Origin of the sequence: Vibrio sp. 10N.222.51.C5, from assembly GCF_041474575.1 — a bacterium.
In the GTDB taxonomy this organism is placed as follows: domain Bacteria; phylum Pseudomonadota; class Gammaproteobacteria; order Enterobacterales; family Vibrionaceae; genus Vibrio; species Vibrio crassostreae_C.
In genome coordinates, this window is the sequence record NZ_JBFRUJ010000031.1 from 57,672 (window position 1) to 115,342 (window position 57,671).

The 57,671-nt window shown below is 45.7% G+C and carries 54 protein-coding genes (2 of these 54 cut by a window edge); 26 read left to right on the forward strand and 28 right to left on the reverse strand.

Translation table 11 applies throughout. The features are described from left to right. On the reverse strand, window positions 1-772 hold the 5' portion of the coding sequence (locus tag AB4558_RS10255) for an anaerobic C4-dicarboxylate transporter (RefSeq protein WP_017061168.1). It extends 536 nt beyond the left edge of the window; only the first 772 of its 1,308 coding nucleotides appear in the window; its start codon is at window positions 770-772; its stop codon lies off the left edge, out of view. Between the two features lie 180 nt (window positions 773-952). Then, on the reverse strand, window positions 953-2,404 hold the full coding sequence (aspA, locus tag AB4558_RS10260; protein ID WP_019821539.1) for an aspartate ammonia-lyase: 1,452 nt from the start codon (window positions 2,402-2,404) through the stop codon (window positions 953-955). Window positions 2,405-2,688: 284 nt separating this feature from the next. Here aspA and AB4558_RS10265 point away from each other — a divergent pair, with 284 nt between their 5' ends. Beyond that, window positions 2,689-3,213, forward strand: coding sequence for an FxsA family protein (locus AB4558_RS10265; protein ID WP_372073483.1), 525 nt, complete (start codon window positions 2,689-2,691; stop codon window positions 3,211-3,213). Between the two features lie 189 nt (window positions 3,214-3,402). Here the strand turns inward: AB4558_RS10265 and trmL are convergent, their stop codons facing one another. The 4 genes from trmL to AB4558_RS10285 form a co-directional block, all read right to left on the reverse strand. Next, window positions 3,403-3,882 (reverse strand): tRNA (uridine(34)/cytosine(34)/5-carboxymethylaminomethyluridine(34)-2'-O)-methyltransferase TrmL, encoded by a 480-nt coding sequence (gene trmL / locus AB4558_RS10270; RefSeq protein WP_372073481.1) that lies wholly within the window; start codon window positions 3,880-3,882, stop codon window positions 3,403-3,405. A gap of 83 nt (window positions 3,883-3,965) precedes the next feature. Beyond that, window positions 3,966-4,583 (reverse strand): superoxide dismutase, encoded by a 618-nt coding sequence (locus AB4558_RS10275; protein ID WP_372073479.1) that lies wholly within the window; start codon window positions 4,581-4,583, stop codon window positions 3,966-3,968. A 76-nt stretch (window positions 4,584-4,659) separates the two neighbouring features. Continuing rightward, window positions 4,660-6,039 carry an envelope stress sensor histidine kinase CpxA gene (gene cpxA / locus AB4558_RS10280; RefSeq protein ID WP_372073477.1) on the reverse strand — a complete coding sequence of 460 codons (1,380 nt, stop codon included), beginning with the start codon at window positions 6,037-6,039 and terminating at the stop codon, window positions 4,660-4,662. Beyond that, entirely contained in the window at window positions 6,039-6,728 is a 690-nt protein-coding gene (locus AB4558_RS10285) for a response regulator (protein ID WP_017061163.1), read from the reverse strand. Before AB4558_RS10285 ends, cpxA begins: the two co-directional genes overlap by 1 nt. A 187-nt stretch (window positions 6,729-6,915) precedes the next feature. On the opposite strand from AB4558_RS10285, the gene AB4558_RS10290 reads away from it, so the two are divergent. The 3 genes from AB4558_RS10290 (at window position 6,916) to pfkA (ending at window position 9,778) form a co-directional block, all read left to right on the forward strand. Then, window positions 6,916-7,425: a CpxP family protein gene (locus AB4558_RS10290; protein WP_229647415.1), complete on the forward strand. Its 510-nt coding sequence runs from the start codon at window positions 6,916-6,918 to the stop codon at window positions 7,423-7,425. Window positions 7,426-7,589: 164 nt separating this feature from the next. Continuing rightward, window positions 7,590-8,498 (forward strand): CDF family cation-efflux transporter FieF, encoded by a 909-nt coding sequence (gene fieF, locus AB4558_RS10295; RefSeq protein WP_017066567.1) that lies wholly within the window; start codon window positions 7,590-7,592, stop codon window positions 8,496-8,498. 317 nt (window positions 8,499-8,815) lie between these two features. Then, on the forward strand, window positions 8,816-9,778 hold the full coding sequence (pfkA, locus tag AB4558_RS10300; RefSeq protein WP_017061160.1) for a 6-phosphofructokinase: 963 nt from the start codon (window positions 8,816-8,818) through the stop codon (window positions 9,776-9,778). 370 nt (window positions 9,779-10,148) lie between these two features. On the opposite strand, the gene AB4558_RS10305 is transcribed toward pfkA, so the two are convergent. Further along, window positions 10,149-10,502 (reverse strand): endonuclease domain-containing protein, encoded by a 354-nt coding sequence (locus tag AB4558_RS10305; protein ID WP_017061159.1) that lies wholly within the window; start codon window positions 10,500-10,502, stop codon window positions 10,149-10,151. Between the two features lie 142 nt (window positions 10,503-10,644). Further along, window positions 10,645-11,415, reverse strand: coding sequence for a triose-phosphate isomerase (tpiA, locus tag AB4558_RS10310; protein ID WP_017061158.1), 771 nt, complete (start codon window positions 11,413-11,415; stop codon window positions 10,645-10,647). A gap of 249 nt (window positions 11,416-11,664) precedes the next feature. Here tpiA and AB4558_RS10315 point away from each other — a divergent pair, with 249 nt between their 5' ends. Both AB4558_RS10315 and AB4558_RS10320 read left to right on the forward strand, forming a co-directional pair. After that, a complete protein-coding gene (locus AB4558_RS10315; RefSeq protein WP_017061157.1) occupies window positions 11,665-12,012 on the forward strand; it encodes a 5-carboxymethyl-2-hydroxymuconate Delta-isomerase in 348 nt (115 codons plus the stop codon). 45 nt (window positions 12,013-12,057) lie between these two features. Continuing rightward, window positions 12,058-12,486: a DUF805 domain-containing protein gene (locus AB4558_RS10320; RefSeq protein WP_017063673.1), complete on the forward strand. Its 429-nt coding sequence runs from the start codon at window positions 12,058-12,060 to the stop codon at window positions 12,484-12,486. A 61-nt stretch (window positions 12,487-12,547) separates the two neighbouring features. On the opposite strand, the gene AB4558_RS10325 is transcribed toward AB4558_RS10320, so the two are convergent. The 3 genes from AB4558_RS10325 to glpX all read right to left on the reverse strand — a co-directional run bounded on the left by AB4558_RS10325 (window position 12,548) and on the right by glpX (window position 14,844). After that, entirely contained in the window at window positions 12,548-12,895 is a 348-nt protein-coding gene (locus AB4558_RS10325; RefSeq protein WP_017061155.1) for a DUF3135 domain-containing protein, read from the reverse strand. Between the two features lie 122 nt (window positions 12,896-13,017). Beyond that, entirely contained in the window at window positions 13,018-13,638 is a 621-nt protein-coding gene (locus AB4558_RS10330) for a metalloregulator ArsR/SmtB family transcription factor (protein ID WP_017063674.1), read from the reverse strand. Window positions 13,639-13,836: 198 nt separating this feature from the next. Then, a complete protein-coding gene (glpX, locus tag AB4558_RS10335; protein ID WP_017061153.1) occupies window positions 13,837-14,844 on the reverse strand; it encodes a class II fructose-bisphosphatase in 1,008 nt (335 codons plus the stop codon). A 324-nt stretch (window positions 14,845-15,168) separates the two neighbouring features. On the opposite strand from glpX, the gene zapB reads away from it, so the two are divergent. Continuing rightward, on the forward strand, window positions 15,169-15,411 hold the full coding sequence (zapB, locus tag AB4558_RS10340) for a cell division protein ZapB (protein WP_008219652.1): 243 nt from the start codon (window positions 15,169-15,171) through the stop codon (window positions 15,409-15,411). Between the two features lie 97 nt (window positions 15,412-15,508). On the opposite strand, the gene rraA is transcribed toward zapB, so the two are convergent. The 4 genes from rraA to hslV form a co-directional block, all read right to left on the reverse strand. Continuing rightward, the gene (gene rraA, locus AB4558_RS10345) at window positions 15,509-16,027 is read right to left on the reverse strand and encodes a ribonuclease E activity regulator RraA (RefSeq protein ID WP_017061152.1); all 519 of its coding nucleotides are present in this window, start codon (window positions 16,025-16,027) and stop codon (window positions 15,509-15,511) included. A 73-nt stretch (window positions 16,028-16,100) separates the two neighbouring features. Then, a complete protein-coding gene (locus tag AB4558_RS10350; RefSeq protein WP_017061151.1) occupies window positions 16,101-17,018 on the reverse strand; it encodes a 1,4-dihydroxy-2-naphthoate polyprenyltransferase in 918 nt (305 codons plus the stop codon). A 155-nt stretch (window positions 17,019-17,173) separates the two neighbouring features. Continuing rightward, on the reverse strand, window positions 17,174-18,514 hold the full coding sequence (gene hslU, locus AB4558_RS10355; protein WP_017061150.1) for an HslU--HslV peptidase ATPase subunit: 1,341 nt from the start codon (window positions 18,512-18,514) through the stop codon (window positions 17,174-17,176). Between the two features lie 58 nt (window positions 18,515-18,572). Further along, window positions 18,573-19,121: an ATP-dependent protease subunit HslV gene (gene hslV, locus AB4558_RS10360; protein WP_004729692.1), complete on the reverse strand. Its 549-nt coding sequence runs from the start codon at window positions 19,119-19,121 to the stop codon at window positions 18,573-18,575. A 298-nt stretch (window positions 19,122-19,419) separates the two neighbouring features. On the opposite strand from hslV, the gene AB4558_RS10365 reads away from it, so the two are divergent. Beyond that, the gene (locus AB4558_RS10365) at window positions 19,420-19,680 is read left to right on the forward strand and encodes a hypothetical protein (RefSeq protein WP_017061149.1); all 261 of its coding nucleotides are present in this window, start codon (window positions 19,420-19,422) and stop codon (window positions 19,678-19,680) included. Between the two features lie 108 nt (window positions 19,681-19,788). Here AB4558_RS10365 and AB4558_RS10370 read toward each other — a convergent pair whose 3' ends face one another. The 3 genes from AB4558_RS10370 to priA all read right to left on the reverse strand — a co-directional run bounded on the left by AB4558_RS10370 (window position 19,789) and on the right by priA (window position 23,897). Then, the gene (locus tag AB4558_RS10370) at window positions 19,789-20,328 is read right to left on the reverse strand and encodes an SPOR domain-containing protein (protein WP_017061148.1); all 540 of its coding nucleotides are present in this window, start codon (window positions 20,326-20,328) and stop codon (window positions 19,789-19,791) included. 122 nt (window positions 20,329-20,450) lie between these two features. Beyond that, a complete protein-coding gene (cytR, locus tag AB4558_RS10375) occupies window positions 20,451-21,455 on the reverse strand; it encodes a DNA-binding transcriptional regulator CytR (RefSeq protein WP_017061147.1) in 1,005 nt (334 codons plus the stop codon). 240 nt (window positions 21,456-21,695) lie between these two features. After that, a complete protein-coding gene (gene priA / locus AB4558_RS10380) occupies window positions 21,696-23,897 on the reverse strand; it encodes a primosomal protein N' (protein ID WP_102393043.1) in 2,202 nt (733 codons plus the stop codon). Window positions 23,898-24,230: 333 nt separating this feature from the next. Here priA and rpmE point away from each other — a divergent pair, with 333 nt between their 5' ends. Then, window positions 24,231-24,449: a 50S ribosomal protein L31 gene (gene rpmE / locus AB4558_RS10385; protein WP_004737142.1), complete on the forward strand. Its 219-nt coding sequence runs from the start codon at window positions 24,231-24,233 to the stop codon at window positions 24,447-24,449. A gap of 334 nt (window positions 24,450-24,783) precedes the next feature. Then, entirely contained in the window at window positions 24,784-26,073 is a 1,290-nt protein-coding gene (locus AB4558_RS10390) for a malic enzyme-like NAD(P)-binding protein (RefSeq protein WP_017061144.1), read from the forward strand. Between the two features lie 166 nt (window positions 26,074-26,239). On the opposite strand, the gene metJ is transcribed toward AB4558_RS10390, so the two are convergent. Continuing rightward, the gene (gene metJ / locus AB4558_RS10395) at window positions 26,240-26,560 is read right to left on the reverse strand and encodes a met regulon transcriptional regulator MetJ (RefSeq protein ID WP_004415993.1); all 321 of its coding nucleotides are present in this window, start codon (window positions 26,558-26,560) and stop codon (window positions 26,240-26,242) included. Between the two features lie 208 nt (window positions 26,561-26,768). Between metJ and AB4558_RS10400 the strand changes: the two genes are divergently transcribed. From AB4558_RS10400 to metF, 3 genes are all read left to right on the forward strand, one after another. Then, window positions 26,769-27,950, forward strand: coding sequence for an O-succinylhomoserine (thiol)-lyase (locus tag AB4558_RS10400; protein ID WP_372073474.1), 1,182 nt, complete (start codon window positions 26,769-26,771; stop codon window positions 27,948-27,950). A gap of 2 nt (window positions 27,951-27,952) precedes the next feature. Next, complete coding sequence (locus tag AB4558_RS10405; RefSeq protein ID WP_137001065.1) at window positions 27,953-30,364, forward strand: bifunctional aspartate kinase/homoserine dehydrogenase II; 2,412 nt, start codon at window positions 27,953-27,955, stop codon at window positions 30,362-30,364. Between the two features lie 297 nt (window positions 30,365-30,661). Further along, complete coding sequence (gene metF, locus AB4558_RS10410) at window positions 30,662-31,561, forward strand: methylenetetrahydrofolate reductase (protein WP_004729683.1); 900 nt, start codon at window positions 30,662-30,664, stop codon at window positions 31,559-31,561. Between the two features lie 124 nt (window positions 31,562-31,685). Here the strand turns inward: metF and AB4558_RS10415 are convergent, their stop codons facing one another. From AB4558_RS10415 to argE, 3 genes are all read right to left on the reverse strand, one after another. After that, window positions 31,686-32,225 (reverse strand): PadR family transcriptional regulator, encoded by a 540-nt coding sequence (locus AB4558_RS10415; RefSeq protein ID WP_017061141.1) that lies wholly within the window; start codon window positions 32,223-32,225, stop codon window positions 31,686-31,688. Window positions 32,226-32,573: 348 nt separating this feature from the next. Continuing rightward, a complete protein-coding gene (ppc, locus tag AB4558_RS10420; RefSeq protein WP_170791819.1) occupies window positions 32,574-35,210 on the reverse strand; it encodes a phosphoenolpyruvate carboxylase in 2,637 nt (878 codons plus the stop codon). A 251-nt stretch (window positions 35,211-35,461) separates the two neighbouring features. Then, window positions 35,462-36,598 carry an acetylornithine deacetylase gene (gene argE / locus AB4558_RS10425; RefSeq protein ID WP_004729680.1) on the reverse strand — a complete coding sequence of 379 codons (1,137 nt, stop codon included), beginning with the start codon at window positions 36,596-36,598 and terminating at the stop codon, window positions 35,462-35,464. 153 nt (window positions 36,599-36,751) lie between these two features. Between argE and argC the strand changes: the two genes are divergently transcribed. The 4 genes from argC (at window position 36,752) to argH (ending at window position 42,104) form a co-directional block, all read left to right on the forward strand. Next, window positions 36,752-37,756: an N-acetyl-gamma-glutamyl-phosphate reductase gene (gene argC, locus AB4558_RS10430; RefSeq protein WP_372073472.1), complete on the forward strand. Its 1,005-nt coding sequence runs from the start codon at window positions 36,752-36,754 to the stop codon at window positions 37,754-37,756. A gap of 12 nt (window positions 37,757-37,768) precedes the next feature. After that, window positions 37,769-38,557, forward strand: a complete 789-nt coding sequence (argB, locus tag AB4558_RS10435) for an acetylglutamate kinase (RefSeq protein WP_372073470.1) — start codon at window positions 37,769-37,771, stop codon at window positions 38,555-38,557. 113 nt (window positions 38,558-38,670) lie between these two features. Next, window positions 38,671-39,882, forward strand: coding sequence for an argininosuccinate synthase (locus tag AB4558_RS10440; protein WP_017061137.1), 1,212 nt, complete (start codon window positions 38,671-38,673; stop codon window positions 39,880-39,882). 347 nt (window positions 39,883-40,229) lie between these two features. After that, window positions 40,230-42,104, forward strand: coding sequence for an argininosuccinate lyase (argH, locus tag AB4558_RS10445; RefSeq protein ID WP_017061136.1), 1,875 nt, complete (start codon window positions 40,230-40,232; stop codon window positions 42,102-42,104). Between the two features lie 255 nt (window positions 42,105-42,359). On the opposite strand, the gene AB4558_RS10450 is transcribed toward argH, so the two are convergent. Further along, on the reverse strand, window positions 42,360-42,608 hold the full coding sequence (locus AB4558_RS10450; protein ID WP_029235423.1) for a DUF3624 domain-containing protein: 249 nt from the start codon (window positions 42,606-42,608) through the stop codon (window positions 42,360-42,362). A gap of 87 nt (window positions 42,609-42,695) precedes the next feature. Between AB4558_RS10450 and AB4558_RS10455 the strand changes: the two genes are divergently transcribed. After that, window positions 42,696-43,055 carry a RidA family protein gene (locus AB4558_RS10455; RefSeq protein WP_372073468.1) on the forward strand — a complete coding sequence of 120 codons (360 nt, stop codon included), beginning with the start codon at window positions 42,696-42,698 and terminating at the stop codon, window positions 43,053-43,055. Window positions 43,056-43,124: 69 nt separating this feature from the next. On the opposite strand, the gene AB4558_RS10460 is transcribed toward AB4558_RS10455, so the two are convergent. The 4 genes from AB4558_RS10460 to AB4558_RS10475 all read right to left on the reverse strand — a co-directional run bounded on the left by AB4558_RS10460 (window position 43,125) and on the right by AB4558_RS10475 (window position 47,737). After that, entirely contained in the window at window positions 43,125-44,798 is a 1,674-nt protein-coding gene (locus AB4558_RS10460) for a hypothetical protein (protein WP_372073466.1), read from the reverse strand. A gap of 245 nt (window positions 44,799-45,043) precedes the next feature. Further along, window positions 45,044-46,510 carry a dihydrolipoyl dehydrogenase gene (locus AB4558_RS10465; RefSeq protein WP_017061134.1) on the reverse strand — a complete coding sequence of 489 codons (1,467 nt, stop codon included), beginning with the start codon at window positions 46,508-46,510 and terminating at the stop codon, window positions 45,044-45,046. A gap of 274 nt (window positions 46,511-46,784) precedes the next feature. Beyond that, on the reverse strand, window positions 46,785-47,513 hold the full coding sequence (locus tag AB4558_RS10470) for a glutathione peroxidase (protein WP_017061133.1): 729 nt from the start codon (window positions 47,511-47,513) through the stop codon (window positions 46,785-46,787). Between the two features lie 44 nt (window positions 47,514-47,557). Further along, entirely contained in the window at window positions 47,558-47,737 is a 180-nt protein-coding gene (locus tag AB4558_RS10475; protein ID WP_017068839.1) for a hypothetical protein, read from the reverse strand. On the opposite strand from AB4558_RS10475, the gene oxyR reads away from it, so the two are divergent. Then, the gene (gene oxyR / locus AB4558_RS10480; protein WP_017061132.1) at window positions 47,736-48,629 is read left to right on the forward strand and encodes a DNA-binding transcriptional regulator OxyR; all 894 of its coding nucleotides are present in this window, start codon (window positions 47,736-47,738) and stop codon (window positions 48,627-48,629) included. The two genes, AB4558_RS10475 and oxyR, sit on opposite strands and share 2 nt — an antisense overlap. Before the next feature lie 132 nt (window positions 48,630-48,761). Here oxyR and AB4558_RS10485 read toward each other — a convergent pair whose 3' ends face one another. Continuing rightward, window positions 48,762-51,323, reverse strand: a complete 2,562-nt coding sequence (locus AB4558_RS10485; RefSeq protein WP_372073464.1) for a penicillin-binding protein 1A — start codon at window positions 51,321-51,323, stop codon at window positions 48,762-48,764. 151 nt (window positions 51,324-51,474) lie between these two features. On the opposite strand from AB4558_RS10485, the gene pilM reads away from it, so the two are divergent. The 7 genes from pilM to aroB form a co-directional block, all read left to right on the forward strand. Beyond that, a complete protein-coding gene (pilM, locus tag AB4558_RS10490) occupies window positions 51,475-52,500 on the forward strand; it encodes a type IV pilus assembly protein PilM (protein ID WP_102320000.1) in 1,026 nt (341 codons plus the stop codon). Next, on the forward strand, window positions 52,484-53,083 hold the full coding sequence (locus tag AB4558_RS10495) for a PilN domain-containing protein (RefSeq protein ID WP_017061129.1): 600 nt from the start codon (window positions 52,484-52,486) through the stop codon (window positions 53,081-53,083). Before pilM ends, AB4558_RS10495 begins: the two co-directional genes overlap by 17 nt. Beyond that, window positions 53,076-53,705: a type 4a pilus biogenesis protein PilO gene (locus tag AB4558_RS10500; protein WP_372158785.1), complete on the forward strand. Its 630-nt coding sequence runs from the start codon at window positions 53,076-53,078 to the stop codon at window positions 53,703-53,705. The genes AB4558_RS10495 and AB4558_RS10500 overlap by 8 nt, the downstream gene beginning before the upstream one ends. Continuing rightward, a complete protein-coding gene (locus AB4558_RS10505; RefSeq protein WP_017063694.1) occupies window positions 53,692-54,210 on the forward strand; it encodes a pilus assembly protein PilP in 519 nt (172 codons plus the stop codon). Before AB4558_RS10500 ends, AB4558_RS10505 begins: the two co-directional genes overlap by 14 nt. Window positions 54,211-54,245: 35 nt before the next feature. Next, window positions 54,246-55,964 (forward strand): type IV pilus secretin PilQ, encoded by a 1,719-nt coding sequence (locus tag AB4558_RS10510; protein ID WP_032545762.1) that lies wholly within the window; start codon window positions 54,246-54,248, stop codon window positions 55,962-55,964. Window positions 55,965-56,140: 176 nt separating this feature from the next. Continuing rightward, window positions 56,141-56,659 (forward strand): shikimate kinase AroK, encoded by a 519-nt coding sequence (gene aroK / locus AB4558_RS10515; RefSeq protein WP_017061125.1) that lies wholly within the window; start codon window positions 56,141-56,143, stop codon window positions 56,657-56,659. 25 nt (window positions 56,660-56,684) lie between these two features. Then, window positions 56,685-57,671 carry the 5' portion of a 3-dehydroquinate synthase gene (gene aroB, locus AB4558_RS10520; RefSeq protein ID WP_017061124.1) on the forward strand. 102 nt of this gene lie beyond the right edge of the window, so 987 of the gene's 1,089 nt are visible here — the first part of the coding sequence; its start codon is at window positions 56,685-56,687; its stop codon lies off the right edge, out of view.

Here is a 57,671-nt window from a genome sequence, read left to right on the forward strand (position 1 = left end):
GCGCCGGGTTTTCAATTAGGCCAACAGAGCTAGAGATAGCCGCTGCGTAACAAACCACGAAACCAATTGCAGCTAGGAAGATGTACGTTGCTTTCTTCGCTGTAGGTAGAATTTCGCGTTTCTCTTCTGTTGCTAGCTTGATTAGACCTTTCTCTAGACGTTCTTGATAAACAGGATCGTCTTTCAATTCGCTACCCATGTAGTTAGCAACAACCGCACCAACCATACAAGCGATGAAGGTTGTTGGGATACAAACCATCAATAGCGTTAGGTAATCAACACCAAATGGTGCCAACATTGCTGCGAAAGCCACAACTGCAGCCGAGATTGGCGAAGCTGTGATAGCAATTTGAGAAGCGACAACTGCGATAGACAGTGGACGAGAAGGACGAACACCTTGGCCTTTCGCTACTTCTGCAATAACAGGAAGCGTAGAGAATGCTGTGTGACCAGTACCCGCCATTAATGTCATTACAAAGGTCACAATCGGCGCGTAAAAGGTGATGCGTTCAGGGTGTTTACGCAAAAAGTTTTCGGCAATTTGTACCAACCAGTCCATACCGCCAGCAACTTGCATTGCAGCAATTGCGGTGATAACTGACATGATGATCAAGATTACGTCGATCGGGATGAAAGATTGGCTTGTTGGAACGCCAAGAATAAGTGAAAGGGCAATAACACCAGCACCACCGGCAAAACCAATACCGATACCGCCAATTCTGGCCCCCAAAAAGATAAAGAGCAGGACGACAAACAGTTCTACTGCAATCATAAGTAACACCTCATTTAGATTTTATTATGTGAACATTCGCCGCTGGAATGTTCACATAATAGTTCTATGGTTTAGATTCAATTTGGCAAAAGCGCAACCAACGGAAATCCACAAAATAATCATGGTTAACCGTATTGGAGCCTAAAAAAGGGCTCCGTTTGGAACCCTTTCTCGCTAACTTTATTCGTAGCGCTTCGCTTTATACTGAGGATGCATCAAATTTTCAACAGAGAAAATGTCATCAAGTTCTTCTTCGGTTAATAAACCGCGCTCTAGAACCACATCACGAACGCTCTTACCTGTCTCAGCACAGATCTTACCAACAATGTCACCCTCGTGGTGGCCAATGTATGGGTTTAGGTAAGTGACGATACCGATAGAGTTAAATACGTGTGATTCACATACTTCTTTGTTCACCGTAATGCCGTCTACACACTTGTCGCGTAGGTTCACACAAGCGTTTGTTAGGATGTCTAGAGACTCAAACATGCTTTGTGCAATAACAGGTTCCATTACGTTCAGTTGAAGTTGACCACCTTCCGCAGCGAAAGAAACCGTGTTGTCGTTACCTAGAACTTTGAAGCAAACTTGGTTTACTACTTCAGGTACAACTGGGTTTACTTTAGCAGGCATGATTGAAGAACCTGCTTGCAGTTCAGGTAGGTTTAGCTCGTTCAAACCAGTACGTGGACCTGAAGAAAGTAGACGCAAGTCGTTACAGATCTTAGATAGCTTAACTGCTAGACGCTTAAGTGCGCCGTGCGTCATTACGTATGCGCCACAGTCAGACGTTGCTTCGATTAAATCTTCAGCCGCTACACACTCTAGGCCTGTTACTTCTGCTAGGTGTTTCACTGCTAGGCCTTGGTAACCCGGTGCTGCGTTCAGACCTGTACCGATAGCCGTTGCGCCTAGGTTTACTTCAAGCAGTAGTTTTGAAGTGTATTCTAGGTTTTTGATTTCTTCATTGATGGTTACAGCCCAAGCGTGGAACTCTTGGCCAACCGTCATTGGAACTGCGTCTTGAAGCTGAGTACGACCCATCTTCAAAATCGTGTTGAATTCTTGGCTCTTAAGTTCGAATGCACCTTTTAGGTATTCGATCGCATCAATCAGTTTACGAACGCTGTTGTAAACAGAGATACGGAAGCCAGTTGGGTAAGCACAGTTTGTAGATTGGCTGCGGTTTACATGGTCGTTCGGGTTGATGAACTCGTATTGGCCTTTTTCTTTGCCCATAAGTTCAAGAGCCACGTTCGCAACAACTTCGTTTGCGTTCATGTTTACAGAAGTACCAGCACCACCTTGGAAAACGTCCGATGGGAACTGATCCATGCACTTACCCGTGTCTAGAATTAGGTCACAAGCTTGGATGATGTATTTAGCCACTTCGCTTGGAATTACACCTAACTCTTTGTTTGCTAAAGCCGCTGCTTTCTTAGTCATCACCATACCGCGAACGAATTCAGGTACATCTGAGATCGTTACATTTGAGATGTTGAAGTTTTCAACTGCGCGTAGAGTGTGGATGCCGTAGTAAGCATCAGCCGGAACATGACGTTGACCTAATAGATCTTCTTCGAGACGAGTAGCTTGAGGAGCTTCAACTTGAGCTTCTGATTGAGTAGCCATAACAGGATCCTTAGAGAATTATTCTGATTATATAGTTAGTTATTAGCCTATTCTGTGTGCAAATACTCCGTTCGCTAGAATATTGGGCTGATAAATCCGTCCTGACTTATGTGGCACATGATACTGTACTTAGCGCATAAAAATATTAAGTGGATCACCTTTTTCGGTTTTGTTTCGTCAATATTTTGCAAAGTTATTCTTGGTCAATAAACACGCTTATTTACAGGATAAATTTGAGATTGTTAGGGCTTTCAGCGTAAACTGCAAGTAACAAAGGAGGGCGTGTGTTTCCTATCTTATTATTACTATTTATCTTCGTACCCATCATTGAGATTGGGCTATTTATTCAAGTTGGTGGCTTCTTAGGATTGTGGCCAACTATTGCGTTGGTTTTGATCACTGCATTTGTGGGTGCATCGCTGGTTCGTAGCCAAGGCATTCAGACACTTATGTCTGTGCAAGGTCGTTTGCAACAAGGCGAAATGCCAGCACAACAGATTCTTGAAGGCGTGATGCTTGCAGTTGCCGGTGTATTGCTGCTGACTCCGGGTTTTATGACGGACGCACTCGGTATGTTGGTATTATTGCCAGCACCAAGAGCGATGATTGCCAAGAAAATGATGGAAAAAATGGTGGTGACCAACATGTCTGGTGGTTTCCATGCCGGTGGACAAGCTGGTTTTGGCCAGAGCCCATTTGGACAAGACCCATTCAATCGCGATCCATCTGACCAATCAAAAGACGGCAACACCTTTGAAGGTGAGTTTGAGAATAAAGACGACGACAACGATCGTAACCGCTTAAACTAATTAATCTTTTCTCTCTTTATATAGAGGGAAAACAGAAAAGGCTCTTACCTTTATCCTTCGCAAGAAAGTGATAATGGTAAGAGCCTTTTTTATTGTCTGTCGCTAGCTGTTACTTACTGTTTACTATCGATAACAGATAACAGATAACAGATAACAGATAACAGATAAAAGATAAGCTTGAGTGTTCGGTTATACCGCGCCTTCAAAGCCCATTTGTCGCCATGCTTCAAAAGCAATGATTGCCACTGCGTTAGACAGGTTGAGGCTGCGTGCGTCTGGCATCATTGGAATACGAATACGTTGCTCCATTGGCATGCTTTCAATGAACTCAGCAGGCAGGCCGCGAGTCTCAGGGCCAAACATCAGCACATCGCCTTGTTGGAATTTCGCATCAACGTGGTGGCTTGTCGTTTTTGTGGTGCAAGCAAAGATGCGGAAATCACCCTCACGTTCATTCTCTAGATACTCAAGGAAAGCTTCTAGGTTCTTGTGACGCTTAACTCGCGCAAGGTCGTGGTAATCCAATCCAGCACGACGAACCTTCTTCTCTTCAAAATCAAAGCCAAGCGGTTCAATCAGGTGCAGGTTTGCGCCGCAGTTAGCACATAGGCGGATGATGTTACCCGTATTGGGTGCAATTTCTGGTTCGTATAGAGCGATATCAAACATGTTGGTTCACAAGAGTAATCAAAGATAGCCCGAGTATACGGTGGCAAGCTGAGTGAGTACAGTTCGCCACCGTCACCATTCGCTTACGCTTGGTTCGTTAGTGCTTGCGCGTAGTTTTCAGATACGGCATTCCAATTCACCACGTTCCACCATGCATTGATGTAATCAGGACGACGGTTTTGGTAGCTGATGTAGTAGGCGTGTTCCCAAACATCGAGCGCGAGAATCGGTTCACCATCACTCGCCACGGTATCCATCCACGGATTATCTTGGTTCGAGGTTGAGATGATCTTCAGTTGCCCTTGCTCTACCACTAGCCAAGCAAAGCCGGAGCCAAAGGTATTGATTGCCGCTTGGGCGAACTGATTTTGGAACGTCTCGAAATCTCCGAATGTGCTTTTGATAGCCTCGCCAAGCTCGCCCGTAGGTTCACCACCACCGTCTTGCGACATGCAATTCCAATACAAGATGTGATTGTAGTAGCCACCCCCATTGTTACGCACGTCAGGGCTGTGCTGAGATATGTTGGCAAAGATCTCGGTCAGAGATTGCTGTTCTAGCTCGCTGCCAGACACCGCCGCAACAAACTTATCGTAGTAGGTTCTATGGTGCTTGCTGTAATGCACTTCCATTGTCTTAGCGTCAATGTAAGGCTCTAGGGCATCGTAAGCGTAGGGTAAAGCAGGGAAAGTGTGCGACATGGTAAATCCTCCTTAATTAGAGGATTTACCATAATGGTAATAACAATCATTATCAACTGCGATCTTTGTGGGGGTATTACACCGGTAAGATAGGCAGGGTGATTTCGAGTTGTAATCCACCGAGCTGGCTGCGGGTTGCGGTGATGGTTCCGCTGTGTTGGCGAATCGCACTTTCAGTAATGGTTAATCCAAGCCCTGTGCCGCCAGAGTTTCTGTCACGCGCTGTTGAGACACGGTAAAAAGGTCTGAAGATAGAATCGAGTTCATCCTCTGGAACACCATCACCATTATCATTGACGCAAATTGTTAGCTGATCTTGAACCACATGGAACTGTACATCCACTTGGTCTTTACCGTAGTAGATGGCATTGCGTGTAATGTTGTCTAGCGCACTCATCAGCAGTTTAGGGTTCCCCGAAATAGAGCGTTCTGGGATCTCCGAGAACGTCAGTTGTTTGCCCATCTGTTCGGCTTCAAACTCTGCGTCTTTTAAGATCTCTTCCCATAGGCTCGAGATAGGCTGAACCTCACGAGTAATATGGCTGTCGACCTGCATACGAGATAGCGTCAGCAGCTCACTGATCATCTGTTCCAAACGCTGTGCTTCGGTATCAATGCGTTCTAATTCTTGGCTCTCGCCTTGTTTACGAATCGCCAGTGCATTGGCCATGCGAAGACGTGTCAGTGGCGAGCGGAGCTCGTGTGAGATATCAGAGAGCAGGCGTTGTTGCCCCGAAATCATCTGGTTTACCGCTTCTACCATCTGGTTAAAGCTTTCACCAGCTTGTCTGAACTCTGAAGTACCTTTTTCGAGTGTTGGATCGACCTCGAATTGACCTTTCGCCACGCGTTGTGCCGCGCGTTCTAGCCTGCGAGCGGGTTGACTCAGTGCCCAAGCTAACCAAAGTAATAGCGGGGTACTCGCCAACATCACGGCAAGCAATAGCTGCAGAGGTTTATCAAACAGGCGCAGTAAGAATGGCGGTGGTTGGTTCCACTTCACTCCGGCATACATCAGCAACTCTTCACCAGCGAGAGTAATTGGCACTGGCCCTGCGACCATGTAGTGTCCGTAGAGTTTTTGCTTCGGTATCTCAGGGTTATCAATCGAGGTAACAAAGTTACGAATCGCCTTTAGCTTATAGTCTGAATGCCTTTTCGAGGTAAGGACTGCGCCCTCAAGATCGGTCAGGTAGATGCGAGCTCTAGAATCCTTGCGGCTGCGTGGCGCCTCCAGTTGGAAGACAATCTTGCCCAGATTAGGTTCTTTGGCGTAGCGTTTCTCTGTGATTTTAGCGATACGCTCGAGTTTATCGAGGTGATCTGCGGGCACATCTCGCGCGACTCGAGGGTCTAAATGGGGAAGTGACAGCACCGACAAAAGCACCAGTAACATGGTGAACCAAAAGATAGCAAAGATACGTCCATATAAGCTGGTGATTTTAGGTATACGCATTAATCTTCCTCTACCAATAAGTAGCCACGGCCTCGTAAGGTTTTGATACGTGATTTGCCGTCAGTGCGCTCAGGAATCTTCTTACGTAGATTAGAGATGTGCATGTCTATCGCGCGGTCAAACGCTGCGAGCCTTTTACCCAGCACATCCAAACTCAATGCTTCTTTGGTGATCACTTGCCCTGGGTTTTGGATAAGGTGACTCAGTAGGGCGAACTCGGTTGTGGTGAGGTCGATGAGCTCCCCATTGCAGTAGGCTTCTTGTTTGCCCGGGAAGACTTCGATGTCTTGATATTGAACTCTATCACTGGCCGCCTTAGGTGCGGTGTTGGTTTGAGTACGACGCAAGATAGCTCGAATACGAGCTAACAACTCTCGGTCACTGAAAGGTTTAGGCAGGTAATCATCCGCGCCAAGTTCAAGACCAATCACACGGTCGATCTCTTCGCCTTTTGCGGTCAGCATCAGCACTGGTGTTTCCCAATTTTCTCTCAGTTTCTTTAGTGTTTCCATGCCATTAAGACGCGGCATCATCACATCCAAAAGAATCAGGTCAATCTCATCATTGATAGCTTCCAGCCCTGCATAGCCATCATTGGCTTCGGAAACAGTGAAGCCCTCAAAGCTCAGAATGTCTTTGAGTAAGCTGGTTAACTCGGTGTCGTCATCAATAAGAAGAATGTTCGCCATTGGGAAGCCTTAATCGGTTATCTACTATTTACAGGTTAATAATACTGCTAATTATTCGTCAACTTTCACTCTTTACGATTCTTTACGCTTTCTAAACGTCACTTTACGAGGGAAAGACTAATCTATATCTAAGCGCTGAGAAACAGACGCAACACATGACTTATTATACCGAATTGAGGCAACAATTATGAAAATGACTAAGAAACTTGTACTAGCAGCTGCGGCACTTCCACTAATGTTAGGTACAGCAAGCGCGTATGCTTACGGTGGTGGTGATAAAGGTGACCACAAAGGTATGCACGACAAGTGTGGCGGTTTCGATAAAAAAGTAATGCGCCAACTAGACCTAACCGACGCTCAAAAAGAACAGTTAAAAGAGATGCGTGAAGCAGACCGTGCTGAGATGAAAGCAAAGCGCGGTGCAAACAAAACGGCAAAAATGGCGCAAATGAAAGCGCATCACGAAAAGGTTCAAGCATTGGTACTTGCTGACAACTTTGACGAAGCAGCAGCAAACGACCTAGCAAGCCAAATGGTTGAGAAGCAAACTGAGCGTCGCGTAGCAATGCTTAAGAAGCAACACCAAATGATGAGCGTACTAACGGCTGAGCAAAAGACTCAACTGAAAGAAATCCAACAAGAGCGCATGACTAAGTGTGCTGACAAAATGGGAAAACGCATGAACAAAGACAAGTAATTCATTGCTTGAAAAATCAGCGTTGAATGAAAGTGTTTAGAAAGAAGCGGCCGAGTGTCGCTTTTTTTGATCCTTAAAAATGAATGTTTCACATCATGGCTGTCATATTCAATTGGTGGTTTGCAGGTTATACTTTGTGCTATCAGTCACTTTATAGCCAAGTTATGAAACAAGAATACGCACGTTTAGTTACGCTCGCCGCTTGGGCAGCCACCACCATCGCCACTATTTTATTGATAGTGAAAGTCGCAGCTTGGTGGGTGACAGGTTCCGTGAGTCTGTTGGCTTCCGTCGTGGATTCAATGCTGGATATCGCGGCCTCTGTCGTTAACCTTATCGTGGTTCGTTACTCTCTGCAGCCTGCCGACAAAGAGCACACCTTTGGTCATGGTAAGGCTGAATCTCTCGCTGCATTAGCGCAGGCAATGTTTATTTCAGGCTCTGCATGTTTCCTTATTCTCAATGGTATTGAGCGCTTCTTCCGACCTCATGAACTGAACTCTCCAGAAATTGGTATCTACGTCAGCCTGTTCGCGATAGTGATGACCTTTGGTCTGGTTCGCTTCCAAAAACATGTGGTCAACAAAACGGGTAGCCAAGCTATTGCAGCCGATTCATTGCACTATCAATCAGACCTTTATATGAACGCCGCGATTATGCTGGCACTGGCATTGAGTTGGTTTGGGCTTGGCCAAGCGGACTCTGTATTTGCGGTGGGTATAGGTATCTACATTCTGTACAGCGCTTATCAAATGGCGATGGAAGCGGTTCAGTCTCTGCTTGATCATAAGCTGCCAGATGATGAGCTGAAACAGATTAAAGAGACATCATTGAGCGTGGAAGGCGTGTTGGGTGTGCATCAATTACGAACGCGTCGCTCGGGGCCAATACGCTTCATCCAACTGCATCTAGAATTGGAAGATAATATCCCACTTATTGAAGCGCATCGCATTTCTGACGAAGTAGAGGCTAAGCTTATCTCCGTGTTCCCTGATGCTGATGTATTAATTCACCAAGACCCGTATTCGGTCGTATTTGGACCAGAGAAGCAGCAGAAATTCCACTCGTGGTAATGCGTGCTAAAAATCAGCGGGCAAATGGTAAGTGAGTGGCTTTTGAACTAAAGTGAGTAAAAATTATTAACTGTTAGGTGATTCAAAAACCACCTTAGTAACAATTAATGTTGATTCTGATGTGAATCAACAAAGTTATTGAGTAAAACTGTAATACTCTTACAGAAGTAGAAATGTTACATAATTTTACGCGATTTGAGTGCTATTCCTGTTGAGGAAATGTAACATAACGCACAAATATAGATTTAAAATCTTGTTGATATACAATCAGCAAGAACAAGAATTGAATAATAGATTCCCAAAAATCGAGGGTGAGCATGATTAAGAAGATCGGTGTTTTGACCAGTGGTGGTGACGCTCCAGGTATGAACGCAGCAGTTCGCGGCGTTGTTCGTACTGCGTTATCAGTTGGCATTGAAGTTTACGGTATTTACGATGGCTACCAAGGCCTTGTTGAAGACCGTATCGAAAAGCTTGACCGTTCAAGCGTATCTGACGTGATCAACCGTGGTGGTACTTTCTTAGGTTCTGCACGTTTCCCTGAATTTAAAGACGTTGCTGTTCGTGAGAAAGGCATTGAGAACCTTAAGAAGCACGGTATCGAAGCACTTGTTGTTATCGGTGGTGACGGTTCTTACATGGGTGCTAAGAAGCTGACTGAAATGGGTTACCCATGTATCGGTCTTCCAGGCACAATCGATAACGATATCGCGGGTACTGACTACACAATCGGTTACCTAACAGCGCTTAACACTGTTATTGATTCAATTGACCGTCTACGTGACACGTCTTCTTCTCACCAACGTATTTCTATTGTTGAAATCATGGGCCGTCACTGTGGTGACCTTACGCTTATGTCAGCAATCGCGGGTGGTTGTGAGTACATCATTACTCCAGAGACTGGCCTAGATAAAGAACAGCTTATCAGCAACATCCAAGATGGTATTGCGAAAGGTAAGAAGCACGCAATCATCGCTCTAACTGAGCTAATGATGGATGCTAACGAACTGGCTAAAGAGATCGAATCTTCAACAGGTCGTGAAACTCGTGCAACGGTTCTTGGTCACATCCAACGTGGTGGTCGTCCTACTGCATTTGACCGTGTATTGGCTTCTCGTATGGGTAACTACGCTGTTCACCTTCTTCAAGAAGGTCACGGTGGTCGTTGTGTTGGTATCGAGAAAGAAGAACTTGTTCACCACGACATCATCGATTGTATCGAGAACATGCAGAACCCAGACCGTTCTGAGCTGTTCCGCGTTGCAGAAGAGTTGTTCTAAGCCACGCTTAGCGTTCGCTTAACAAATTTAAAAACCGCTGATTATTCAGCGGTTTTTTTGTGCCTGCCGTTCTTTAGATTCATTGTAAAATCCCCTCCTAGCCTCCCCTTATGTCAGGTTTCTAGATCCCTTTAGCTTTCATTGGAAAGGGGAGGAACCGTTCCGTAGTTGTTGGAGCATATACCGACTACAACTAATTTTAGCGATTAACGTAAGCTTTCCTATTAGCGATTTATTGAACATTTTATGGTTTCAGTAAGCCTAGGAACCTAAGTGAACAAAGAAAGTTCTCCCCCTTTACCTTAGATCGGCAGGGTAATCGAAAATGTTGAAATAAGGGGGAGTTAGAGGGGGATGCGTACACAGAAGTTTATTTGGGGATTGAATTCATGATTTTCACCAAAACTTCTTCAAGATTCTGATTAACTTCATTATTGGTAAAGCGAAGCACCTTGATTCCAATCTTGTTTAAGTCTCGTGTACGCTGATGATCGTAAGCCTGTGCTTGTTCTGAAAAGTGGCTATTACCATCTATCTCAATGGCCAGTTTTAGTTCACAGCTGAAGAAATCCACGACGTACTTTCCGATGCTATGTTGTCTGCGAAACTTAATACCAAGCTGCTTGTTCCGTATATAAAACCATAGCTTGCGTTCTGGTTGAGGCATGTTGTTTCGGAGCTGTTTTCGAAATGTGTTTAGATGAGCTTGTGTATAAATCTTCATAACGCAGTCTAATAAACCGGAATGTTATTAAGTTACAAAGAGCTCAGTGCAAAAAAGAGGTTGGGAGTGGCGGTTTTCGAGCGAGATCAAAAAAGGCCAACCTAAGTTGACCTTTCATCTAATCTAAACGGTGAGGTTTAAATTAAGCTTTTGCTTCAGCTGCTGCTTTAGCGATAGCTGCGAAGCTTTTCGCGTCTAGAGCTGCGCCGCCAACTAGAGCACCGTCGATGTCTGGTTGTGCGAAGTAAGCTGCTGCGTTTTCTGGCTTAACAGAACCGCCGTATTGGATAACAACTTTCTTAGCAACTTCTTCAGATTTCTCTGCGATGTGTGCACGGATTTGAGCGTGGATGCGCTGTGCATCTTCAGCTGTAGCTGCTTTACCAGTACCGATAGCCCAGATTGGTTCGTAAGCGATGATAGCGCCTTCAAGAGCTTCAACACCTTGAGTGTTGATAACAGCGTCAAGTTGACGAGCACATACTGCAACAGTTTCGCCTGCTTCGTTTTGTGCTTCAGATTCACCGATACAAAGAACTGGAGTTAGGCCGTTCTCTTTTAGGAATGCGAATTTCTTAGCTACGAACTCATCTGATTCGTTGTGGTATTCACGACGCTCAGAGTGACCGATGATGATGTGAGATGCGCCGAACTCTTTAAGCATTGCTGGAGACATGTCGCCAGTGAATGCACCGCTGTTGTTTAGGTCAGAGTTTTGAGCACCTAGGATGATCGCGCTGCCCGCTTCAGTAAGCGTACGCTCTGCTAGATCAACGAAAAGTGCTGGTGGAGCAACTGCTACGTCTACGCCTGTTACGCCTTCAAGTTCAGCGTTAAGACCGTTTAGTAGATCAACAACCATTTCTTTGCTGCCGTTTAGTTTCCAGTTACCCATAACTACAGGATGACGCATAGGAATATCTCCAAAGTATTTAAATAAATCGAATGTAAAAAAGTAAACTTTATTACGAAATAATATAACAGATTAATATCAACAGATCATGACTGTGGTCATGACTTTCTTGGATCTTACTCAATGGTCAGAGTAGATTTTGAGCATATATCAGTGATCCGGCAGACAGAATAATAGCTAACTTCTCGGATTTTTCATCGTTAGTTGTTATTAAGGGACAAACGATTGCGTTAACAACAGGAAGTAACAATGCCGAATCTAGTTCTAGAGTACTCCAATTCAGTGGATGAGCGAGTAAATATCCAAGGCTTACTGGAAGATCTCCACCAAGTCGCTCTCACATGTGGCTTGTTTGATGTGCCATCAGTGAAATCTCGTTCACTGCGTTGCCATAATTGGTTGGTCGGTGATGAGGAAGATAGTGTAGACTTTATTCATATCAGCTTTGAGTTACTTTCGGGACGAACGGAAGAGCAAAAGCGAGAATTGTCACGATCGTTAATGCAGATCCTGCAAGAACAAGCGAGTCATGTAAGAAGCTTAACGGTGAATATTCGTGATATGGATAAAAGTTGCTTTCAAAAAGTAATAAACTAACCATTGCTGCTGACTTTTAGCGGCGTATAAATTTGAGTATTTAAGATGTCGATGAAAGAATTACTGCTCTCTTTCAAGGGGAGAATTGGTCGTAAGACTTACTGGATTTGGAATGTTTTCTACTACATAGCGATTACCGGTTTTGCTTCAGGTATCTCTGTGTTGTTCCCTGCTTACTCTTATATCCTGCTACCAATCATCCTATTGATGCTTGTGATCCCAGACCTTGCGGTAACCGCTAAGCGCTGGCACGACCGCAATAAGTCTAATTACTGGCTACTATTGAATGTGCCATTAGTATTGGGTCGTTTAGCTTCGCCAATGGTTGCAACGACGACAGAGCCGGTATCGCCAATTCATATGGCGGCAACCGTCGCGGCATTAGTGTGTGGTTTCTGGATTCTGATTGAGTGTGGTTTGTTGAAAGGTACAGAAGGCCGTAATGACTACGGCGAAGACCCATGTAAATATTGAACAGCGAACCAATAAGAAGGGGGCATTACGCTCCCTTTTTCTTTTTAGTGCTTTGCTAATTTCAGTACATTTTAGGTTCGGTATTCGGCTTAAAAGGCACGACATTTTCAGGCAGAGATTCTTCAAAGCCGCAGCGCCCTTCGAGTGCATCTTGGAACTTACAGACCTGACAGCGCAGCTCTTGCATGAGTACGACATTGGCGTGGTGTGGGTTTTTACAACGGCTAACCACTAAGTCGATGTGACTTTGCTGCGCACGAAGTCGGTCTTGCATCACGTCTGAAGCCGAACAAATCATCTGTTCGCACATCTCGTGTTTGAATTGATTGAATGCTTTCGGGTCGCTTTTCGCGAGTTGGACAAGTTCATCAAAGGGTGGCAGTTTTTGAGCGGGTTGTGGATGCGCCATCATTCCTTCCTTAGCATTAAGCGTGTTTCATATGCTCTAAGCTTAAGAAAGAAATCTGTACAAATTTTAATCTATTTGTATTTTCTCAATATTGAGACGGTATTAGCCGATTACCTTTGCAATCAAAGGGCGGGTGTTAAGGTGTAAGTGCAGCGTCGTTCGCCAGCAATGATGTGCTCTGTACGGCTCACGTGACACTCATCTTTTAGTAACTCAGTAAACACGTTGAGCTCAGATTGGCACAGGCTAGGGCAGCGAGTTGCAGCCTTACAGATAGGGCAGTGGTTCTCAATCAAGATGTAGTGATCATCATGCTCTTGAAGCTCAGCCATGTAGCCTTCGTCTTCACGAAGCTGGGTGAGTTTTTTAAGCTTGCTGATGAGTGAATCACAGCCAGACAGCGCAGTTTGATACTGCTTAAGAGTGTGTTGTTCACGCTCGGCAGCAACCTTAGCCAGCCCTTCTTTACCAAATAGATTCTCGACAGCATCAATCACTTGAATGGTGAGTTCACCATGTCGGTCTGAAAATTGGTTATGACCTTGTTGAGTCAGGGACCAGTGGCGAGTCGGGCGACCCACTTTCACTTTCACATCATGAAACGCAAGAATACCGTCATCTTCCAGGCTTTGCAGATGTTGCCTTGCCCCCATTGTCGTCATGCCAAATTCTTCTGACAGTTGTTTCGCGGTTACCGCGCCTTGACGCTTAATGGTCTGTAAGATTCTGTCGCTTGTTTTCATACTATCCCTACCTAATGAACCTTACTATTATGAGGCAAGGTGTTTATAAAGCAAACCATTTACTATATTGATGATAATTTACTCTATAGATAGCGTTTTACTCTATTGGCTGCCATGGTCAGATTCTGGTGCGCTAATAAAACAAAAGGCTGATACTAGGTATCAGCCTTGGAATATTCTGTTTCACCGAATTTAGGCTTACAGGATATGACCTACTACTTCTGGATCTTTACGCTCTAGGTAGTGGATAGATTTGATGCGGCGAATTGTACGGCAGCGGCCACGGATAAGCAGGGTTTCTGTGGTTGCGATATTACCTTGACGAGAAATACCTTCTAGCAAGTCACCCTTAGTGATGCCTGTTGCTGAGAATACAACGTTGTCGCTGCGTGCCATGTCTTCCATCTTCAATACGATACCCGCCGTTACGCCCATTTCTGCGCAGCGCTCAAGTTCAAGTTCACCGTGCTTGCGGTTCTCTTCTGTGTCGCCTTTCACTTCGTGGCGAGGTAGAAGACGACCGTGCATGTCGCCGTCGAGTGCGCGAATTACCGCCGCCGAGACCACACCTTCAGGTGCGCCGCCGATGCAGTACATGACGTCTACTTCACTGTCTGGCATACAGGTTAAGATAGAAGCCGCAACATCACCGTCTGGCACAGCAAATACACGAACGCCCATTGCTTGCATGTCGGCGATGACTTGATCATGACGAGGCTTAGCAAGCGTGGTTACGACTAGAGTATCAAGTGTTTTACCTAGTGCTTTAGCGATGTTTTCTAGGTTTTCTGTTAGTGGCAGTTCTAGGTCAATCACGCCTTTAGCGCCAGGGCCAACAACCAACTTTTCCATGTACATATCAGGCGCTTTAAGGAAGCTGCCTTTTTCGCCCGCAGCCAATACAGCCAATGCATTTGATTGGCCCATTGCTGTCATGCGTGTCCCTTCAATTGGGTCAACTGCGATGTCGACAGCGTCGCCGCCCACACCTACGTTTTCGCCGATGTATAGCATAGGTGCATCATCGATTTCACCTTCGCCGATAACAATCTCACCGCTAATTTCGGTTTTGTTTAATAGGCTACGCATTACTTCTACAGCAGCGCCATCTGCAGCGTTTTTATCGCCACGGCCAAGCCACTTGTAACCAGCTAGTGCTGCACCTTCTGTGACACGAGAGAATGACATTGCTAAATCGCGTTTCATGCGGACTCCAAAATTTTCAAAGGGGGAATAGAAATTTCGCGGCGAATTTTACCATATCCAAAAGGAAACGTTTGCCTTTTTGTTTTTTGGAGATTGCTCTCGATCAATTCGCAGTGGAAAACAGTTATTATTCATCAAAATAATCGGTTTGCCGTTGTGGCGGTAATCGTTCACGTCAATATTCGGTAAAAAGTGCTGTTTTTTTCATCGAATGGCGCAAAATATCGAATATATTGAGTGTTTATCCTTGCTCTGCTGAGTAGAATGGGGAAATAAGTGGAGTGAACCTTCACCATCAAACGGATAACTTAAAGGTAGGCCAGAATGTCTTTTGAAGTACTAGAGCAGCTAGAAGCAAAAATTCAAACAGCAGTAGATACAATTGCACTTCTTCAAATGGAAGTGGAAGAGCTTAAAGAAGAGAAACAAGCACTAGCAACAGAAGCTGGTGAGCTTAAAGCAAGCCGTCACGAGCTAGAGCAAAAAACTCAGCAAATGCAGGAAGAGCATTCAGCATGGCAAGATCGCATCCGTAACCTTCTTGGTAAAATGGATGAAGTAGAGTAATCGACTCTTCAGATTTAAAAAAACGCCCGCTACTCAGTAGCGGGCGTTTTTGTTTGTGTTCTTATGATTTGTTTTATTATTTGAAGCTGAGTGAGAGTTACTCGACGTCTTCTTCCTCGACATCCAAATCGAGTTCTACATCTAGAGGTTCGGCAGAAAGAATGATGCCAGTGTTGTCTGCGTAGAGGTAATCTTCAGGTAAGAAGGTCACGCTGCCAAAGTTCACTGGAACGTCTAATTCACCGACACCTTCTTGGCTCGCACCAACAGGGATAGAAGCCAAGGCTTGGATACCTAGGTTCATGTCTTCAAGCTCATCGACTTCACGAACGCACCCGTAAACCACAATCCCTTCCCACTCATTGTCTTCGGCAAGTAGGGCTATCTCAGCATCGATCAGCGCTTTACGTAGTGAGCCGCCCCCATCGATTAACAACACACGCCCCAGACCGTCTTGCTCTAGTACAGAGCGAATCAAAGCGTTGTCTTCAAAACACTTTAATGTCGTGATCTGTCCTGCGAAGGATGCACGTCCACCGAAGTTGCTGAACATTGGCTCCACGACATCAACTTGATCCAAATATATGTCGCACAGTGCTGAAGTGTTGTATTCCATTAGTATACCTTTTGAACAATGAGCTTACTTTGAGTATATCGGCGCTTGATCCCTTTGCAATGATTAGTCTCATTTAACTCAATAGAGTTTGAGCTACGACAACCCCTGCAAACAATAGGTTAGTGACCAGTGAGCATTTCACAATCACGGGCATCATTGGTGCAATTTGCGCTGGCTTTTCGGTTTCCCAAACGGCTTTGCCATGCTTGTAAACAATAATAATGCTCAGCAAAAACGGCAGGCTGATCCAGACCGGTTTTTCTTGAATAAGCAGGTAGATAGCGAAAGACGCAAGGGCGAGGCCAAGCAGAGCAAAATGATAGTGTTTGGCTTTGCGTTGTCCTAGGCGAACCGCCATGGTGCGCTTACCACATTCGCTGTCGTTTTCGATATCACGCATGTTGTTGATATTGAGTACCGCAACCGCCATCAAGCCACAGCCCAATGCCGGAAGGAATAGGCTTGGTTCAACATGGCCAGTGTGCAAGAAGTAAGTCCCTGAAACACCTAATAAACCGAAGAAGATAAATACCGATAAGTCGCCAAGGCCAATATAGCCATAAGGCTTATTACCGACGGTATAAGCGATGGCAGCAACAATGGCTAATATGCCTAACGCAATGAAAGATAAGATACTTTCAATCGAGGTTAAGGCATGAAAAATAAGAATCAGCCCAGCGACCATAGTAAACACGATGTTGAGGATGATCGCTTGCTTCATGGTTTTCGCTGTTACCGCGCCAGATTGCATGGCACGTGTTGGCCCCAGACGATTTTCGTTGTCTGTGCCTTTTACGGCGTCGCCATAGTCATTGGCTAGGTTCGATAAAATCTGTAATAGGGTGGCGGTTAAAAATGCCAGTAGGGCTATCGATAAAGAAAACTGACCACCGGCGAACGCTAAACTACTTCCTGTAAGAATAGAGACAAGTGCGAGAGGCAGAGTTTTTGGTCGTGCGGCATCAAGCCAGATCAGTAGAGATTGTTTCATCGTAGGTCTAATTCTTTGTAAGTCTTCGTTTCATACTGTGATTTGAGTATACGCCCATTTTTCGGGTAATAAAAAGCCCACTCGAAAGTGGGCCTTGAATTCGCTTATTAGCTGCTATTTCTTTGAGATAGAGCAATAAGTTAGAGTTTGGTGTGCTACAGGATGAAGCGGCTTAGGTCTTCGTCTTCAACGAATTCGCCAAGTTTCGATGTTACGTAAGCTTCATCAATCACTAGCTTGCTGCCAGCTTTGTCTGTTGCTTCGAATGAAATCTCATCCATTAGACGCTCCATCACTGTGTGTAGACGACGCGCACCGATGTTCTCAGTGGTTTCGTTTACGCGCCATGCTGCGTCCGCAATCTGGTTGATGCCATCTTCAGTGAACTCAATGTTGACATCTTCTGTTTTCATTAGGGCAATGTATTGCTCTGTTAGAGATGCTTTTGGCTCAGTTAGGATGCGTTTGAAGTCATGTGCTGATAGTGCTTCAAGTTCTACGCGGATTGGTAGACGACCTTGTAGCTCAGGGATCAGGTCAGATGGCTTAGCCACTTGGAATGCGCCTGATGTGATAAACAAGATGTGGTCAGTTTTAACCATACCGTGCTTGGTTGATACTGTGCTGCCTTCGATAAGAGGCAGTAGGTCACGCTGAACACCTTCGCGAGATACATCTGGGCCTGAACTGTCGCCACGCTTACAGATTTTGTCGATCTCATCGATGAATACGATGCCGTTGTTTTCAGCGTTGAAGATCGCGTTCTCTTTCAGCTCTTCTTGGTTCACAAGCTTCGCAGCTTCTTCTTCCGTCAGTGCTTTGAATGCGTCTTTGATTTTCATCTTACGCTTTTTCTTGGTGTCGCCCGCTAGGTTTTGGAACATGCCTTGCAGCTGGTTTGTCATCTCTTCCATGCCTGGAGGTGACATGATTTCAACGCCCATTTGCGGTGCGGCTACATCAACTTCAATCTCTTTGTCATCTAGCTTACCTTCACGCAGTTTCTTGCGGAAAATCTGACGAGTGTTTGAAGAGGTTGTGTCTTCAGTTGATTGCTCGTTCTGACCCCAAGCATCACGCGCTGGTGGTAGAAGGGCATCAAGAATGCGTTCTTCAGCTTGTTCTTCAGCGCGGTATTGTACTTTTTCCATCGCTTGTTGGTGCGTCATCTTGATCGCAACGTCCGTTAGATCACGGATGATGGTTTCAACTTCTTTACCAACGTAACCCACTTCGGTGAACTTAGTCGCTTCTACCTTGATGAAAGGCGCGTTTGCTAATTTCGCTAGGCGGCGAGCGATTTCAGTTTTACCTACACCCGTTGGGCCAATCATCAGGATGTTTTTTGGCGATACTTCAACACGTAGGCTTTCTTCAAGCTGCATACGCCGCCAGCGGTTACGAAGAGCGATAGCCACTGAGCGCTTAGCGTTGTCTTGGCCGATAATGTGGCGATTGAGTTCGTGAACAATTTCGCGAGGAGTCATCTCAGACATGGTTTTTCCTTAATTCTTTAATCACTGTTGAATACAACGTTATTGATGGAAGCGGTCGTTACTCTGGCTTTGGCAGCTCAACGGTGCTTTCTAGTTCTTCAATAGTGTGGTGATGGTTGGTGAAGACACAGATGTCGCCTGCAATGTTCAGCGACTTTTCTGCGATTTCACGCGCATCTAAATCAGTATTTTCTAATAGTGCAGTAGCGGCTGCTTGAGCGAAGTTTCCGCCCGAACCGATCGCAATCAGGTCGTTCTCAGGTTGAACTACGTCACCGTTACCTGTGATGATCAGTGAAGCGGTCTCATCCGCTACTGCTAACAGTGCTTCTAACTTACGTAGAGCACGGTCGCTACGCCAATCCTTCGCTAGCTCAACTGCCGCTTTGGTGAGATGGCCTTGGTGCATTTGCAGCTTGCTTTCAAATTTTTCGAATAGCGTGAAAGCATCAGCCGTACCGCCAGCAAAACCGGCCAGTACTTTGTTGTTGTATAGGCGACGTACTTTACGGGCGTTGCCCTTCATTACTGTATTGCCCAGAGATACTTGTCCATCACCCGCGATGACGACTTTATTATTACGACGTACAGATACAATGGTAGTCACGAGTCGACCTCTTTTGATTATTATTTATGGTTACTACTTATATGTGGCTCCACTATCATGAATTCAAGTGCCACTTTTAATGGTATGTCATATCAAAAAAACTAAATGTTACCAGTTGTTTCAAGCATCCATTACCTGTTGAGCCTATGTGTGGCAAGGGTTGGTGGGTTAATAGTTTGTGATAAATATAAAAAAAGATAAAACAAATTTCTAACGTGAAATGGTTAACACTTTTTGTTTGATTTATAAGGAATGATGTTCACTAATCAGTGGTATTCACTACATAAGGAGTAGTGTGATGAATAGTGACAATATCAGTTTTTTTAATAGAGATATGGATCTGGATGAGCTGTCTATACTGCATCATCTGATGTATCAGGAGGCGGGCGAGTGTTCAACAGAACATCTAAAAAACTCGGTCAACGTTTTTCTTAAACGTCCATTTCCTAACGTTTTAGCGCACTTGGATTTTTTTGGTTACATCGAGATAAATAAGGAGCAGGTCTACCTGACTGACTTTGGGCTTGAGTACTACGAACAAGTACCTCAGTTTCGTTAAAACGCACTCTTTTGATTAACATACTGGTATTGCTTGTGCGATGAACTATTGAACGCTTTCAAACAGCAATAGGGGGAATCCTCTTCCCCCTATTATATATTGAGTTGATTAAGACCCGTCTTTCCAAATAGCGCAAGGTTCAATTTTCGCTCGTTGCAGCTTATGGCGATCGCGTTCTGCGTCACGCTTCAACTTGTATGGCCCTAAAACCACACGGTACCAGCTACTGCCATCTTTCTTGCGGATCTCACTTGAGATACCTTGGAAGGCAATATCCAACTTACGTGCTTCTGCCTGCGACGAGGTTTTGTAAGCGCCACACTGCATGATGTAAGGGATCTTAGAGATCTGTTGCTCTTTGGCTTTTACTTCAATCTCGCGGCTTGGCAGCGTTTCAACGTAGTCCCACTTCTCTTCAGGAGGCGGCGGAATCACTTTCGCTGGTTTTGGCTTAGGTTTTGGTTTGGTTGCCACAGGCGTTGGTGCAGGCGGCTCAGGATCATTACTCAATAGGTAAAGTCCGTAACCAAAACCACCGGCAAGGAGGATCGCCAAAAGACCACTGCGCCAAGGTTTACGGCGAGGGGCTTGTTTTTTGGTCGGTTTTTTCGTGCCACGACCGCGCTTTACATAATCTCTATTAGCCACAAGACAATTCAATAGTTGCTGATTCTGCCCTCATGGTAATCCAGATTGCGCGAGGATAATAGTGCAGAAATGGAAGCGGCACATCAAAATGTGCCGCAGATTTATAAGGGTATTTCTAAGGGTTATATTCGAGGTGGCGCTGTACTGCCTCGAACCACTAATTTAGCTTCAAGCAGACGCGAACCTGCTTGCACATCGTTGCCTTTTAATAGATCAAGCATCATCAACATCGCTTGGCGTCCAATCTCATAACGAGGCTGAGAAATGGTGGTTAGCGGTGGATCGCAGTATTGAGCGAATTGGATGTCATCGAAGCCGACAATCGATAGGTCTTGAGGAACGCGCAAGCCCAGCTTCTTCGTTTCTTGAATCGCACCAATCGCCATCGCATCGTTGTGACAGAAGATAGCTGTAGGTTGTTCAGGAAGTGCCAGTAATTGACGAACCGCTTGAGCGCCCGCTTCAAAGGTGAAGTCACCGACCGTGCTATAGGCTGGATTCATTGAGACTCCGGCGCGACGCAGCGCTTGCTGGTAGCCTTGTTGGCGGAACTTACACAGTGTTGCCGATACTGGTCCTGAAATTTGAGCAATACGCTTATGACCTAACTGAGCTAGGTAGTTCACCGCTTCAAAGGCAGAGGTCAGGTTATCGATGTGTACCGTAGGCAGTTCAAGCTCAGGGGCAAACTCACACGCCATTACCATCGGCGGTAAATTCTTTTGTTCAGGTTTGCTGACATCAAACGGATGGTCAGTACCCAGCAGCAACATGCCGTCGGCTTGTTTGGTGAAAACTAAGTTAACAAACGAAGACTCGCGCTTCTTTTGCTGGCCGCTATCACCCAGTAGAACAAGGTAATCATTTTCTACTGCGGCATCTTCGATACCACGAATGATCTCGGCGAAATAAGGGTCACAGATATCAGGAACAATAGTGATGATGGTTTTTGATTCGTTGCGACGTAAGTTTCTAGCTAATGTATTGGGTGAGTATCCAGCTTCAAGTACTGCTGTTTCCACTCGTTTGCGAGTCGAAACTGAGACTTTCTCAGGGTTCATCAATGCACGTGATACCGTGGCTGTTGAGACGCCTGCTAGCTGGGCAACATCCTTCATTGTCGCCATAAATTAAACCCTCTTTTAAGTTCCTTTGCCGCCTAAGCATCTAAGGCGTGAATAATAAATGTAATCGAATAGATATTATGAAAGTGTTGCTAACACTTTTTTTATTGCAATATTTTATTCGTTTAATCCGTGTAAAGTTACGGCTAGATTAACAAAAATCACATGACTCGTGTGAAGTTGCTCACGAGAAATATGAAATATTTGTGAACAAACTTATCATTAGTTTTAACCCAAGTGGGTTTAACTCAAATCTTGCGGCTCAATATCGAGTGACCAGCGAACTTTTTTCGCAGCAGGTAACATATTGATGGCCGGCTTGGCACTCATCAATAGCTTCTGCATTAACGAGCGCGTCTGAGTTTGTAAGATTAACTGCCAGCGCGATTTGCCCGCTCGTTTTGCTAACGGAGCCGGGGTTGGCCCTAACACCATGCAATATTGGTCAAACAGCGGGTGCGATTCCAATGTGTGACGAACCTGACGCAAGAACTCTTCCACCAAGCGAGTGTCATTGGCTTCTGCTCTAAACAGCGTCATAAAGGTATAGGGCGGTAACATTGCCTGCTTACGTTCTGCCAGCGCCGTCTGAGCAAAGTGGTTATAGTCTTTGTGTAGCAAGGCTTGCAACAACCCATGTTCTGGGTGGTGAGTCTGTAAGATCACTTCACCGGGTTTGCTTGCTCGTCCTGCGCGTCCCGCTACTTGGATGAATAGCTGGGCAAGACGTTCAGAGGCACGGAAGTCACTACTATATAAAGAGCCATCCACATCCAATAACGCCACAAGTGTCACGTCAGGGAAATGGTGACCCTTAGCAAGCATCTGCGTGCCGATAAGAATTTGGAATTCACCCTTACGAATCGACTCGAGCGCGCTTTCTAAGCTGCCTTTACGGCGGGTGCTGTCGCGGTCAATACGAATGGTTTTGTATTCCGGGAATAGTTGACCAAGTTGAGCTTCTAACTGCTCGGTACCGACACCCACTGTCACCAAGTTCACAGACCCACAACCTTGGCAGTTGTGCACGATATGCTGCTGAGAACCACAGTGGTGGCAGCGCATCTCATTACTGTATTGGTGATAGGTGTAGTAAGCATCACAACGTTTACACTCGGCTGTCCAACCACAATCGTGACACATCAATGCCGGAGAAAACCCTCGGCGATTGAGGAACAGCATCACTTGGTTGCCTGCTTTGAGGTGTCTTTGCATCTCTGCAATTAACGACGCAGACAGGCCACTTTCTAGATATTCACCTTTAACATCCAACACCTTATTGGTGGTCGGCAGTGCGACACCCGCACGTGAAGTCAGGGTGAGATAACTGTATTTACCTATTTGAGCGTTGTGCAGTGTTTCAAATGCTGGAGTTGCAGAGCCTAACACAACCGGGATCTGCGCTTTGTGCGCACGCATGATCGCCACATCACGAGCGTGGTAGCGCAGGCTATCTTGCTGTTTATAAGACGCGTCGTGTTCTTCATCGACAATGATAATACCTAGGTCAGCAAATGGCGTGAACAGAGCTGAACGGGTACCAATCACGATGCCTGCTATTTTATCGCGCGCCGATAACCACGCATTCAGGCGTTCTGAATCGTTTAAACCTGAGTGGATAACCTCAACAGGCACATTAAAGCGTCGCTTAAAGCGGTTAATCGTTTGAGGAGTGAGACCAATCTCGGGCACGAGCACTAACGCTTGTTTACCTTGATCGAGAATCGGCTTAATCATATTCAGGTAAACCTCGGTCTTACCTGAGCCAGTAACGCCCTCTAACAGGAAACAACCAAAGTCGGTTTGGCTATTTACGGTCGCAATCGCGATGGCTTGTTCGGCATTGAGCTTAGGTTTGTCTTGGTCATTCTCAAGTTCAACTGGCCAAGGTTGGCGCTTCGGCTTTTTCTCTACCGATTCAATCCAGCCTTTCTCTTCTAGCGTTTTGAGTACGGCGCTGCCAACTTCTTCATCAATGAACTCTTGATGAGGAACCGGACCGTGCTCAAGCATGTGCATCACTTTGGCTTGTTTGACCGCGCGACCAAAACCTTGCATCAGTTGGTCTTTGCCTGATGGTGTTAACTGCCACTCAACCAGCGTCGCGAAGTCGGCGGCTTTGCCTTTTCTTAGAGCGCTCGGAAGGGCGTTAGCAAAGGTTTCGCCAAGGGGGTACTGATAAAACTGACTGCACCACATTAACAGTGAATAGACAGATTCCGGCCAAACGGGTTGGTTGTCTAATAAGGCTTTAATGGGCTTGAGCTTATCTAGCTCGAATTCTGATTCGTTAACCAGAGCCGTGACAATCCCAGTTAAGGTTTGTCGTCCAAAAGGCACAGAGACGCGACCACCAATAATCGGGAATAGGTGGTTTGGAATCTTGTAATCGAACTGCTTGTCGAGTGGAACAGGCAGCGCCACACGGGCAATCATTGGACGCATAAAGGGACGGCTTTATCTGAATTGACGAGAGCGAACAGTCTAAAGGATAAGGCGGTTAAATTCGAGAAGCAGTTTGAATGTGATGTGGCAGAGAAGCGGGTGAGGTTGGGGCCAAGCCAAGAATCACAGCCAGCGAAGGAAATAACGCCGATATTGGCGAAAAATGTATCAAATCAGTTGATCCTGCTTTATAGATTCATTACTATACTGCGCCTTAAAGGTATGGCTTCATCACTCTTTTGTGTCGATGCGGTGTCTTTATTTCTTTTTTTAAACTACGTGTGGTGTGCGGCTTAGAATCGTATAGCGACACGGCCTACTTGAGGTTATCCCATGAAAGCTGGAATCCACCCAGAATACAAAGCAGTTACTGCAACTTGTTCTTGCGGCAACACATTTGAGTTCAACTCAACGCTAGCAAAAGAATCAATCCACCTAGACGTATGTGACAAATGTCACCCGTTCTACACTGGTAAGCAACGTATCGTAGATACTGGCGGCCGTGTTGATCGCTTCAACAAGCGTTTCGGTGCTCTTTCTAGCAAGAAGTAATTCTCGCTATTTAGACATGAAAAAGGACACTTCGGTGTCCTTTTTTGTTGCCTGTAATTTGAGAAAGCACTGACTTCTATTCAAGCATCACTCTCACCCAACGATAAGTTGCCTCTCTATTCTATTTCAGGGCAATTCCTTGCGTATCTCTCTTCACCAAAATTCAGCACGAAACTTCAACAAGCGATAGTAATTTCAACTGCTCACTGGTCTTATTAGTAGTGAAATCTCGTTTTTTAATGAGACAGAGGCTTCAACCACCTAGGAACTTTGAAGTACATCCATTAACATGAACCAGATCCCCCAAATAATAATATCCTAGGAACCTACACCTATGTCTGAAGACAGCAGCCAAGCTCAATCCTCTCAAGAATTATCGCCTCAAGAACAATTCCGTCAGCAAGCTCTTGATTATCATGAGTTCCCAATTCCAGGCAAAATTGCCGTAGAACTGACGAAGCCTGCAAACTCTGCAGAAGACCTAGCACTTGCATACAGCCCAGGCGTGGCTGAGCCTGTTCGCGAGATCGCACAGAACGTTGATAACGTTTATAAGTACACAGGTAAAGGCAACATGGTTGCAGTTATCTCTAACGGTACAGCGATTCTTGGCCTAGGTAACCTTGGCCCTATTGCTTCTAAACCTGTTATGGAAGGCAAAGCGCTCCTGTTTAAGCGTTTTGCTGGTTTAGATTCTATCGATATTGAAGTAAAACACCGCACAATCGATGAGTTCGTTGATACAGTTGCGAATATCGCAGATACATTCGGCGGTATTAACCTGGAAGACATCAAAGCACCAGACTGTTTTGAGATTGAACGTCGCCTGATTGAACGTTGTGATGTTCCGGTATTCCACGATGACCAACACGGTACTGCGATTGTAACGGCAGCGGGTATGCTGAATGCGATCGAGCTTCAAGGTAAGAAACTTGAAGAGTGTAAGATCGTTTGTTTAGGTGCTGGCGCAGCGGCGGTTGCTTGTATGGAACTACTGATTAAGTGTGGCGCTCAGCGTGAAAAAATCTACATGCTTGACCGTAAAGGTGTGATCCATACTCGTCGTGATGACCTAAACGAATACAAAGAGCTGTTCGCAAATAACACTGATAAGCGTACGCTTGAAGATGTTATCGAAGGCGCTGACCTGTTCTTGGGTGTATCGGGGCCGAATCTACTGCCTGCTGAAGCACTAACGCTGATGGCTGATAAGCCTGTTGTGTTTGCATGTTCAAACCCAGATCCAGAGATCAAGCCTGAGCTTGCACACGAAGTTCGTTCTGACCTAATCATGGGTACAGGCCGCAGTGATTACCCTAACCAAGTAAACAACGTACTTTGTTTCCCATTCATTTTCCGTGGTGCACTAGACGTGCGTGCGAGCGAAATTAATGACGAAATGAAGCTAGCGGCGGTGAAAGCGATTCGTGAACTGGCGAAAGAAGAAGTTCCAGCTGAAGTACTAGCAGCTGCGGGCGAGACTGCACTGGAGTTCGGTAAGGGTTACATCATTCCTAAGCCAATGGACCCACGTCTACTTCCTCGCGTAGCACGAGCAGTTGCGGAAGCGGCTGTTGAATCTGGCGTAGCTCGTATCGAGATGCCTGCTAACTATATGGCTTAATAGCTGTTGCTCTATTGAGCCAAAAAGAATAATAAAAAACCGACTCATCTGGAGTCGGTTTTTTTATGTCTATCATTCACAGCGCAATCATAAAAAGCTATGCGCGATGTGATAAATAAGGTTCAGCTAGAGCGAATCAATAATGAAGGCAGTGACTGAGTTGTTTTTATTCTTCGTCAAACGCTTCGAACTCGATACCCATCTCTGTCATCAGCTTTTTCACTTCAGCAGGAATATCGTCTGGGCGGTCTTTACGAAGGTCTTCATCCGTTGGTAGTGGTTGGCCTGTGTACGCATGTAGAAAGGCTTCGCACAGTAGCTCACTGTTTGTTGCATGGCGTAGGTTATTAATCTGGCGGCGAGTACGCTCGTCAGTAAGAACCTTTAACACTTTTAGAGGGATAGAAACTGTAATTTTCTTTACTTGTTCGCTTTTCTTTCCATGCTCAGCATATGGGCTTATGTATTCACCATTCCAGTCGGCCATTGCGTACCTTCATCACTTTAGTTGTTAGAATAAATTAATAGTGGTGATTTTAGCGGGATTTACTGCCATAAGCAAAGACATATAGACGTCTAGAAGTGTTGACGTCTCACGTTTATGACAGTAAAGTGAATAACATATATCTAACACAGCCGCAAAATGCCGACAAGCCGCTGTGATTCTCAGACGCAAAACTTGTAAGGAAGCACCTATGAGCAGCCGGAAGCCAGCAACAATCGCAGTACGTACTGGTATCGAGTCAGACACGCAACACCATGCCGTTGTCCCACCCATTTATCTTTCGACTAACTATGGGTTTCCCGCTTTTGGTGAAGTGCCAAAGTACGATTACACCCGTTCTGGTAACCCAAACCGCGGTTTATTAGAGACGGCACTGTTTGAGCTTGAATCAGGCAAAGGCGCGGTTGTGACTAACTGTGGTACTTCGGCGCTTAACTTATGGGTTTCGGCTTTCTTAGGCGGCGATGATCTTATTATTGCACCGCACGATTGCTACGGCGGTACTTACCGTCTGTTTAACACTCGCTCGCTAAAAGGTGACTTCAAAGTTCTGTTCGTTGATCAATCGGATCAAGCAGCGCTGGATGCGGCGCTCGCGCTTAAGCCAAAGTTGATCTTAATTGAAACCCCATCGAATCCACTGGTTCGCGTGGTTGATATTGCAGAAACTTGCCGTAAAGCGAAAGAGGTTGGTGCTCTGGTTGCTGTCGACAACACGTTTTTGACACCTGTGTTCCAAAAGCCTTTAGAGCTGGGTGCTGATTTTGTTATCCACTCAACCACTAAGTACATCAATGGACACTCAGATGTTATTGGTGGCGTTGTGGTCACTAAGACAGAAGAACACGCTGAAGAGTTAGCATGGTGGGGCAACTGTATTGGTGCGACCGGCACACCATTTGATAGCTACATGACTTTACGTGGTATTCGTACGCTAGGTGCGCGTATGCGAGTTCACGAAGAAAGCTCACGTGAAATTCTAGCGTCTCTGCAGCAACAAGATCTTGTTGGCACTATTTACCACCCAAGCCTTCCTGAACATCTGGGTCATGATATCGCGAAGAAACAGCAATCGGGCTTTGGTTCCATGCTCAGTTTTGAGTTTGCGGGCTCATTCGAGGCGCTTAAATACTTTGTTGATAAGTTAGAGCTGTTTTCTTTGGCAGAATCATTGGGCGGTGTTGAAAGCCTGATTTGTCACCCTGCGTCGATGACTCACCGCGCGATGGGTGAAGAAGCCTTAGCAGAAGCGGGTGTTTCTCAGCAACTACTGCGTCTATCTGTTGGCCTTGAAGATGCAGAAGACCTAATCGATGACCTCAAGCAAGCGTTTGAAAGAACACAGCGCTTTATCGCTGAAGGGGAGGGTTAATAATGGCAACCTTTCGCCAGCTACATAAATTTGGTGGCAGCAGTTTAGCGAATCCTGAATGTTACCAACGCGTGGTCAACATTCTTAGAGAATACTCATCAGCATCTGATTTGGTGGTGGTATCGGCAGCAGGCAAAACAACCAACCGTTTGATTGAATTTGTTGAAGCGCTCGACAAAGATGGTCGTATTGCCCATGAATGCCTACAAGCACTTCGTCAGTTCCAACTCGATCTGATTGAAGCACTGCTTGAGGGTGAATCAGCCGCACAACTTACTTCAACCATTCAACAAGAATTTACCGCTTTGGGTGAGCTAACGGCTCCCTTGAGCGAAGCACAAAAAGCAAAAGTGCTTGGACACGGTGAGGTTTGGTCTTCACGTATACTCGCGGCTTTGTTGTGCCAGCATGATTTACAAGCCGTTGCTCAAGATGCGCGTGCTTTTTTACGTGCAGAAGTGGGCGCTCAGCCTGAAGTCGACCGCGCACGTTCTTACCCTCTGATCAAAGAAGCCTTGGCGCAGCATGCACATTGCCGCGTGGTGATTACGGGCTTTATGGCTCAGAACTGCGAGGGTGAAACGGTATTGCTTGGCCGTAACGGTTCGGATTACTCAGCAACCGTGATTGGTGCTTTGGCTGAAGTTGAACGCGTGACGATTTGGAGTGATGTGGCAGGCGTTTACAGCGCTGACCCTCGTCTGGTTTCAGATGCGTGTCTATTGCCTCTACTTCGCCTTGATGAAGCCAGCGAATTGGCTCGTCTTGCCGCTCCAGTGCTTCACAGCCGAACGCTACAGCCTGTGGCTCAAAGTGCTATGGATCTCAGCTTACGCTGCAGCTATCAGCCGGAGGCGGGCTCTACACAGATCGAGCGTGTACTGGCATCGGGTCGTGGCGCAAAAATCATTACCTCTTTGGATGAAGTGCTTATCGTGCAACTGACCTTTGGTCACGGCCATGATTTCGACCGTCTAGAGAGTGAAGTGCTTGAAGGGCTTAAGCGTGCTCAACTTGAGCCGCTTGCTTATGAGCTTGAACCGGATCAACACTGTTTGCGTCTTGCCTACACAGAAGAGATCGCTGGTGGTGCATTAGAATATCTCCAAGACCATGCGATTGAAGCTGAGATTAAGCTAAAAGAAGGTTTCTCTCTGATTGCTGCAGTGGGTGCGGGTGTGACTAAGAACCCTAACCATTGCTACGGTTTCTACCAGCAGCTTAAGAGCTCGCCGGTTGAGTTCATCTCAGAAGCGAACTCAGGCTTAAGCTTGGTGGCTGTGATTCGTAAGAGTGAAACATCAAGTCTAGTGAAAGGCATTCATTCTCAACTGTTCCAAGCGCAGAAGCGTGTTGCGATTGCCTTGTGTGGTAAGGGCAATATTGGTTCAAGCTGGTTAAGCCTGTTTGCTGAGCAAAAAGCGGAACTTGAAAAGCGCCGTGGAATGAACTTTGAATTGGTTGCCGTGGTTGATAGCCAAACCTATTGGTTCGACGATCAAGGCATTGATGCGACTTCGGTAGGTAAGCGCTTTGACGACGAAGCTATTGCTAACAATGGTAACGACTGGTTAGAGCGTTTGGGCTCTATTCAAGGTTATGATGAAGCAGTGGTTCTGGATGTGACTGCGAGCCCAGTGCTTGCAGCAAAGTATCTGCAAATCGCACAACAAGGTATTCACCTAATCTCGGCGAACAAGGTGGCAGGTTCTGCATCGAGCGAGTATTACCATCAAGTACAAGATGCTTTCGCTAAGATCAGCCGTCATTGGTTGTACAACGCGACAGTGGGTGCTGGATTGCCGATTAACCACACGGTACGTGACCTACGTGAAAGTGGCGATGACATCATTGCGTTGTCTGGCATTTTCTCGGGCACGTTGTCTTGGTTGTTCCAACAGTTTGATGGCACCGTGCCGTTCAGCGAGTTGGTTGACTTAGCATGGCAACAAGGCCTTACGGAACCTGACCCTCGTGCTGACCTAGATGGCTCAGACGTGATGCGTAAGCTGGTGATTCTGGCGCGTGAATCTGGTTTGGATATCGAACCTGAAAACGTAAAAGTGGAATCGCTCGTACCTGCAGAGCTGCAAGATCTATCTGTGGATGACTTCTTCGACAAAGCTTCTGTACTGAGCGAAGAGCTGGCGGAGCGCTTAGAGAAAGCGCACTCTCAACAGAAAGTTCTGCGTTACGTAGCGCGTTTGGAGAAGAACGGTAAGGCAACCGTAGGTGTTGAAGCCCTATCTAAAGAACATGCTCTGGCGAACTTGTTGCCTTGCGACAACATCTTTGCGATTGAGAGCAAATGGTACAAAGATAATCCATTGGTTATTCGTGGCCCAGGTGCCGGTCGTGAAGTAACGGCAGGTGCAATTCAATCTGATCTAAACAGAATGTCTAGTCTGTTCTGATACTCATATCGGTTGGTTTGAAACTCAGATCAATTGTTTTAGTACGTAAATGGCATACTATTCACTAAGATAAATAAGGCTGAAAGCACGATGTGTTTTTCAGCCTTTTTTCTACATTATTTCTGCTTTGCGACCCATCTAACGACTTGAGTTTTACTCACGATCTACTTGAGAAAAATTCATAATGGATCTGTTGACATTAAATCGTATTCAATACATTCTACAGACATATAGACGTCTAAACGTCGTTTAAGGATTTGAGTTTTTAGTGGTTGCTTTTGCCACAGGGAGAGTAAGATGGGATACACACACGCTAGTCATATCGACGCTTTAAATCAGAATATCGCTGAGCTTTCTGACAACATCAATGTGTCATTTGAGTTTTTTCCACCGAGCAGTGAGAAGATGGAAGAGACCCTGTGGAACTCTGTTCACCGCCTTAAAACACTTCAACCAAAATTTGTATCGGTAACTTACGGTGCAAACTCGGGTGAACGTGACCGTACCCACTCAATTATTAAAGAAATTAAAAACCAAACCGGCCTAGTGGCTGCACCGCACCTAACGTGTATTGATGCAAGCCGTGAAGAGCTGATTCAAATTGCCGACGATTACTGGGCAAATGGTATCGAGAGTATTGTTGCGCTACGTGGTGATATTCCAGCAGGCGGCGGCGCGCCAGAGATGTACGCATCTGACCTAGTCGAGCTACTTAAATCTCGCCACGATTTTGATATCTCAGTAGCGGCATTCCCTGAGGTTCACCCTGAAGCAAAAAGCGCTCAATCTGATCTTATTAACCTAAAGCGTAAAGTGGATGCGGGTGCCAACCGTGCCATCACTCAGTTCTTCTTTGATGTAGAGAGCTACCTACGCTTTCGTGACCGCTGTGTAGCGGCTGGCGTTGATGTTGAGATTGTACCGGGCATTCTGCCGGTTTCTAACTTCAAGCAAGCATCTCGCTTTGCTGCGATGAACAACGTAAAAGTACCGGGCTGGATGGCGAAGCAGTTTGAAGGTTTGGATGATGATCCAACGACTCGTCAGCTTGTTGGTGCTAGCCAAGCAATTGATATGGTTCGTACACTGAGCCGTGAAGGTGTGAAAGATTTCCACTTCTACACGCTAAACCGTGCAGAAATGACTTATGCACTTTGCCATACGCTAGGTGTTCGTCCGCAAGTCGCTGCGCTGTAAGAAAAGTCTAAGAAGTAAAGCCTAAGCACTTGTAAAAAGCCTCTGGCAGTAACATTTCAAATCCTATAGATACAAAAAAGGCTTGGACTCATAGAGTTCAAGCCTTTTGCTTTTCTAGCTTAACTTAAGCTAGAGCGCCAAGTTCAAGCAGTACTTCTTCAGCCCATACAATCCATGCTTCACGGATAAGTAGGTTACGACGAAGTGTTAGACGCTCAAGGCGTGCTTGCTTGTCTAGTGTCGATGGCGTTGCGTAGTAAGCTGCTTCGATTTCACGGTAGTGAGAAACCAGTTTGCGAGACTCTTCTACTAGCTCAGCAAGTTGTACACGGTAAGCGTCAGAAGGTTGTACAGCACAAGCCATTAGCTTAGCTGAGAACTCGTCACGAACGGTTGGGTGTGCAGTTGGTTGTTCAAACCATTCACCTAGCGCGCCACGGCCAGCATCAGTGATAGAGTAAACTTTACGATCAGGTTTGCCTTCTTGAGGCTCAAGCACGCAAGTTACCTGGTCGTTCTGAGCCATTTTATTTAGCTCGCGGTAAACTTGTTGATGGCTAGCTTTCCAGAAGTAACCAATGCTTGCGGAGAATTCTTTTGTGATATCGTAACCAGTAGCATCGCGTGTACTTAAAACGGTTAGAATTACGTGTGGTAATGACATGTCTGAAATCCAAATGGTAAACAGTAAACAAATACTTAAACAACAAGTGTGCTTCTAATGGCACGTTATATTGGTTATGTCTAAGTAGCACCAACTCATCGGTTGGTTATGTCACCTTACAAAGCCGTTTATCACCTAGGTTGACCAGTTTATTGGTCAAGATGCTGCAGATTATTTTTTGGAGTGTTTCCGCAGCGGAGCAGTAGTATATCTAAATAATAAGCATAAAGTAGAATACATGGACAAAATAACCCAAAAAACTGACAAAAAACTCAGTATTGCTTATTTTGTGAAATAAAAAGGTCGCACTAGGCGACCTTTTGTCCGTTGAATGGTAGGAATCACTAATTAACCAGTGTTTCGCATGCCTGCTGCAATGCCTGCAATCGTCACCATTAGCGCTTCTTCAAGCTCTGCTGGTGGTGTTTCACACTTACGAGTACGGTAAAGCAGTTCAGCTTGAAGCATGTTTAGTGGCTCAACGTAGATGTTACGTAGGCGGATTGACTCAAGTCCCCAAGGGTCGCTCTGCATTAGGTTCTCGTTGTTCTCAACATTTAGCACGGCTTTGATGTCTTTTTGCAGCTGTTCACGCAGTAACTCACCTAATGGTAATAGCTCTTCGTCAACAAGGCGTTGGTCGTAGTACTTAGCGATTTCCATGTTGCACTTTGAGTACACCATTTCCAACATACCGAGACGGGTAGAGAAGAACGGCCACTCGCGACACATCTCTTCGAGCAGGGCTTGATGGCCTTGATCTACAGAGTACTGAATCGCTTCACCAGCGCCTAACCATGCAGGCAGTACCAAACGGTTTTGGCTCCAAGAGAAGATCCATGGAATCGCACGTAGGCTTTCTACGCCGCCGTTCGGGTTACGTTTCGCAGGGCGAGAGCCAAGAGGCAGTTTACCTAGCTCCAGTTCAGGTGTCGCTTGACGGAAGTAAGGTACGAATTTCTCTTCGCCACGAACCACGTTGCGGTAAGCCTCACAAGATACTTGAGATAGCACTTCCATTAGGTCGCGCCACTCTTGTTTTGGCTCAGGTGGCGGCAGAAGGTTCGCCTCTAGAATCGCGCTTGCGTAAAGGTTGAAGCTGTTTACAGCAACGTCTGGTAAGCCAAGTTTAAAGCGGATCATTTCGCCTTGCTCTGTTACACGTAAACCGCCTTTCAAGCTCTTAGGTGGCTGAGAAAGAAGAGCAGCGTGCGCCGGAGCACCACCACGACCAACCGTACCGCCACGACCGTGGAATAGAGTCAGTTCAATGCCTTCTTCATCACAAACCTTAACCAGTTTGTCCATTGCATCATATTGAGCCCAACCTGCAGACATTACGCCCGCATCTTTCGCTGAGTCAGAGTATCCGATCATCACCATTTGGTGGTTCTGGATAAAGCCACGGTACAAGTCGATGCTCATTAGCTGTTTCATTACTGCTTCTGAGTTGTTCAAGTCGTCTAGCGTTTCGAACAGCGGACATACGTCCATGCGGTATGGGCAGCCACATTCTTGCAGTAGTAAGTGAACAGCCAGTACATCTGATGCAGTACGAGCCATAGAAATTACGTAAGCACCGAAGGCTTCACGAGGTTGAGCAGCAATAACCTTGCAGGTGTCTAAAACCTCTTTAACCTGTTCAGATGGCTCCCAATCGCGAGGAAGAAGCGGACGCTTAGAGCTTAATTCATTGGTTAAGAAAGCAATCTTGTCTTGCTCGTTCCATTGGTCGTAGTCGCCAATGCCTAGGTAGCGAGTCAGTTCAGACAGTACATCTGAGTGACGAGTACTTTCTTGACGAACATCGAGACGAACTAGGTGTACACCGAACGCTTTTAGGCGGCGCAGAGTATCAAGCAGAGAACCGTCTGCGATTACGCCCATGCCACATTCGTGCAGCGATTGGTAACATGCGTAAAGCGGTGTCCAAAGTTGCTCGATGTTCTGTAGTGTTTCTTTCTTCGGAACCTCTGTGTCATGCAATTTTGCATCCAGCACTTCTAGCGTGTTGTTCAGTAGAGTGCGTAGGTTCTTCAGGATTGCACGGTAAGCTTCGTGTTCATCACCTGCTAGCTCACGAACGGCATCATTACACTTAGTCATCGACAGTTCGGTAATCAGCTCGTTTACGTCGCCTAAGTAAAGATCGGCAGCTTTCCAACGAGATAGGCGCAGAACTTCCTTAGTGATGGTGTGCGTTACGAATGGGTTGCCATCGCGGTCACCGCCCATCCAAGATGAGAAGTGTACTGGGCGTGCATCGATCGGCAGGCCTTCACCAAGATAACCTTTTAGTCGGCCATCCATTTCACGTAGGAAGTCAGGAACGGCTTCCCATAGAGAGTTTTCTACAACCGCAAAGCCCCACTTAGCTTCATCAAGTGGCGTTGGGCGTTGTTGACGAATCACATCTGAGTGCCAACCTTGAGCGATCAGTTGCTCTAGGCGGCGTTCGGTTTTCACGCGCTCTTTGTGTGATAGGTCGCTTAATTCTAATTTAGACAGACACTCGTTGATCTTAACTAGCTTGTTGATCATGGTGCGACGAGTGATTTCTGTTGGGTGTGCAGTCAGAACGAGTTCAATGTTCAGGTCGCGAACGGCTTGAGCCGCGTCTAGCTTGCTGATGTCATTCTGGTTTAATTTGGAAAATAGAGATTGCAGCACGTCTGGTTCACAAACATGCTCCTCACAGTGGCGAGAGATGGTGTGGTACTGCTCTGCCATGTTGGTGAGGTTGAGAAATTGGTTAAATGCACGAGCAACAGGAGTGAGTTGTTCGTTCGGCAGGTTTTTGATTTCTTCAACTAGGCTGTCACGGTCAGCTTTGTTGCCTGCGCGGGCGGATTTGGAAAGTTTACGGATAGTCTCCACTTTCTCTAAGATAACGTCACCATGTGCATCTTGGATTGTGTTACCTAGCAAGCGTCCCAGCATGCTTACGTTACTCTTGAGAGCGGCGTATTTCTCGTTCATTGTCATCCTGCCTCGTAAAAAAATTACATCCATTGTTCCTTGTTAAGTACACAATCTAGCGAAAAGTGCTGTATCTAGTCAAATAAAGCATTCTAAGTTTGCAATTATTAGTTTTCGAAATGCGGGAGAAGTAAATTTTCCAAGACTTCGGAATAAAGTGAAATTTAATTACAAGATCAGGCTTTGGCTGGGATAACAGAATAAAAGCCACCTTTTAGGGCAGCTTTTATAAAAAAGTATCGCAAGGGTAGCAATAACTAGAAACAATATTTACGAATAGATTTACTCAGAACATCAATCGTTGGATCGATAAAATCGAAGCTTAGGAACTCATCTGGTTGGTGAGCTTGGTCGATAGAGCCCGGCCCCAGCACTAAGGTTGGGCAAAGTTCTTGAAGGAAAGGTGCCTCAGTGCAGTAGTTGACGGTTTGCGATTCAATCTCACAAACGGATTCCATGCCACCAATAAATGGATGGTCATGTTGGCACTCGTAACCCGGGATAGGTTCGTGCAGTGGCGTAATCTCAATTCTGCCCGGCCATTTTGCTTCTACTTCTTTGAGTGCGCTGCGCAGCATGTTATCCAAACCATCTAAGCTGATACCCGGTAAAGGACGTACATCGTAGTGCAGCTCACAGCAACCACAGATACGGTTGGCGCTGTCGCCACCGTGAATATGGCCAAGGTTTAGAGTGGGGCTTGGAATTGCGAAACCCGGGTGGTGATACTCTTTGACTAGCTTGTCACGCAGTTGCATTAAAGCGAACAACACTTCATGCATGATCTCGATGGCGTTGACACCTAATGCAGGATCAGAAGAGTGACCTGATTTACCCGTTACTCGCACAGCGTTAGCAACATGGCCTTTATGGCCACGAATCGGCACAAGGCTGGTTGGCTCACCAATAATGCAGTAATCCGGTTTAAACGGTGCATTTTCAGTGAAATGACGCGCACCCAGCATGGTGGTCTCTTCGTCACAGGTTGCCAATACATATAGCGGCTTGGTCTGTTTGCTCCAATCCATCTTCTTTGCCGCTTCATAAACGAAAGCGAAAAAGCCTTTCATATCGGCTGTGCCTAATCCATAGAAGCGATTGTTGTGTTCTGTTAGTGCGTGAGGGTCGAAGTTCCAACGTCCTTCATCAAATGGCACTGTGTCGCTGTGTCCTGCGAGTAGCAAGCCACCTTCGCCCGATCCCATCTTAGCGACCATATTATGCTTGCCGGGTTCGACTTCCACGACTTCAACGCTAAAGCCTACGTCTTTAAACCATTGAGCCATTTTTTCGATCACTTTCTCGTTGCCATGATCCCAGCTTGGATCGGTCGAGCTAATAGAGTCTGTGGAAATTAGGCCTTTGTAGACCTCAAGAAAACTCGGTAATTGCATAATAACTTCACTTCTACTATTGACAGGAAAACCATAAGTCGGTAAAACACATATTAAATCATATTTAATGCATAAGAAATCAAATAAAGCTAAAAATTAAGTATGAATAGTCAAATTTGAAATGTAACTTACCTCAGAAATGGATGTGTTGAGATGTTGAAAACCACGATCATTGGCGCAAGCGGCTACACAGGAGCAGAACTGGCTCTAATGATAAACAGACACCCTGAGCTCACGCTATCAGGTTTATATGTCTCAGCCAATAGTGTAGACGCAGGTAAACCTATTGCGGCACTGCACGGTAAGTTAGCTGGCTTGATTGATATGCCAGTACAACCTTTAACAAATCCGGAAGAAGTGGCTAAACAGTCTGATGTGATTTTCTTAGCAACGGCACACGAAGTCAGTCATGACCTAGCGCCAATCTTTCTAGAGAACGATTGCCAAGTCTTCGATCTATCGGGTGCATTCAGAGTTAAAGGCGAAAACTTCTATCAAGAGTTTTACGGTTTTGAACATCAACACGAACACTGGCTAGACAAAGCGGCTTACGGTTTAGCGGAATGGAACGAACAAGAAATTAAAGAAGCTCAGCTTGTTGCGGTAGCGGGTTGTTACCCAACCGCATCACAACTGGCGATTAAACCTTTGGTTGAAGCCAAGTTACTGGATGAAAACCAATGGCCAGTGATTAACGCAACCAGCGGTGTGACTGGTGCGGGCCGCAAGGCGACGATGGTTAACAGCTTCTGCGAAGTGAGCCTGCAAGCTTATGGCGTATTCAATCACCGTCATCAACCTGAAATGGCTGCACATTTAGGATGCGATGTAATTTTCACTCCGCACCTCGGCAACTTTAAGCGCGGTATTTTAGCGACCATCACCATGAAGTTAGCTGAAGGCGTGACAGAACAGCAGATACAAGACGCCTTCGAGCAAGCTTACCAAGGTAAACCTGCGGTGAGATTACTCGAAGAGACGTTGCCAAGAATTCAAGATGTAGAACAGACGCCTTTCTGCGACTTAGGTTGGAAGGTTCAAGGTCAACACATCATCGTTGTTTCAGCGATTGATAACTTATTAAAGGGTGCATCTAGCCAAGCGATGCAGTGTTTAAATTTACGTTATGGTTTTGCGCCATTAACTGCGTTAGTGTAAGGGAATCTAGATATGAGCCTTAATAATCAACCATTAATCATAAAGTTAGGTGGCGCTGCGCTATCTTGTGGTGAAACACTTAGCAAGTTATTTGGTGCTATCTCTGCTTACCAACAACAGGCACAACGACCAATCGTGATTGTTCACGGCGGCGGTTACCTTGTTGATGATTTGATGAATAAGTTGAACCTCGAAACCATTAAGAAAGAAGGGCTACGTGTTACTCCTTATGATCAGATCCCAGTGATCGCTGGTGCACTAGCGGGCACGGCCAATAAACTACTTCAAGGTCAGGCAATTAAAGACGGAATCAATGCCGTTGGTTTGAGCCTTGCTGACGGTGGTTTATGCAAAGTGAGCGAACTGAACCCTGAATTGGGCGCGGTAGGAAAAGCGGAGCCGGGCGACTCAACCGTTCTGCAAGCGATTCTTAATGCGGGCGCACTGCCTATCATTAGCTCGATTGGTCTGACTGAGCAAGGCCAACTGATGAACGTCAATGCCGACCAAGCTGCGGTTGCCGTTGCAGGCGCGCTTGATGCTGAACTGGTACTGCTTTCTGATGTAAGTGGTGTGTTGGATGGCAAAGGCCACCTGATTCCAAGCCTTAATCAACAACAAGCTGATGACCTTATTGCCGGCAAAGTGATTACCGACGGCATGATCGTTAAGGTTCAAGCTGCACTAGAAGCCGCTAACGACCTTGGACGACCAATCGAAGTTGCCACTTGGCGATACCCAGAAAAGCTAACACAACTGTTTTCAGGTAAAAGCATAGGAACACAGTTTTTACCTCAGTAGGTCTCACAACGAGTCACTACTTAAAGAATTTAGACAAATTAAATAAACATATAATTATGAAGTCATTTCCAACGCTGACCGCCATGTGCAGTATGGAAACTAGGAGAAAGAAAATGAGCAAAGTTAACGTAAAGAAAGTTGTAGTAGCCTACTCTGGCGGTCTAGACACATCAGTAATCATTCCATGGTTGAAAGAGAACTATGACTGTGAAGTGGTTGCGTTTGTTGCGGATGTTGGTCAAGGCGACGAAGAGTTAATTGGTATCGAAGAGAAAGCAAAAGCTTCTGGTGCATCTGAGTGTTACATCGCAGACCTTAAAGAAGAGATGGTTGCTGACTATATCTATCCAACGCTGAAAACGGGCGCTTACTACGAAGGTAAATACCTACTAGGTACGTCAATGGCTCGTCCAATCATCGCGAAAGCACAGGTTGAAGTCGCACGTAAAGTAGGTGCAGACGCACTGTGTCACGGCTGTACAGGTAAAGGTAACGACCAAGTTCGTTTTGAAGGCGCATTTGCTGCACTAGCACCAGACCTACACGTCATTGCACCATGGCGTGAATGGGATCTAGTGAGTCGTGAAGAGTGTCTAGATTACCTAGCAGAGCGTAACATCCCTTGTACGGCTTCTCTTACTAAAATTTACTCGCGTGATGCAAACGCATGGCACATCTCAACAGAAGGCGGCGTTCTTGAAAACACATGGAATGCACCTAACGAAGATTGCTGGGCTTGGACTGTAGACCCTGAGCAAGCGCCAAACGAATCTGAAACAGTGACACTTAAAGTTGAAAAAGGCGAAGTGGTTGCGGTTGATGGCGAAACAATGACGCCATACAACGCACTGGTTTACCTAAACGAGAAGGGTGCTAAGCACGGTGTTGGTCGTATCGATATCGTAGAAAACCGTCTTGTTGGCATGAAGTCTCGTGGTTGTTACGAAACTCCGGGTGGCACAATCATGATGGAAGCACTGCGTGCAGTAGAGCAACTGGTTCTTGATAAAGCGGCATTCGAATTCCGTGAAGAGCTAGGTGTTAAGGCTTCTCACCTTGTATACGATGGTCGTTGGTTCACTCCACTATGTAAGTCAATCCTTGCTGCGACAGAAGAGCTAGCACAAGACGTGAATGGTGAAGTGGTTATCAAGCTTTACAAAGGCCATGCAACGGTGACTCAGAAGCGTTCTGACAACAGCCTGTACTCAGAAGAGTTTGCAACCTTTGGTGAAGATGAAGTTTACGACCAAAGCCACGCTGAAGGCTTCATTCGCCTTTACTCGCTATCAAGCCGTATCCGTGCTTTGAATAGCCAAAAGTAATCCTAACAATGAGTTAGCGAGCTTGCCTTTAGCGAAAGGTTGAAGGCCAGTAAACAGACATTATTATGCAAAGCCCATTCACTATTGATTAGTGAGTGGGCTTTTTACTTTCTATTTGCCTAATAAATCAGCTTCGGTTTTTCCTATCGGATGTCATATAATTCGCGCTCCACGCTAAAAATAATCAATGGATTGAACTGTTGGTGAATAAATATGTGAAAATAATGAATTAATACTTTATTTTCATTTTGAATTGCCGTAAGTTTAAACCATCAGAAAAATACTGAATCTTAATCAGAATTATCATTTGCAAAAACAGTGAGCACTGTGCAATTAGGAGATACACAATGGCATTATGGGGCGGTAGATTTACCCAAGCAGCAGACACCCGGTTCAAAGATTTTAACGATTCTCTTCGTTTTGATTACCGATTGGCTGAGCAAGACATTGTGGGCTCAATTGCCTGGTCTAAAGCTCTACTGTCGGTCAACGTATTAACAGAAGAAGAGCAACAGAAGCTTGAGTTAGCACTGAATGAGCTAAAACTTGAGGTGATGGAAGATCCTGAACAGATTCTACGTTCTGATGCAGAAGATATTCACAGCTGGGTTGAGCAGCAACTTATCGGCAAAGTCGGTGACTTGGGCAAAAAACTTCACACTGGCCGTTCTCGTAACGACCAAGTGGCGACCGACCTGAAACTATGGTGTCGTCAGCAAGGTAACCAACTGCTACTGGCACTGGATCGCCTACAAAGCCAAATGGTGAACGTTGCTTCTCAGCATCAAGAAACCGTGCTGCCTGGCTACACTCACTTACAACGTGCTCAGCCGGTAACTTTTGCTCACTGGTGCTTGGCTTACGTTGAAATGCTTGAGCGTGACTATTCACGTTTGAATGATGCGATTAAGCGTCTAGATACATGTCCGCTGGGTTCTGGTGCCCTTGCAGGAACAGCTTACCCGATGGACCGTGAAGAGTTAGCTCACAACTTAGGTTTCCGTCGTGCAACGCGCAACTCTCTAGATTCAGTTTCTGACCGTGACCATGTGATGGAGCTAATGTCGATTGCTTCTATCTCTATGCTTCACCTTTCGCGTCTTGCAGAAGATATGATTTTCTACAACTCAGGTGAATCAAACTTCATCGAGTTAGCGGATACCGTGACGTCAGGTTCATCTCTGATGCCACAAAAGAAAAACCCAGATGCGCTAGAACTTATCCGTGGCAAAACTGGCCGTGTATACGGTTCATTAGCGGCAATGATGATGACAGTAAAAGCTCTGCCTTTGGCGTACAACAAAGACATGCAAGAAGATAAAGAAGGTCTATTCGACGCTTTAGATACTTGGAATGACTGTATGGAAATGGCAGCGCTCTGTTTTGACGGCATTAAAGTGAACGGCGAACGTACACTTGAAGCGGCGAAGCAAGGCTATGCAAACTCAACTGAACTGGCTGATTACCTAGTAGCGAAAGGCATTCCTTTCCGTGAAGCTCACCATATTGTTGGTGTAACAGTAGTGGCGGCGATTGCCAAAGGCTGCGCATTAGAAGAATTAACCATCGCGGAGATGAAAGAGTTCTCTGAGGTGATTGAAGAGGATGTGTATGACATCCTGACCATTGAATCGTGTCTTGAAAAACGTAGCGCGCTAGGCGGTGTATCTCCACAACAAGTGGCTTACGCGGTTGACCAAGCTGAGAAACGTTTATCACAGCGTGACACTTCCATCGTCAAGGTTCGTCCTGCTCGTCTGACTGATATTGAAGCGTTGGAAGGCATGGTCGCTTACTGGGCGAACATGGGTGAAAACTTACCTCGTTCTCGTAATGAACTGGTGCGTGATATTGGCTCGTTTGCGGTCGCAGAGCATCATGGTGAGGTGACAGGTTGTGCATCACTCTATGTGTATGACTCGGGCTTAGCAGAAATACGTTCACTGGGCGTTGAAGCTGGCTGGCAAGGTCAAGGTCAGGGTACTGCAATTGTGCAGCACTTGGTTGAGAAAGCGCGACAAATGGCCATCAAGAAGGTGTTTGTACTGACTCGTACACCAGAGTTCTTCATGAAGCATGATTTCTTACCTACATCGAAATCTCTGCTGCCTGAGAAGGTGCTGAAAGATTGTGACCAGTGTCCTCGTCAACATGCATGTGATGAAGTGGCGTTGGAAGTGAACTTGGTAGAGCAGATCATTGCTAAGGTTAATGTTGCATAAGGCATTGATTTTATAGCCCCTAAAAAAAAGATCAAAAATATGATCTTTTTTGGGAACAAACTAAGAAAAGCCCGGTCTATTAAAGTACCACTGCTTTTTCTTAGAATTTTCTAAGAAAGCCCTAGAATCGATTGGTTCTGGGGCTTTTTTCTATCTGCTGTTTGGGAAATGATAATAGCTCGAAAATTATGATGAATTATCGGATTGTTTAGCCCTGTCTCTAATCACTACTCTTTATCCAATAAAGACTTCCAGCTAACGTTTTTTGCCCTTTAACGGTAGCACCACAAACTTCATGACCCAATGCAACGACAGCAAGCCACTGAACGCGAAAGCGGCCATCATCAATGCGATGGCATTGATGGTTTTTGGGTCTTCTCTGAAAAACAGCCACCATACTCCCCAACTCAAAATCGACAACACCATCAGCTGATTCATGCAACGCTGGCAGCGACCGAGTTTGTTACGGATTTTTTCACTTTTATTGCAATGAATGCATGTCATCTTGGGTTTGATTCGCGTTATGCTTGTTGCCCTGATAATAACACGTCACAAGATATTGGATCACGGTGACACAGAGAGAGAAAGTCGATGATTGAGCGCCAAGAAACCAAGCAACGTATGAGCCGTATTGTTAAACACAACGGTACTATCTACCTATGTGGCCAAGTTTGTGCTGATGCAACTAAAGACATCACTGAACAAACTCAAACCATGTTAGATAAAGTAGAAGCGCTACTTGAGCAAGCAGGCAGCGACAAAGAGCACATGCTGTCAGCAACGATTTACTTGAAAGACATGAAAGACTTCCAAGAAATGAATGCAGTGTGGGATGCATGGGTACCAGAAGGTTACGCTCCAGCTCGCGCATGTGTGACTGGCGACATGGCTCGCGAAGCGCTACTTGTTGAGATCTCTGTGATTGCTGCTGAGAAAAACAGCTGTTGTTAAGTCATTCTTAGTTCAATGAAAAGCCTCGCTGTTATGCGAGGCTTTTTTATATGACTAATTCTGAAACAGTTAGCTAGATACTTTTTGCATTATGCTACGACCAACAACTTGACCCGACTTAGATTTCTTCGTACGGATTAACAAGCCTTGATCCCAGTCTGTCCCAGCAGGTTGGTATTCCCATTTGACGAAATACTCTTTATTGTCAGAGCACACGTCACCCTGAACATAGTCATCTTGATCACAGAAGCGCACGACCGTGTTCAACTCTGTAAGGGTTGCCTGAGATTGTCGACCTGTTTGGTTGAACCACCAATAATCGATGTTAGCTAAATCTTCATAGGTGTATGGTTCGTCATGGGTATTGTCTTGTGCGGTTCCATTTTGACATTCCGAACCGCTGATGGTGACATTGGATTCTGAGAAAGAGTAGCTTTCCTTCGCTACGGAGTTGTCTGCGCAAATCTGAGTGTTAACCCATTCACCTTCAAAGTTTACGTAGCGCTCACCTCCAGCCTCATCTACAGGATAATAGAATGCGACTAACTGAGTGTTTCGGCTATCGGTGCAACTTGATGGCGATAGATCACAGCTATCTCCATTTAACTCTGTTTTGTTAGTAATCTCTGTGTAGATGCCAGTAATCGGGTCGTAAGCTCCTGAGATAACTTCACGCTGCCATGCATCATCTTTATCGTCTCGAACTCGTTCATTGAAGTGATTTAACTCACTAATAGTGCTTGCTTGGAATGGACCAAAATTGAACTCATCCCAAGGAAATGGTTCGTTGGTTTCTTGAACACCTTCAGGGTCTTGCAGTTGGTAAGCGAATGTCCCATTTTTAATGATCGAATAATTTTCGTCGGGGATTCCATCACAGCTTTTATCAACAAAGTTATGGCCTGCCGCGAGGCAGTTTAAATAATCTTCAGCTCTGCTTTCCGAAAGGGATGTGTCGTTTGAGCCAGCAAGCATAACTACGTTTTCTGAATCTAAAGTGAAGTCCATAGATGTCATGCCACGAGTTTTTTCAAAGAGCTCGATTGGCAGGGTTTTATCTGCATGTACGTAGGTAAATGTTTGTGGGTCTAAGTCTGTAGCGATTTTATACTGAGTAACATCGATATAGCGTACGTGTTTATGACCACCTTGTGCGAACGGGTTGTTGGTATCAACGTCTCCACGCACCATTTCACCAAAAGAATCAGACATATGTGCGATAGCTTCAGCGTCAGTCACTATGTTCGTGGAAGCAACGCCAATCTCAGTTAAAAAAGTCTCAACACTGCTGATATTGTCGAGTCTAAGGTTGACTAACGCATCAGCAACTTGCTGATCGTCTCTGTCTTGTAGCTTTTCCGGGATAGTTAAAACGCCGCTTCCGGAACTACCAAATTGGTTATTAACAGACTGGAGTAGAACCGCTAAGTTTATCGCTCTGTTGTATTTACCAGCTGCTTCAAACGGTGTTACTACTTCTTGCACTGAAGCTGCTCCTACTTTTACACCATCAGGACCACCAATATAAAAGGTGACTGAATCGTTCGGGAGGGCGTTGAAATTCCCTTCTGAATCCGTTACTCCATTTAACCCTGAGCTTGTTGTGTATGATAACCCTTCAACAGCAGAATCAATAAATTGGTATGAGGTTATAGTTTCCTCGCTTGATCCTGAATTGGAGTCTGAGCCGCACCCAATTAAAGCCAAAGTAATGGTTGCTGCTAGCAAACTTTGTTTGAACATTACATCTTCCTTGTGAACATTTTAGTTGTAGTAAATTGCTGAAAATTCCCTTTATGGAATAAAGGTCACCTTTCGATGAGTTACTATTATAGAGGTATGCAAGGGGATGAATGGAAGTGTCGAAATGTATCTAAAAGTAACCAAGTGACTTTAATCATACTTGGTGTGGAAAACATTATGAAATATGTGGGTAAATAGAAAAATAGCTTACCAAAGGTAAGCTATTTATATTAAATATCAATAATTTAACAACCAGGGCCACAATCTAGGCAGTGTTTCACCATCTCTGGGCCTAGGTGCAGTTTCGCATTCAGGTCACGTAGGGCAGTTCGTACACCCTCTTCGATTACTGGGTGGTAGAACGGCATGTCTAGCATCTCAGAAACCGTCATCTTGTTCTGGTGTGCCCATGCTAATAAGTGAGCCAAGTGTTCTGCGTTTGGTCCCATCATCTCAGCACCAAGGAAGCGGCCTGTGCCTTGCTCGCCGTATACGTGCAGAATACCTTTGTTGCGAAGCATCACTCGTGAACGACCTTGGTTTTCGAAAGACACTTCACCCGTTGCGAAACAGCCACATGTGCCCAAGCGTGTGGTGATCTCTTTGTAGGTTTCACCAACCATCGCGATTTGCGGGTCAGAGAATACTGCCGAGATTTTAGAGCGGCGTAGGCCTGCACGAATCTCTGGGAAGCGACCTGCATTGTCACCCGCAATACGAGCTTGGTCTGCTGCTTCATGCAGTAGAGGCAGTTGGTTACTCGCATCACCAGCGATAAATATTGATGGTAGTGATGTTTGTAGCGTGTAGTGGTCTGCGATTGGCACACCACGTTCATCAAGCTCTAGAGAGGTATTCTCTAAGCCAAGCTTGTCAGTGTTAGGGCGACGACCTGTTGCTGCTAGTACGTATTCAACGACGTTAGTTTCTAATTCACCTTGTTTATTGATGAACTGGATTTCGACACGTGGCTCACCCGATTCAGTGGTAATGCGCTTCATGCTTTCGATTTTCACGTCGGCATCGAGATAGAACTCTTCATTGAAAGCTTTATCTGCATAAGCCATGATCTCTGGATCAGTTACTGGGCCAACTTGACCACCCAAACCGAACAGTTTGGTCTTCACACCTAAGCGGTGCAGTGACTGACCAAGCTCAAGACCAATAACACCAGGGCCAAATACCGCAACCGATTCTGGTAAATCATCCCAGCTGAACACGTCGTCGTTAATGATCAGGCGATCGCCAAGCTCATTCCAAACGGCAGGGTATGCAGGGCGAGAACCGGTCGCGATAACAATACGCTTAGCGGTGACAACCGTGTGGTCATCAATTTGTAGTGTGTTGTCATCTAAGAACTTTGCGTAGCCAGAGATCTTGTCTTGCTCTGGGATTTCATCAACACCTTCTAAAACAAAACCAACAAAACGGTCACGCTCAAACTTCACTCGGTCCATCACTTCACGGCCGTTAATCACGATATCACCTTGTGGGTGAACGCCAAAAGCCGGAGCTTTCTCTATTTGGTGTACGCTTTCCGCAGCTGCAATAAGCAGTTTAGATGGCATACAACCAACACGAGCACAGGTTGTACCGTAAGGGCCACCTTCAATCATCACGACACTGTCAGTGTGTGCTTTTGCAGCGCGGTAAGAACCTAAACCTGCCGTACCGCCCCCGATAACTGCTACATCTACATTGACTTGTTTCATAATAATTTTCTCGCAATGGCTAAATTTGGTTTGAACGAACCCCTCCAACTCTGATGATTTTTTGAGAGTCAGGATTGCGGGTCAGTTTTGTGATTCTGTTTTATTAGGTTTAGCTTGTGACTCTGCTTTTATTGCTAACTATAGGTTAGTAAAAGACAGGCGAGTCACCAGCTATATTCTTTTTCCCAAAACTCAGATAAGAGTGTTTGGAATAGCTAACCCACAAGAGGGTGGGTTAGCTGATACTTCTAAGCCTATATCGGCGATGAAGCGATTAGCCTAGGAAAGTTTCTAGTTCTTCACTACCACCGATGTGTTTGCCACCGATGAATACTTGAGGAACGGTAGTGCGACCAGAGATTGCACGTAGGCTTACTGTTGTTGCATCTTTACCTAGAACCACTTCTTCGTAGTTCAGACCTTTGTCGATTAGGTTCTGTTTTGCTTTCATACAGAAAGGACAGCCTGGCTTAGTGAATACTGTGATTGACTCTTGCTCTTTGTGCTCAGGAGCAAGGTAGTTCAGCATAGTGTCTGCATCAGAAACCTTGAACGGGTCGCCTGGTACGTCTTCTTCGATGAACATTTTTTCTACCACGCCGTTTTTAACCAGCATGCTGTAGCGCCATGAACGTTTGCCGAAGCCGATGTCGTTTTTCTCAACTAGCATACCCATGCCGTCTGTGAAATCACCGTTACCATCAGGGATGAATGTGATGTTTTCCGCTTCTTGGTCTGCTTTCCATGCGTTCATTACGAACGTGTCGTTTACAGAAACACAAAGGATGTCATCAACGCCGTTTTCTTTGAACACTGAATGTAGTTCGTTGTAACGAGGTAGGTGGCTTGAAGAACATGTTGGAGTAAACGCACCTGGTAGGCTGAATACGATAACTGTCTTGTCTTTGAAAAGCTCTTCAGTAGTTACGTTAACCCATGCATCACCTTGGCGAGTTGGGAATGTTACTTGAGGGATTGATTGACCTTCTTTAGATGCAAACATATTGATTTCCTTAAATAGTATTTTTAATTTTGTTCTATTAGAGCTTAACGTTTTTCGTTGCTCTGTTTCGTTTTGTTGAGCCCATTATTAGATAAATTCTTTGATAGCTCTAATCGTTTGATGTTATGGTTTTGATAGGTAAATTCTATCAAGAGCATTTTTCTTTTAAATGTTTCTATGAAACCCCTTGTTCTTATTAAAACCTGAGGTAAGAGACTGATCATGAATATTCGTGACTTTGAATACTTGGTGGCGCTCGCAGAGCATAAACACTTCCGAAAAGCGGCAGAAGCGTGCTTTGTCAGTCAGCCGACACTAAGCGGTCAAATACGCAAACTCGAAGATGAAATTGGACTTCAGTTAACCGAGCGTAGTCCAAGGAAGGTGATATTTACAGAATCAGGGTTACAACTTGTTGAACAAGCCAAGCGTATTCTCAATGAAGTGAAAACTTTTAAAGATATGGCGAGTGGACACGGTGAAGCGATGACGGGGCCAATGCACATTGGTTTTATTCCAACCGTGGGTCCTTACATCTTGCCTAAGATTGTTCCTCATCTTAAAGAGAGCTTCCCAGATCTTGAGCTTTACCTGCATGAAGCTCAGACCCATCAGTTAGTGAGCCAACTTGAAGATGGCAAGCTTGATTGCTTAGTACTGGCTGCGGTTGATGAAACGGCGGTGTTCAAAGAGATCGATGTGTATGACGAGCCGTTAAGTGTTGCCGTTCCATGTGACCACGAGTGGGCTCAACAAGACACTGTCGATATGCTGCAGCTAAATGGACAAACCGTACTTGCGCTAGGTGACGGTCACTGTTTGAGAGACCAAGCCTTGGGCTTCTGTTTTGCTGCGGGCGCCAAAGATGATGAGCGCTTTAAGGCAACCAGCTTAGAAACGCTGCGTAACATGGTAGCGGCAGGGGCGGGTATTACCTTGTTACCTCAGTTATCGGTTCCAAAGGAAAAACAGAAAGATGGCGTGTGTTACGTGCCAGCGGTGAATCCAACACCTTCACGTCGCATTGTTGTTGCCTACCGACCGGGCTCTCCGCTAAAGGGGCGTTTTGAGCAATTGGCTGAGACGATTCGAACTCAACTGGAGAAGACGGCTTAGCGCTTGAATTTAGAGCCTAGTCTGGTCAGATATAGATATATAAAAAGGGTTGATATGAATTCATATCAACCCTTTTTGTTGGTTCATGTTACTAGTTTGTTGGTTCATGTTACTAGGTTCTACAAACCTTAGTTAGAACAGTTCTTCTACTGCTTCACCTGATGAGGTTGAGTAGATGTCATCATTGAAACGTTCAGTGATGTACTCGGTTGGCTCTGTGCCTTTCTCGAAGTACTCGAACATTGATGAGCTATCGAACTTGTTGGTCAGTAAGCCAGTTTCACGGTCGATTCGAACACGGACGATGTTCTCCGGAATTTCTTTACGCTCAGCAGGAACACCCGCTAACGCCGTACCCATAAAATCAACCCATGCAGGTTCTGCTGTTTTCGCGCCAGCTTCTGCACCAGTAATCTGATTTTTACCAAGGTTCGAGTTCGCTTTAGTACGGCCTAGGTTTCGGTTGTGGTTATCAAAACCAACCCATACCGTAGCCACCATGCCAGGGCCGTAGCCGCTGTACCAAGTATCTTTAGAATCGTTGGTGGTACCCGTTTTTCCGCCAATGTCACGACGCTTCAACGGTTGTGCACGCCAACCAGTACCGTTCCAACCAGTGCCAGCGCTCCAATCACCGCCACCCCAGATGTTGCTGTACATCATTTCACGAACAAGGAATGCGTTCTGTTCAGAGATAACTTGAGGTGCGTATTGTACTTTGGCATCCACATCTTGCTCTGCAAACTCATCAGCCATTGGGTCTGAGGTCATTTGCTGTTGGCAATCGTCTTTACAAACCACTTTTGGTGTCGCTTCAAATTCAGTCTCACCAAATGGTGTCTCAATGCGGCTGATGTAGAAAGGTTCAACGTAGTAGCCGCCATTAGCGAATACTGAGTAACCTTGAGCTACTTTCATTGGCGTTAAGCTACCCGCACCCAGAGCAATGGTTTCAGAGCGCGGAACTTCATCAATATCAAAGCCAAATCGAGTTAGGTAGTTACGAGTATCATCTAGACCTACTTCGCGCAGTACACGTACCGCCATTACGTTTTTAGACTGAGCTAAGCCAATACGTAAACGAGTTGGACCCACGTAAGTCGGTGGCGAGTTCTTTGGTCGCCATGCGGTACCTTGGCTCTTATCCCATTGGTTAATCGGTGCATCGTTGATCAGTGAGGCTAGCGTTAAGCCTTTCTCAATCGCTGCTGAGTAGATAAATGGTTTGATACCAGAACCCACCTGACGAATAGATTGCGTTGCACGGTTGAACTTGTTGTGTACGAAGTTAAAGCCACCCACCATCGACAACACAGCGCCGTTGTTCGGATTCATTGCAACAAATGCGGTGTTCGCATTCGGTACTTGGCTAAGTCGCCATACAACTGGTGTTTCTGATTCTGCAGTCGCTGACTCTTCTGTCGGCTCTTCAGAGACTTCATCGCCTGTAACGGCTTCATGGCGAACCCAGATTTGTTCACCAACAGCTAGAATCTCTTTTGCTTGAGAAGGCGCTGGTCCTTGGCGGTTATCCGTTAGGAATTTGCGTGCCCAGTTCATACCTTGCCATTCGATAGTGCCTTTACCTTGGTTCTTAACCCAAATTTGCGCACTTTTCGAATTAACTGCGGTAACAACAGCAGGGACTAGGTCACCATAGGTTGGTTGAGACTTAAGGTGTTTAACGATTTGTTCTTGATCCCACGCTGATTGCGCAGTCTGCCACAATACTTTTTCAGCGCCACGGTAGCCATGACGCTCATCGTAGCCAAGTAGGTTCTTAATTGCGGCTTGGTTCGCTGCTTTTTGCAGTTTCGAATCAACAGTCGTGTAGACCTTCATGCCTGATGTATAAGCTTCTTCACCGTAGCGTTCCACCATCCAAGCACGTGCAACTTCTGCAACATACGGCGCGCTCAGTTCGATCTCTGCACCGTGGTATTTCGAGATAAGTTCTTCGCTACGAGCGTCATCGAACTCTGCTTGAGTGATGTATTGCTCGTCTAACATACGACGCAATACGACGTTACGACGGTTAGTCGCGCGCTCAACAGAGTAAATAGGGTTCATTGTCGAAGGTGCTTTTGGCATACCCGCAAGGGTCGCAATTTCACTCAGCGTGAGATCAGGAAGATCTTTACCGAAGTAAACACGTGCTGCCGCGCCAAAACCATACGAACGGTGACCAAGGAAGATCTTGTTGACGTAAAGCTCCATGATCTCTTCTTTACTAAGAAGTTGCTCAATGTGGATCGCAATGAAGATCTCTTTGATCTTACGCATAATCTTTTTCTCATTAGATAAGAAGAAGTTACGCGCAAGCTGCTGAGTAATGGTACTAGCACCTTGTTTGGCTGAACCCGACATTGCAACCACGAGTGCTGCACGTGTGATACCGATTGGGTCAATACCTGGGTGTTCATAGAAACGGCTATCTTCGGTGGCAATCAGAGCCTCAACTAAGTGGCGAGGAATCTCGTCATAAGTGACTGGATTACGACGCTTTTCACCAAATTGAGAGATCAGCTTACCGTCTTGACTGAAGACTTGCATCGGCGTTTGGAGTTCTACGTCGCGCAAAGTGGCAACATCAGGCAACTCTGGTTTTACGTAAAAATAAAACCCGAAAATTGTACTGACTCCAAGAATCATGCAAATCAATGTAAATATGAATAATCGCTTTATGAACTTCACCGGATAATCCCTGATTAGTTAAGGCTGATAAGCAGCAAACCCTTGTACTCTAGGCTAAAAACTTAGCTTTCGTTTATTAACGCTTATTTAACTAATAATCACAACCCCTAGATAATCAACGAAATGCTTGGCACTTCAGGAGCTAGGTCACATGGGTTCATCATTAATTACAGGTATAGATATAAATCATCACAGCATCAAAGCCGTGGTACTAAAACCCGTGGGGGAGTTGTATGCCCTAGTGGGATACAAAGAGCTGCCGATTTCGGACGACATTTTTACAGCTAACCATACTTTGGAGTATCAGAAAACTGTTAAGAAACTTAAAGAACTTAGGAAAGGACTGCCTTTTGGCTGTCGCAACGTCGCCATTTCGGTACCTGATAACACGGTGATCAGCAAAGTACTGCAAATAGAGAGTGAGTTAGAAGACAGAGAAAAAGAGTTTTCTATCTATCAAACCTTCGCCCATCAATCTCCCTTTCCTATCGAGGAGCTGAGTTTAGATTTTGTAAAGCTGGAAGACAAACGATTTGGTAAAGGTTCGACAAGCAGTTATCAGGTATACGCCACTCGTAAAGAAGTTGTGGATAGCCGAGCGGATGCATTAACCAAGGCTGGCTTCAAACCTGTGGTGGTGGATACACAGGCGCATGGGCTACTTAATATCTGGCAATTGGCCTCGCGCCTGTATCCCGATAAGAAAAACTGGTTGCTAGTGGATGTTGGAATCGACCAAACCTCGCTAGGGGTTATCCCGCAGAATTCGGCGCCTTTCTATAAAGACATCGCCTTTGGCACTCAAGATCTTCGCAGCTCAGATGACCCGAGTGATATCGAGAGCGTGTTCGGTACTATGGAAGAGACACATCAATTCATTGTTAACCTGATTGAGAAGCTCAAGCGTCAATTGCAGCTCTATTCATCGGGAAATGCGCAGCAACCTATCTCAGGGATTTGGTTGATGGGCGAGGGCGCCAGCATCCCTATGGTAACCGAAGAGCTAGAACGCCATTTTCAGTTGAGCTGCGAGTCATTGAATCCTTTGTCTTTATTTGAGAATAAGGTCGCCAAGAGACGCCGACTGCCGATGGACTGGCAACACTTTGGTATCGCGGCGGGTATGGCGATGAGTGGGCTCAAGTGGCAGGGAGAGAAGCATGTTGCATCAAATTAACCTGCTGCCGTGGCGTGATGAGATTCGTGCTCAGCACAAGAAGCGTTTTATCCATCTGGTCATTCTTGGCGTCATCATTGCGCTTATAGGGCAATGGGCGGTTGGTCACTATTTTCACGATCAACAAGCCAAGCAGCAAGCTCGCCTCAATTACCTCAATCAGTACATTGCTGAGCTCGACCGACAAATTCAGTCGTTAAAAGTCGCAGAGCAAGAACACAAAGCCATTCTGACTCGACTTGATGTGGTTGAGTCGCTGCAGCTTGGCCGTAATAAGACCACCGACTTCATGAACTTGATGCCGGAGCTGATTCCAGAGGGTGTCTATGTCGACAAGATAAAGATGAATGGTCAGGAGATTGAAATGTCGGGCATCAGCGACAGCACTGCTCGTCTCGCCACCATGTTGGACAACCTCGAACGTTCAGATTCTTTGAAAGGGGTCGAGATGCACTCTATCGTTCATAACCGCAAGCGCTTCAATAAAGAGTTTCAGACCTTCAAGGTCTCTTTTGTGTTTAGCCCTGTGTCTTTAGAAAACACAACCGCGAGCAGAAAAGATAAGGGGGCGCATCATGGCTAACCTTCAAAATAGGATTAGTAGGCAAAACAGGATGAGCTTGCAAGATCTCGATGTTGATGAGATCACCGAATGGCCATTGTTGCCTCAGCTTCTCGTGATTCTGGTGATGATGGTGTTAATCCAAGGTGTTGGCACTTGGCTGTATCTGCTGCCGCTCGACGAGGAACTGAAACAGATGAAGCAACAGGAGCAGACCTTAAAAACGACCTTGAGGATAAAGGCGAATAAGGTTGCAGCCTTGCCTAAGTTGCAGAGCCAGTTGGATGAGCTAACCAGTCGCTACGATTATCTATTAGAGCAGCTGCCCGTTCAAAAGGAGTTAGCGAGCATGTTGGCCTCCGTGAATGAGCTCGGCTTGGATAACTCGCTGACCTTCACACGAATCGATTGGGGGCAAAAGCAGAATAAGGAGTTTCTCTATCGATTGCCTCTCAATATAGAGCTGACAGGTGACTATCATGAGATTGGTGACTTCTCTGCTGCCATCGCCAAGCTGCCGCGTATTATTAGCTTTGATGATGTGAATTGGCAGCGAGTCAGTCAAGAAAGTAGCACGCTGCACTTTAGGGTTCGAGCTTATACCTACCAGTTTAAATCGGAGGTTAATGATGAAACCCAATAGCGCGTTTTACTCAATCGTATTGATGCTTGCGTTGTCAGGCTGCAAAGCTAATCAAGACTCACTGCAAGATTTTGTGGCGCAGGTTGAAGCCAAGGCGAGAAAAGATGTCGAGCAACTTGTCCCAGCAACTGAATTCACGGCGGCGACTTATCAGCGCCGATCTTTGCGTCCTCCCTTTGAACTGCCTAAAGAAGCCATTGTGCAAAACCAACCCTTGGTTAAGAAAGACTGTTGGCAACCCAGCGCCCGTTCTCGTAATGGCAAGTTAGAGAAGTACCCGCTGAGTAAGCTTCGTTTAAGAGGCGTGATGGGCAGTGGCTCAAGCGTGTTTGGCTTAGTGCAAACACCCAAAGGCAACGTGGTAAACGTCAAGAAAGGCCAGTTTATCGGCTTAAACAATGGCCGAGTTACTAAGGTGACGAGCCAATACGTTCAGATTAATGAAACTCTTCCAGATGGCTTAGGTTGTTGGCATAAGCGCAACGTTAGGCTGGCTCTGAAGTAAACCAATGTCACATGATGTGGATATGAGATGTAAATATGATTAAAGGAATAAGTGGATTAGTGAGCAAGGCTCTACAAGGTTTTGCTGTGTCTGTGATGTTGGTTGTTAGCGTGCTCAGCCATGCCGAGAGCTTACCGAACAAATTGGAGAATATTGATTTTAGGGTCAATAAGGATAAAGACGCCGTCATCATTATTGAGCTGGCGACCAGCACAGCAGTGGTGGATGTTCAACGAGCTCAGGAAGGGTTAAGTATCGAGCTAATCAATACTCAAGTTGATGATGACAAGCTCTACCTGCTGGATGTGAAGGATTTCGCTACCTTGGTTGAAGGCATTGAAGTCTATAAAGAGACACCAAGCACTCGGCTTCTAGCGACGATTAGCAATGACTATCAGTATGAATACAACCTAAAGGGGCGCTTTATTGAGGTGGTGATCAGCAAACCGGTGCTCGATGAAGCGACCAAAGAAAAAAGCGTTCTAGAGAAAGAGGGCAAGCTGATATCGATTAACTTCCAGGATATCCCGGTACGAAATGTCCTGCAACTGATTGCCGATTACAACGACTTCAATCTCGTGGTGTCTGATTCGGTAGCCGGAAACCTGACGTTACGCTTAGATGGCGTACCTTGGCAGCAAGTTCTCGACATTATCTTGCAAGTTAAAGGCTTGGATAAGCGTGTTGATGGCAATGTTATCTTGGTCGCGCCGAAAGCGGAGCTCGACCTTCGAGAGCAACAAGCGTTAGAGAAATCGCGCTTAGAAGAGGAGTTAGGGGAGCTTAAATCGGAAATCATCAAGATTAACTTTGCTAAAGCCACCGACATCGCTGACATGATTGGAGGTGAAGGTGCGGTCAGCATGTTGTCCGATCGTGGTTCGATTACCATTGATGAGCGCACCAACTCACTGCTCATTCGTGAATTGGAAGAAAACATTGCCGTGATCCGAGGCATCATTGAATCGTTAGACATTCCCGTGAAGCAGGTACAGATAGAGGCACGTATTGTCACGGTTACTGAGGGTAATCTTGATGAGCTTGGCGTGCGCTGGGGCGTTTCCTCAACCAACGGAAGCTTCACCGTTGGTGGCTCAATCGAAGGTAACCACCCATCAGCGATTACGCCGTATGACGACGATAGCGGCAGCAGCGTGATTGATGACTATCTCAACGTCAATTTAGGGGCAACATCGCCGAACGCCTCGAGTATTGCGTTTCAGGTGGCCAAACTGGGTTCAGATACCTTACTCGATCTTGAACTGTCGGCACTGCAACAAGAGTCAAAAGCTGAAATCATTTCTAGTCCACGCTTAATCACCACCAATAAAAAGCCGGCTTATATTGAGCAAGGTACTGAAATTCCTTACTTAGAGTCATCTTCAAGTGGTGCTACGTCGGTTGCATTTAAGAAAGCCGTGTTGAGTCTTAAGGTGACACCGCAGATCACGCCCGATAATCGTTTGGTATTGGATTTGAGCGTGACTCAAGATAGGCCAGGGCAAGTGGTAAAAACTGGAACCGGTGAAGCGGTCGCCATTGATACGCAAAGAATAGGTACGCAAGTGCTTGTTAATAATGGTGAAACTGTCGTGCTTGGCGGGATATTTCAGCACAGCGTGAGCAGTACAGTGGATAAAGTTCCTCTGTTGGGGGACCTGCCAGTTTTGGGCGCATTGTTCCGTCGCAGCTATGAAAATGTGGGTAAAAGTGAACTACTTATTTTTGTCACACCCAAAGTTGTGATTCAGTAATGAACAATTAGATTAAAAATAAAGTTGCATTAGTGGCACCTAACCTTGATAATTTCGGGTCTTATCACGAATTATCTGTGAGGAATCGGTGCCACGGGCCTTTTAATTTCAGTACTTGTACTGACCTACCTTGTGGCGATGTCATTGAATTAACGTTGTAAATTACTGCTAAAAACATGGCTGAGAAACGCAATATTTTTCTTGTTGGCCCAATGGGCGCCGGCAAAAGTACAATTGGTAGACACCTAGCTTCCCAACTTCATATGGAGTTTCTAGACTCTGACACTGTGATCGAAGAGCGCACTGGCGCAGACATCGCATGGGTTTTTGATGTTGAGGGCGAAGAAGGTTTCCGTAAGCGCGAAGAATCTGTAATCAATGATCTGACAGAAGAACAAGGTATTGTTCTTGCGACAGGTGGTGGTTCAGTGTTGAGCAAAGAAAACCGTAACCGTCTATCTGCACGAGGCATTGTTGTATACCTAGAGACAACAATTGAAAAGCAACTTGCTCGCACTAACCGCGACAAGAAACGCCCTCTACTTCAAACAGACAACCCGCGTGATGTGCTAGAAGATCTAGCTGTATCTCGCAACGCACTATACGAAGAAGTGGCGGACTACACAGTTCGTACTGACGACCAAAGTGCAAAAGTGGTAGCCAACCAGATCGTAAAAATGCTAGAAGAACGTTAAGTTCATTTTTTCGGAGAGCAAACCCATGGAACGGATTACGGTCAATCTAGCTGAGCGTAGCTACCCTATCTCTATTGGCGCCGGGTTATTTGAAGACCCGGCGTACCTTTCTTTTTTATCAGGTAAGCAGAAAGTTGTTGTTATCAGTAATGTGACAGTAGCGCCTCTTTATGCTGATAAAATTTTATCGCTATTGGATCAAGTCGGCTGTCAGACATCTCTTCTCGAGCTGCCAGACGGTGAACAGTACAAAACCCTTGAAACGTTCAATTCAGTGATGAGCTACATGCTTGAAGGAAATTACAGCCGCGATGTGGTGGTGATTGCTTTAGGAGGTGGTGTTATCGGTGACTTGGTCGGTTTTGCTGCCTCTTGTTACCAGCGCGGTATTGATTTCATTCAAATCCCGACGACCCTTCTTTCTCAAGTGGACTCTTCTGTTGGTGGTAAAACCGCAGTAAACCATCCTCTTGGTAAGAATATGATCGGCGCTTTTTACCAACCGAAATCTGTGATCATCGATACCAACTGTTTATCAACGCTTCCAGAGCGTGAGTTTGCAGCGGGCATTGCTGAGGTGATCAAATACGGCATCATTTACGATGAAGCCTTCTTTGATTGGTTGGAGCAGAATCTAGAGAAACTTTATCAACTTGATGAAGAAGCACTGATTACCGCGATTGCTCGTTGTTGTGCAATTAAGGCTGAAGTGGTGGCTCTAGATGAAAAAGAGTCAGGAATCAGAGCGTTATTGAACCTAGGTCATACATTTGGTCATGCGATTGAAGCAGAACTAGGCTATGGTAATTGGCTACATGGTGAAGCTGTGTCGTCAGGCACTGTAATGGCAGCTAAAACAGCTCAATTACAGGGACTGATCTCTCAGCAGCAACTTGAGCGAATTATTTCTATACTCAAGAATGCGAAACTACCAATCCATACGCCAGAAAGCATGTCTTTTGAAGACTTTATGAAGCACATGATGCGCGATAAAAAAGTGCTGTCTGGTCAG

What these genes read in the sequence shown, in the direction of transcription:
- aspA (WP_019821539.1), bottom strand. Translation starts at nt 2,404, where the DNA reads ATGGCTACTCAATCAGAAGCTCAAGTTGAAGCTCCTCAAGCTACTCGT.
- trmL (WP_372073481.1), bottom strand. Translation starts at nt 3,882, where the DNA reads ATGTTTGATATCGCTCTATACGAACCAGAAATTGCACCCAATACGGGT.
- AB4558_RS10275 (WP_372073479.1), bottom strand. Translation starts at nt 4,583, where the DNA reads ATGTCGCACACTTTCCCTGCTTTACCCTACGCTTACGATGCCCTAGAG.
- cpxA (WP_372073477.1), bottom strand. Translation starts at nt 6,039, where the DNA reads ATGCGTATACCTAAAATCACCAGCTTATATGGACGTATCTTTGCTATC.
- AB4558_RS10285 (WP_017061163.1), bottom strand. Translation starts at nt 6,728, where the DNA reads ATGGCGAACATTCTTCTTATTGATGACGACACCGAGTTAACCAGCTTA.
- AB4558_RS10290 (WP_229647415.1), top strand. Translation starts at nt 6,916, where the DNA reads ATGAAAATGACTAAGAAACTTGTACTAGCAGCTGCGGCACTTCCACTA.
- fieF (WP_017066567.1), top strand. Translation starts at nt 7,590, where the DNA reads ATGAAACAAGAATACGCACGTTTAGTTACGCTCGCCGCTTGGGCAGCC.
- pfkA (WP_017061160.1), top strand. Translation starts at nt 8,816, where the DNA reads ATGATTAAGAAGATCGGTGTTTTGACCAGTGGTGGTGACGCTCCAGGT.
- AB4558_RS10305 (WP_017061159.1), bottom strand. Translation starts at nt 10,502, where the DNA reads ATGAAGATTTATACACAAGCTCATCTAAACACATTTCGAAAACAGCTC.
- tpiA (WP_017061158.1), bottom strand. Translation starts at nt 11,415, where the DNA reads ATGCGTCATCCTGTAGTTATGGGTAACTGGAAACTAAACGGCAGCAAA.
- AB4558_RS10315 (WP_017061157.1), top strand. Translation starts at nt 11,665, where the DNA reads ATGCCGAATCTAGTTCTAGAGTACTCCAATTCAGTGGATGAGCGAGTA.
- AB4558_RS10320 (WP_017063673.1), top strand. Translation starts at nt 12,058, where the DNA reads ATGTCGATGAAAGAATTACTGCTCTCTTTCAAGGGGAGAATTGGTCGT.
- AB4558_RS10325 (WP_017061155.1), bottom strand. Translation starts at nt 12,895, where the DNA reads ATGGCGCATCCACAACCCGCTCAAAAACTGCCACCCTTTGATGAACTT.
- AB4558_RS10330 (WP_017063674.1), bottom strand. Translation starts at nt 13,638, where the DNA reads ATGAAAACAAGCGACAGAATCTTACAGACCATTAAGCGTCAAGGCGCG.
- glpX (WP_017061153.1), bottom strand. Translation starts at nt 14,844, where the DNA reads ATGAAACGCGATTTAGCAATGTCATTCTCTCGTGTCACAGAAGGTGCA.
- zapB (WP_008219652.1), top strand. Translation starts at nt 15,169, where the DNA reads ATGTCTTTTGAAGTACTAGAGCAGCTAGAAGCAAAAATTCAAACAGCA.
- rraA (WP_017061152.1), bottom strand. Translation starts at nt 16,027, where the DNA reads ATGGAATACAACACTTCAGCACTGTGCGACATATATTTGGATCAAGTT.
- AB4558_RS10350 (WP_017061151.1), bottom strand. Translation starts at nt 17,018, where the DNA reads ATGAAACAATCTCTACTGATCTGGCTTGATGCCGCACGACCAAAAACT.
- hslU (WP_017061150.1), bottom strand. Translation starts at nt 18,514, where the DNA reads ATGTCTGAGATGACTCCTCGCGAAATTGTTCACGAACTCAATCGCCAC.
- AB4558_RS10365 (WP_017061149.1), top strand. Translation starts at nt 19,420, where the DNA reads ATGAATAGTGACAATATCAGTTTTTTTAATAGAGATATGGATCTGGAT.
- cytR (WP_017061147.1), bottom strand. Translation starts at nt 21,455, where the DNA reads ATGGCGACAATGAAGGATGTTGCCCAGCTAGCAGGCGTCTCAACAGCC.
- priA (WP_102393043.1), bottom strand. Translation starts at nt 23,897, where the DNA reads ATGCGTCCAATGATTGCCCGTGTGGCGCTGCCTGTTCCACTCGACAAG.
- rpmE (WP_004737142.1), top strand. Translation starts at nt 24,231, where the DNA reads ATGAAAGCTGGAATCCACCCAGAATACAAAGCAGTTACTGCAACTTGT.
- AB4558_RS10390 (WP_017061144.1), top strand. Translation starts at nt 24,784, where the DNA reads ATGTCTGAAGACAGCAGCCAAGCTCAATCCTCTCAAGAATTATCGCCT.
- metJ (WP_004415993.1), bottom strand. Translation starts at nt 26,560, where the DNA reads ATGGCCGACTGGAATGGTGAATACATAAGCCCATATGCTGAGCATGGA.
- AB4558_RS10400 (WP_372073474.1), top strand. Translation starts at nt 26,769, where the DNA reads ATGAGCAGCCGGAAGCCAGCAACAATCGCAGTACGTACTGGTATCGAG.
- AB4558_RS10405 (WP_137001065.1), top strand. Translation starts at nt 27,953, where the DNA reads ATGGCAACCTTTCGCCAGCTACATAAATTTGGTGGCAGCAGTTTAGCG.
- metF (WP_004729683.1), top strand. Translation starts at nt 30,662, where the DNA reads ATGGGATACACACACGCTAGTCATATCGACGCTTTAAATCAGAATATC.
- AB4558_RS10415 (WP_017061141.1), bottom strand. Translation starts at nt 32,225, where the DNA reads ATGTCATTACCACACGTAATTCTAACCGTTTTAAGTACACGCGATGCT.
- ppc (WP_170791819.1), bottom strand. Translation starts at nt 35,210, where the DNA reads ATGACAATGAACGAGAAATACGCCGCTCTCAAGAGTAACGTAAGCATG.
- argE (WP_004729680.1), bottom strand. Translation starts at nt 36,598, where the DNA reads ATGCAATTACCGAGTTTTCTTGAGGTCTACAAAGGCCTAATTTCCACA.
- argC (WP_372073472.1), top strand. Translation starts at nt 36,752, where the DNA reads ATGTTGAAAACCACGATCATTGGCGCAAGCGGCTACACAGGAGCAGAA.
- argB (WP_372073470.1), top strand. Translation starts at nt 37,769, where the DNA reads ATGAGCCTTAATAATCAACCATTAATCATAAAGTTAGGTGGCGCTGCG.
- AB4558_RS10440 (WP_017061137.1), top strand. Translation starts at nt 38,671, where the DNA reads ATGAGCAAAGTTAACGTAAAGAAAGTTGTAGTAGCCTACTCTGGCGGT.
- argH (WP_017061136.1), top strand. Translation starts at nt 40,230, where the DNA reads ATGGCATTATGGGGCGGTAGATTTACCCAAGCAGCAGACACCCGGTTC.
- AB4558_RS10450 (WP_029235423.1), bottom strand. Translation starts at nt 42,608, where the DNA reads ATGACATGCATTCATTGCAATAAAAGTGAAAAAATCCGTAACAAACTC.
- AB4558_RS10455 (WP_372073468.1), top strand. Translation starts at nt 42,696, where the DNA reads ATGATTGAGCGCCAAGAAACCAAGCAACGTATGAGCCGTATTGTTAAA.
- AB4558_RS10460 (WP_372073466.1), bottom strand. Translation starts at nt 44,798, where the DNA reads ATGTTCAAACAAAGTTTGCTAGCAGCAACCATTACTTTGGCTTTAATT.
- AB4558_RS10465 (WP_017061134.1), bottom strand. Translation starts at nt 46,510, where the DNA reads ATGAAACAAGTCAATGTAGATGTAGCAGTTATCGGGGGCGGTACGGCA.
- AB4558_RS10470 (WP_017061133.1), bottom strand. Translation starts at nt 47,513, where the DNA reads ATGTTTGCATCTAAAGAAGGTCAATCAATCCCTCAAGTAACATTCCCA.
- oxyR (WP_017061132.1), top strand. Translation starts at nt 47,736, where the DNA reads ATGAATATTCGTGACTTTGAATACTTGGTGGCGCTCGCAGAGCATAAA.
- AB4558_RS10475 (WP_017068839.1), bottom strand. Translation starts at nt 47,737, where the DNA reads ATGATCAGTCTCTTACCTCAGGTTTTAATAAGAACAAGGGGTTTCATA.
- pilM (WP_102320000.1), top strand. Translation starts at nt 51,475, where the DNA reads ATGGGTTCATCATTAATTACAGGTATAGATATAAATCATCACAGCATC.
- AB4558_RS10495 (WP_017061129.1), top strand. Translation starts at nt 52,484, where the DNA reads ATGTTGCATCAAATTAACCTGCTGCCGTGGCGTGATGAGATTCGTGCT.
- AB4558_RS10500 (WP_372158785.1), top strand. Translation starts at nt 53,076, where the DNA reads ATGGCTAACCTTCAAAATAGGATTAGTAGGCAAAACAGGATGAGCTTG.
- AB4558_RS10505 (WP_017063694.1), top strand. Translation starts at nt 53,692, where the DNA reads ATGAAACCCAATAGCGCGTTTTACTCAATCGTATTGATGCTTGCGTTG.
- AB4558_RS10510 (WP_032545762.1), top strand. Translation starts at nt 54,246, where the DNA reads ATGATTAAAGGAATAAGTGGATTAGTGAGCAAGGCTCTACAAGGTTTT.
- aroK (WP_017061125.1), top strand. Translation starts at nt 56,141, where the DNA reads ATGGCTGAGAAACGCAATATTTTTCTTGTTGGCCCAATGGGCGCCGGC.